Origin of the sequence: Pseudomonas sp. A-1, assembly GCF_004801855.1 — a bacterium.
In the GTDB taxonomy this organism is placed as follows: domain Bacteria; phylum Pseudomonadota; class Gammaproteobacteria; order Pseudomonadales; family Pseudomonadaceae; genus Geopseudomonas.
Map to the genome: position 1 here is coordinate 1 of NZ_SSTC01000010.1, position 57,671 is coordinate 57,671.

At 66.8% G+C, this 57,671-nt stretch carries 48 protein-coding genes (1 of these 48 running past the window's edge); 27 read left to right on the top strand and 21 right to left on the bottom strand.

The genetic code is table 11. From position 1 onward, the window contains the following. The 5 genes from E5198_RS03215 to arcC form a co-directional block, all read left to right on the top strand. On the top strand, window positions 1–216 hold a 216-nt coding region (locus E5198_RS03215; RefSeq protein WP_372239861.1), incomplete at its 5' end, for a glycine zipper domain-containing protein. Window positions 217–461: 245 nt separating this feature from the next. After that, on the top strand, window positions 462–2,198 hold the full coding sequence (locus E5198_RS03220) for a SulP family inorganic anion transporter (RefSeq protein WP_136488578.1): 1,737 nt from the start codon (window positions 462–464) through the stop codon (window positions 2,196–2,198). A gap of 130 nt (window positions 2,199–2,328) precedes the next feature. After that, the gene (gene arcA, locus E5198_RS03225; RefSeq protein WP_372239862.1) at window positions 2,329–3,582 is read left to right on the top strand and encodes an arginine deiminase; all 1,254 of its coding nucleotides are present in this window, start codon (window positions 2,329–2,331) and stop codon (window positions 3,580–3,582) included. 86 nt (window positions 3,583–3,668) lie between these two features. Beyond that, window positions 3,669–4,679 carry an ornithine carbamoyltransferase gene (locus E5198_RS03230; RefSeq protein ID WP_136488579.1) on the top strand — a complete coding sequence of 337 codons (1,011 nt, stop codon included), beginning with the start codon at window positions 3,669–3,671 and terminating at the stop codon, window positions 4,677–4,679. Window positions 4,680–4,692: 13 nt separating this feature from the next. Further along, window positions 4,693–5,619 carry a carbamate kinase gene (gene arcC / locus E5198_RS03235; protein ID WP_136488580.1) on the top strand — a complete coding sequence of 309 codons (927 nt, stop codon included), beginning with the start codon at window positions 4,693–4,695 and terminating at the stop codon, window positions 5,617–5,619. Window positions 5,620–5,685: 66 nt separating this feature from the next. Here the strand turns inward: arcC and ppk2 are convergent, their stop codons facing one another. Both ppk2 and tpx read right to left on the bottom strand, forming a co-directional pair. Continuing rightward, window positions 5,686–6,507, bottom strand: coding sequence for a polyphosphate kinase 2 (ppk2, locus tag E5198_RS03240; RefSeq protein ID WP_136488581.1), 822 nt, complete (start codon window positions 6,505–6,507; stop codon window positions 5,686–5,688). 144 nt (window positions 6,508–6,651) lie between these two features. Further along, window positions 6,652–7,149 (bottom strand): thiol peroxidase, encoded by a 498-nt coding sequence (tpx, locus tag E5198_RS03245; RefSeq protein WP_136488582.1) that lies wholly within the window; start codon window positions 7,147–7,149, stop codon window positions 6,652–6,654. 216 nt (window positions 7,150–7,365) lie between these two features. Here tpx and xthA point away from each other — a divergent pair, with 216 nt between their 5' ends. The 3 genes from xthA to E5198_RS03260 all read left to right on the top strand — a co-directional run bounded on the left by xthA (window position 7,366) and on the right by E5198_RS03260 (window position 10,052). Next, the gene (gene xthA / locus E5198_RS03250; RefSeq protein ID WP_136488583.1) at window positions 7,366–8,178 is read left to right on the top strand and encodes an exodeoxyribonuclease III; all 813 of its coding nucleotides are present in this window, start codon (window positions 7,366–7,368) and stop codon (window positions 8,176–8,178) included. Between the two features lie 100 nt (window positions 8,179–8,278). After that, window positions 8,279–9,646, top strand: coding sequence for a substrate-binding domain-containing protein (locus E5198_RS03255; RefSeq protein ID WP_136488584.1), 1,368 nt, complete (start codon window positions 8,279–8,281; stop codon window positions 9,644–9,646). 127 nt (window positions 9,647–9,773) lie between these two features. Then, window positions 9,774–10,052, top strand: coding sequence for a peptidylprolyl isomerase (locus tag E5198_RS03260; RefSeq protein WP_136488585.1), 279 nt, complete (start codon window positions 9,774–9,776; stop codon window positions 10,050–10,052). A gap of 60 nt (window positions 10,053–10,112) precedes the next feature. Here E5198_RS03260 and E5198_RS03265 read toward each other — a convergent pair whose 3' ends face one another. Beyond that, window positions 10,113–11,261, bottom strand: coding sequence for a PilT/PilU family type 4a pilus ATPase (locus E5198_RS03265; RefSeq protein WP_178084039.1), 1,149 nt, complete (start codon window positions 11,259–11,261; stop codon window positions 10,113–10,115). A gap of 285 nt (window positions 11,262–11,546) precedes the next feature. Between E5198_RS03265 and E5198_RS03270 the strand changes: the two genes are divergently transcribed. Further along, window positions 11,547–12,050: a hypothetical protein gene (locus E5198_RS03270; protein WP_136488586.1), complete on the top strand. Its 504-nt coding sequence runs from the start codon at window positions 11,547–11,549 to the stop codon at window positions 12,048–12,050. 274 nt (window positions 12,051–12,324) lie between these two features. After that, window positions 12,325–12,666, top strand: a complete 342-nt coding sequence (locus E5198_RS03275) for a hypothetical protein (RefSeq protein WP_136488587.1) — start codon at window positions 12,325–12,327, stop codon at window positions 12,664–12,666. Between the two features lie 226 nt (window positions 12,667–12,892). Here the strand turns inward: E5198_RS03275 and E5198_RS03280 are convergent, their stop codons facing one another. Further along, a complete protein-coding gene (locus E5198_RS03280) occupies window positions 12,893–13,090 on the bottom strand; it encodes a hypothetical protein (RefSeq protein WP_136488588.1) in 198 nt (65 codons plus the stop codon). Between the two features lie 1,014 nt (window positions 13,091–14,104). On the opposite strand from E5198_RS03280, the gene E5198_RS22180 reads away from it, so the two are divergent. Next, window positions 14,105–14,317, top strand: a complete 213-nt coding sequence (locus tag E5198_RS22180) for a hypothetical protein (protein ID WP_168772465.1) — start codon at window positions 14,105–14,107, stop codon at window positions 14,315–14,317. Beyond that, complete coding sequence (locus E5198_RS03290; RefSeq protein ID WP_136488590.1) at window positions 14,314–15,903, top strand: ABC-F family ATPase; 1,590 nt, start codon at window positions 14,314–14,316, stop codon at window positions 15,901–15,903. Before E5198_RS22180 ends, E5198_RS03290 begins: the two co-directional genes overlap by 4 nt. 59 nt (window positions 15,904–15,962) lie before the next feature. On the opposite strand, the gene E5198_RS03295 is transcribed toward E5198_RS03290, so the two are convergent. Continuing rightward, complete coding sequence (locus E5198_RS03295) at window positions 15,963–16,796, bottom strand: undecaprenyl-diphosphate phosphatase (RefSeq protein WP_136488591.1); 834 nt, start codon at window positions 16,794–16,796, stop codon at window positions 15,963–15,965. 324 nt (window positions 16,797–17,120) lie between these two features. On the opposite strand from E5198_RS03295, the gene E5198_RS03300 reads away from it, so the two are divergent. Then, window positions 17,121–17,723 carry a hypothetical protein gene (locus tag E5198_RS03300; RefSeq protein ID WP_136488592.1) on the top strand — a complete coding sequence of 201 codons (603 nt, stop codon included), beginning with the start codon at window positions 17,121–17,123 and terminating at the stop codon, window positions 17,721–17,723. 5 nt (window positions 17,724–17,728) lie between these two features. Here the strand turns inward: E5198_RS03300 and E5198_RS03305 are convergent, their stop codons facing one another. Next, a complete protein-coding gene (locus E5198_RS03305) occupies window positions 17,729–18,196 on the bottom strand; it encodes a DUF3429 domain-containing protein (RefSeq protein WP_136488593.1) in 468 nt (155 codons plus the stop codon). 384 nt (window positions 18,197–18,580) lie between these two features. Here E5198_RS03305 and E5198_RS03310 point away from each other — a divergent pair, with 384 nt between their 5' ends. From E5198_RS03310 to E5198_RS03335, 6 genes are all read left to right on the top strand, one after another. Next, a complete protein-coding gene (locus E5198_RS03310) occupies window positions 18,581–19,000 on the top strand; it encodes a hypothetical protein (protein WP_256658960.1) in 420 nt (139 codons plus the stop codon). A 1-nt stretch (window position 19,001) separates the two neighbouring features. Continuing rightward, window positions 19,002–19,580: an adhesin gene (locus E5198_RS03315; RefSeq protein ID WP_136488595.1), complete on the top strand. Its 579-nt coding sequence runs from the start codon at window positions 19,002–19,004 to the stop codon at window positions 19,578–19,580. 58 nt (window positions 19,581–19,638) lie between these two features. Next, entirely contained in the window at window positions 19,639–21,000 is a 1,362-nt protein-coding gene (locus E5198_RS03320) for a hypothetical protein (RefSeq protein WP_136488596.1), read from the top strand. 63 nt (window positions 21,001–21,063) lie between these two features. Continuing rightward, on the top strand, window positions 21,064–21,744 hold the full coding sequence (locus E5198_RS03325; protein ID WP_136488597.1) for a C39 family peptidase: 681 nt from the start codon (window positions 21,064–21,066) through the stop codon (window positions 21,742–21,744). A 64-nt stretch (window positions 21,745–21,808) separates the two neighbouring features. Next, window positions 21,809–22,543: a hypothetical protein gene (locus E5198_RS03330; RefSeq protein WP_136488598.1), complete on the top strand. Its 735-nt coding sequence runs from the start codon at window positions 21,809–21,811 to the stop codon at window positions 22,541–22,543. Window positions 22,544–22,584: 41 nt separating this feature from the next. Next, on the top strand, window positions 22,585–23,847 hold the full coding sequence (locus E5198_RS03335; protein WP_136488599.1) for a transporter: 1,263 nt from the start codon (window positions 22,585–22,587) through the stop codon (window positions 23,845–23,847). 57 nt (window positions 23,848–23,904) lie between these two features. Here the strand turns inward: E5198_RS03335 and E5198_RS03340 are convergent, their stop codons facing one another. The 3 genes from E5198_RS03340 to E5198_RS03350 all read right to left on the bottom strand — a co-directional run bounded on the left by E5198_RS03340 (window position 23,905) and on the right by E5198_RS03350 (window position 28,350). Beyond that, window positions 23,905–25,206, bottom strand: coding sequence for a sigma-54 dependent transcriptional regulator (locus E5198_RS03340; RefSeq protein ID WP_256658961.1), 1,302 nt, complete (start codon window positions 25,204–25,206; stop codon window positions 23,905–23,907). A gap of 182 nt (window positions 25,207–25,388) precedes the next feature. Further along, complete coding sequence (gene nfuA / locus E5198_RS03345) at window positions 25,389–25,973, bottom strand: Fe-S biogenesis protein NfuA (RefSeq protein ID WP_136488601.1); 585 nt, start codon at window positions 25,971–25,973, stop codon at window positions 25,389–25,391. Window positions 25,974–26,079: 106 nt separating this feature from the next. Then, window positions 26,080–28,350, bottom strand: coding sequence for a fatty acid cis/trans isomerase (locus E5198_RS03350; RefSeq protein ID WP_136488602.1), 2,271 nt, complete (start codon window positions 28,348–28,350; stop codon window positions 26,080–26,082). Between the two features lie 338 nt (window positions 28,351–28,688). Between E5198_RS03350 and metH the strand changes: the two genes are divergently transcribed. Further along, the gene (gene metH, locus E5198_RS03355) at window positions 28,689–32,399 is read left to right on the top strand and encodes a methionine synthase (protein WP_136488603.1); all 3,711 of its coding nucleotides are present in this window, start codon (window positions 28,689–28,691) and stop codon (window positions 32,397–32,399) included. Window positions 32,400–32,482: 83 nt separating this feature from the next. Here metH and E5198_RS03360 read toward each other — a convergent pair whose 3' ends face one another. Continuing rightward, entirely contained in the window at window positions 32,483–32,779 is a 297-nt protein-coding gene (locus E5198_RS03360) for a DUF1883 domain-containing protein (protein WP_136488604.1), read from the bottom strand. A 106-nt stretch (window positions 32,780–32,885) separates the two neighbouring features. On the opposite strand from E5198_RS03360, the gene E5198_RS03365 reads away from it, so the two are divergent. From E5198_RS03365 to E5198_RS03385, 5 genes are all read left to right on the top strand, one after another. Continuing rightward, window positions 32,886–33,461, top strand: coding sequence for a hypothetical protein (locus E5198_RS03365; RefSeq protein WP_136488605.1), 576 nt, complete (start codon window positions 32,886–32,888; stop codon window positions 33,459–33,461). 228 nt (window positions 33,462–33,689) lie between these two features. After that, complete coding sequence (locus E5198_RS03370) at window positions 33,690–34,091, top strand: GFA family protein (RefSeq protein WP_136488606.1); 402 nt, start codon at window positions 33,690–33,692, stop codon at window positions 34,089–34,091. 179 nt (window positions 34,092–34,270) lie between these two features. Then, window positions 34,271–35,335, top strand: coding sequence for a DUF4105 domain-containing protein (locus tag E5198_RS03375; RefSeq protein ID WP_136488607.1), 1,065 nt, complete (start codon window positions 34,271–34,273; stop codon window positions 35,333–35,335). Window positions 35,336–35,378: 43 nt separating this feature from the next. Beyond that, window positions 35,379–37,625 carry a patatin-like phospholipase family protein gene (locus E5198_RS03380; protein WP_218569036.1) on the top strand — a complete coding sequence of 749 codons (2,247 nt, stop codon included), beginning with the start codon at window positions 35,379–35,381 and terminating at the stop codon, window positions 37,623–37,625. A 46-nt stretch (window positions 37,626–37,671) separates the two neighbouring features. Then, window positions 37,672–39,087, top strand: coding sequence for a DUF2252 domain-containing protein (locus E5198_RS03385; protein WP_136488609.1), 1,416 nt, complete (start codon window positions 37,672–37,674; stop codon window positions 39,085–39,087). A gap of 40 nt (window positions 39,088–39,127) precedes the next feature. Here the strand turns inward: E5198_RS03385 and E5198_RS03390 are convergent, their stop codons facing one another. The 11 genes from E5198_RS03390 to E5198_RS03440 all read right to left on the bottom strand — a co-directional run bounded on the left by E5198_RS03390 (window position 39,128) and on the right by E5198_RS03440 (window position 54,926). Beyond that, a complete protein-coding gene (locus tag E5198_RS03390; RefSeq protein WP_168772466.1) occupies window positions 39,128–40,138 on the bottom strand; it encodes an ABC transporter substrate-binding protein in 1,011 nt (336 codons plus the stop codon). Between the two features lie 44 nt (window positions 40,139–40,182). Beyond that, window positions 40,183–41,271, bottom strand: coding sequence for a hypothetical protein (locus E5198_RS03395; RefSeq protein WP_136488611.1), 1,089 nt, complete (start codon window positions 41,269–41,271; stop codon window positions 40,183–40,185). A gap of 13 nt (window positions 41,272–41,284) precedes the next feature. Beyond that, window positions 41,285–42,625, bottom strand: a complete 1,341-nt coding sequence (locus tag E5198_RS03400; RefSeq protein ID WP_136488612.1) for an SLC13 family permease — start codon at window positions 42,623–42,625, stop codon at window positions 41,285–41,287. A gap of 11 nt (window positions 42,626–42,636) precedes the next feature. Then, window positions 42,637–43,653 carry an amino acid ABC transporter substrate-binding protein gene (locus E5198_RS03405; protein WP_136488613.1) on the bottom strand — a complete coding sequence of 339 codons (1,017 nt, stop codon included), beginning with the start codon at window positions 43,651–43,653 and terminating at the stop codon, window positions 42,637–42,639. A 15-nt stretch (window positions 43,654–43,668) separates the two neighbouring features. Next, a complete protein-coding gene (locus tag E5198_RS03410; protein ID WP_136488614.1) occupies window positions 43,669–45,081 on the bottom strand; it encodes an efflux transporter outer membrane subunit in 1,413 nt (470 codons plus the stop codon). Continuing rightward, entirely contained in the window at window positions 45,078–48,245 is a 3,168-nt protein-coding gene (locus E5198_RS03415) for an efflux RND transporter permease subunit (RefSeq protein WP_136488615.1), read from the bottom strand. The genes E5198_RS03410 and E5198_RS03415 overlap by 4 nt, the downstream gene beginning before the upstream one ends. Continuing rightward, window positions 48,238–49,398: an efflux RND transporter periplasmic adaptor subunit gene (locus E5198_RS03420; protein WP_168772467.1), complete on the bottom strand. Its 1,161-nt coding sequence runs from the start codon at window positions 49,396–49,398 to the stop codon at window positions 48,238–48,240. The genes E5198_RS03415 and E5198_RS03420 overlap by 8 nt, the downstream gene beginning before the upstream one ends. Window positions 49,399–49,491: 93 nt before the next feature. Then, complete coding sequence (locus tag E5198_RS03425) at window positions 49,492–50,172, bottom strand: DUF3313 domain-containing protein (protein ID WP_136488617.1); 681 nt, start codon at window positions 50,170–50,172, stop codon at window positions 49,492–49,494. Window positions 50,173–50,259: 87 nt separating this feature from the next. Continuing rightward, window positions 50,260–51,165, bottom strand: a complete 906-nt coding sequence (locus E5198_RS03430; RefSeq protein WP_136488618.1) for an amino acid ABC transporter substrate-binding protein — start codon at window positions 51,163–51,165, stop codon at window positions 50,260–50,262. A gap of 47 nt (window positions 51,166–51,212) precedes the next feature. Beyond that, the gene (potE, locus tag E5198_RS03435) at window positions 51,213–52,547 is read right to left on the bottom strand and encodes a putrescine-ornithine antiporter (RefSeq protein WP_136488619.1); all 1,335 of its coding nucleotides are present in this window, start codon (window positions 52,545–52,547) and stop codon (window positions 51,213–51,215) included. A 78-nt stretch (window positions 52,548–52,625) separates the two neighbouring features. After that, window positions 52,626–54,926, bottom strand: coding sequence for an Orn/Lys/Arg decarboxylase N-terminal domain-containing protein (locus tag E5198_RS03440; protein WP_136488620.1), 2,301 nt, complete (start codon window positions 54,924–54,926; stop codon window positions 52,626–52,628). A gap of 380 nt (window positions 54,927–55,306) precedes the next feature. On the opposite strand from E5198_RS03440, the gene E5198_RS03445 reads away from it, so the two are divergent. Next, window positions 55,307–56,395, top strand: coding sequence for an AI-2E family transporter (locus tag E5198_RS03445; protein WP_136488621.1), 1,089 nt, complete (start codon window positions 55,307–55,309; stop codon window positions 56,393–56,395). A 4-nt stretch (window positions 56,396–56,399) separates the two neighbouring features. Continuing rightward, window positions 56,400–57,671: the 5' portion of an efflux transporter outer membrane subunit gene (locus E5198_RS03450; protein WP_136488622.1), read on the top strand. Its footprint extends 240 nt past the window's final position; only the first 1,272 of its 1,512 coding nucleotides appear in the window; the start codon lies at window positions 56,400–56,402; the stop codon falls past the right edge of the window.

The following is a 57,671-nucleotide window of genomic DNA, read 5'->3' on the forward strand; positions in this document are numbered from 1 at the left end:
ACCGGCGCCGCGGTCGGCGCCGGCCTGGGCGCCGCCGCCGGCGGCGCGGTGACCGCCAAGAAGGGCCGCAAGACCGAGGCAGCCGTAGGCAGCGGCCTTGGCGCGGCCGGCGGCTCGCTGCTCGGCAACACCATCGGCGGCAGCACCGGCGGCGCCATCGGCGCAGGCCTCGGCGGCGCGGCCGGCGGCGCTCTCGGCAACAAGATGGGCCGTTGAGCAACGCCCCGGGCTCATCGCCCGACGCCACAAGCCGTGTGAAAGCCCCGAAGGGCTGACCACCAGCAAACGCCCCGACCGAGTTCGGGGCGTTTGTCATTGCGCTCCCCTGAACGACTGCGAACCCGTGCTGCCACGGGGCGGCGAGCCGGCATGACGGCGAAACTCCGCCTAGCCTTCTTCTCTATGCCCAACCGCCAAGCCCCTCGAGCCGGCTCCCTGTGCTCGCCAAGGACGCTTCCGTCATGCGCTCCCCGCCTCCGTTGCCATCGCCCCGCTCCACCCCCAGCTCCTGGCTGCGCTGGCTGCCCGGCCTGCTGATGCTCAGGCAATACCAGCCGGAATGGCTGCCCAAGGACCTGGCCGCCGGCCTGGTGCTGACCTCGATGCTGGTGCCGGTCGGCATCGCCTACGCCGAGGCCTCCGGGGTGCCGGGCATCTACGGCCTGTACGCCACCATTGTGCCGCTGCTGGCCTACGCCCTGTTCGGCCCCAGCCGCATCCTGGTGCTCGGCCCCGACTCCTCGCTGGCCGCGCCCATCCTCGCCGTGGTGCTGCCGCTCTCCGGCGGCGACCCGATGCGCGCCATCACCCTGGCCAGCATGATGGCGGTGGTCTCCGGCGTGGTGTGCATCGCCGTCGGTCTGCTGCGCCTGGGCTTCATCACCGAGCTGCTGTCCAAGCCGATCCGCTACGGCTACATGAACGGCATCGCCCTGGTCGTGCTGATCGCCCAGACGCCCAAGCTGTTCGGCATTTCCATCGAGGGCGAAGGCCCCCTGCTCGACCTCTGGCACCTGGTCGAAGCCATCGCCGCCGGCCAGGCCAACTGGTACAGCTTTGCCGTCGGCGGCGGCAGCCTGGCGCTGATCCTGCTGCTCAAGCCGTTCAAGCAGCTGCCGGGCATCCTCATCGTGGTGATCCTCGCCACCGTGGCGGTCGGCCTCCTCGATCTCGACAAGCACGGCGTCAAGGTGCTGGGTGACCTGCCCCAGGGCCTGCCCAGCTTCGTCCTGCCCTGGCTCAGCGGCGTGGACATCGCCACCGTGGTGCTCGGCGGCTGCGCCGTGGCCATCGTCTCCTTCGCCGACACCAGCGTGCTGTCGCGCACCTACGCCGCGCGCACGCAAACCCCGGTCGATCCCAACCAGGAGATGGTCGGCCTGGGGGCCGCCAACCTCGCCGCCGGGCTGTTCCAGGGCTTCCCGATCAGCAGCAGCTCCTCGCGCACGCCGGTGGCCGAGGCGGCCGGCTCGCAGACCCAGCTGACCGGCGTGGTCGGCGCCCTCGCCGTGGCGGCGCTGCTTCTGGTCGCTCCGCAGCTGATGCGCTACCTGCCGAGCAGCGCCCTGGCCGCGGTGGTGATCGCCGCGGTGCTCGGCCTGTTCGAGTTCGCCGATCTCAAGCGGATCTTTCGCATCCAGCGCTGGGAGTTCTGGCTATCGATGGCCTGCTTCGCCGGAGTCGCCGTGTTCGGCGCCATTCCCGGCATCTGCCTGGCCGTGGGGATCGCCGTACTCGAGTACCTGTGGGACGGCTGGCGCCCGCACTACGCCATCCTCGGCCGGGTCACCGGCATCCGCGGCTATCACGACGTCAAGCGCTATCCGGAAGCCCGCCGCGTACCTGGCCTGGTGCTGTTCCGCTGGGACGCGCCGCTGTTCTTCGCCAACGCCGAGCTGTTCCGCGAGTGCCTGATGGAGGCCATCAAGGAGTCGCCCACCGCGGTAAGGCGGGTGGTAGTGACCGCCGAGCCGGTCACCAGCATCGACGTCACCTCAGCCGACATGCTCGCCGAGCTGTGCCAGACGCTGCGCGAGCGCCGCATCGAACTGCACTTCGCCGAGATGAAGGACCCGGTCAAGGACAAGTTCAAGCGCTTCGGGCTGCTGGAAGTGTTCGGCGACAACGTCTTCCAGCCCACCGTGGGCGCCGGCGTGGACGACTATCTGGCCGATCACGGGGTGGACTGGACGCCCTGAACCGGCACGCCTGCGCGCATCCTGCCGGCGTGGCAGGGCCGATCGTCAGCCGCGTGGCGTGGCTGCTGGCATTGTCGCCAGCCCTCTCTACGCTTGCTCTTCATCAGCTCCACGCGAAGAGGGGATCTCGATGTCCAGGCGAAAACTCGGCGTTCATTCCGAAGCCGGCAAGCTGCACAAGGTGATGGTCTGCTCGCCGGGCCTGGCGCACCTGCGCCTGACCCCGAACAACTGCGACGAACTGCTGTTCGACGACGTGATCTGGGTGTCCCAGGCCAAGCGCGACCACTTCGACTTCGCCGCCAAGATGCAGGACCGCGGCGTCGAAGTGGTGGAGATGCACAACCTGCTGGCAGAAACCCTGCAGGACAAGGAGGCGCTGAAGTGGATCCTCGACCGCAAGCTGTCGGCCAACCAGGTCGGCGTCGGTTTCGGCGAGGAAATGCGCAGCTGGCTGGAAGGCCTGGAAGCCCGCCAGCTGGCCGACTTCCTGATCGGCGGCGTCTCGGCCGCCGACCTGCAGAAGGGCCTCGGCGCCAGCAGCGTGGTGAAGATGCTCTGCGACTTCCTCGGCCACACCAGCTTCATCCTGCCGCCGCTGCCCAACACCCAGTTCACCCGCGACACCACCTGCTGGATCTACGGCGGGGTGACCCTCAACCCGATGTACTGGCCGGCGCGCCGCCAGGAAACCCTGCTGACCACGGCGATCTACCGGTTCCACCCGGACTTCGCCAAGGCCGAGTTCGACATCTGGTGGGGCAACCCGGACGAGGACCATGGCGCCGCCACGCTGGAGGGCGGCGACGTGATGCCGGTGGGCAACGGCGTGGTGCTGATCGGCATGGGCGAGCGCACCTCGCGCCAGGCCATCGGCCAGGTGGCCCAGGCGCTGTTCGCCAAGGGCGCGGCCCAGCGGGTGGTGGTCACCGGCATGCCCAGGTCGCGCGCCGCCATGCACCTGGACACCGTGTTCACCTTCTGCGACCGCGACCTGGTCACCGTCTTCCCCGAAGTGGTCAACCAGATCGTGCCGTTCAGCATCCGCCCCGACCCCGGCAAGCCGGGCGGGATGGATATCCGCCGCGAGGACCGGCACTTCATCGCGGTGGTCGCCGAGGCCCTCGGCCTCAAGCAGCTGCGCGTGGTCGAGACCGGCGGCGACGCCTACGAGGCCGAACGCGAGCAGTGGGACGACGGCAACAACGTGGTCTGCCTGTCCCCCGGCGTGGTGGTCGGCTACGACCGCAACACCTATACCAACACCCTGCTGCGCAAGGCCGGGGTGGAGGTGGTCACCATCAGCGCCAGCGAACTGGGCCGCGGCCGCGGCGGCGGCCACTGCATGACCTGCCCGATCATCCGCGACGCGGTCGACTACTGAGGGAGCGGCGTGGCGGCCCCCGCCGGCCGCCGCGCCACTCCGAGCCCCTACCGGTCCTCTCCCGCTTTCTCACGAGGTGATCCGTCATGGCGTTCAACATGCACAACCGCCACCTGCTCAGCCTGATGCACCACAGCAGCCGCGAGCTGCGCTACCTGCTGGACCTGTCGCGCGATCTGAAGCGCGCCAAGTACACCGGCACCGAACAGCAGCACCTCAGGCGCAAGAACATCGCGCTGATCTTCGAGAAGACCTCGACCCGCACCCGCTGCGCCTTCGAGGTGGCCGCCTACGACCAGGGCGCCAACGTCACCTACATCGACCCCACCTCCTCGCAGATCGGCCACAAGGAGAGCATGAAGGATACCGCCCGCGTGCTGGGGCGCATGTACGATGCCATCGAGTACCGCGGCTTCAGGCAGGAAATCGTCGAGGAACTGGCGCAGTACGCCGGCGTTCCGGTGTTCAACGGCCTGACCGACGAATACCACCCGACCCAGATGCTCGCCGACGTGCTGACCATGCGCGAGCACAGCGACAAGCCGCTGCACGACATCAGCTACGCCTACCTGGGCGATGCGCGCAACAACATGGGCAACTCGCTGCTGCTGATCGGCGCCAAGCTGGGCATGGACGTGCGCATCGCCGCGCCCAGGGCGCTGTGGCCGAGCGACGAGCACGTCGCCGCCTGCCGCCGGTTCGCCGAGGAGACCGGCGCCCGCATCACGCTCACCGAAGATGCCAAAGCTGCGGTCAAGGGCGTGGACTTCGTGCATACCGACGTCTGGGTGTCGATGGGCGAGCCGGTGGAAGCCTGGGGCGAGCGCATCAAGCTGCTGCTGCCCTACCAGGTCAGCGCGGAGCTGATGAGGGCCGCCGGCAACCCGCGGGTCAAGTTCATGCACTGCCTGCCGGCCTTCCACAACAGCGAGACCAAGGTCGGCAAGCAGATCGCCGCGCAGTACCCGCAGCTGGCCAACGGCATCGAGGTGACCGAGGACGTCTTCGAGTCGCCCTGGTGCATCGCCTTCGAGCAGGCGGAGAACCGCATGCATACCATCAAGGCGATCCTGGTCGCGACCCTGGCCGACGTCTGAGAGGAGAAGCCGCATGCGACTAGTCATCGCCCTGGGCGGCAACGCCCTGCTGCGTCGCGGCGAGGCCATGACCGCGGAGAACCAGCGCGACAACGTGCGCATCGCCTGCACGCAGATCGCCAGGGTGGCCACCGGCAACCAGCTGGTGATCGCCCACGGCAACGGCCCGCAGGTCGGCCTGCTGGCCCTGCAGGGCGCGGCCTACGATGCCGCCAACCCCTACCCGCTCGACGTGCTCGGCGCCGAGACCGAAGGCATGATCGGCTACATGATCGAGCAGGAACTGGGCAACCTGCTGCCGGCCGAGGTGCCCTTCGCCACCATCCTCACCCAGGTGGTGGTGGACGGCGCTGACCCGGCCTTCCACAAGCCGAGCAAGCCGATCGGGCCGGTCTACTCGAAGGAGGAAGCCGAGCGCCTGGCCCGCGACAAGGGCTGGAGCATCGCCCCCGATGGCGACAAGTTCCGCCGCGTGGTGCCCAGCCCGCGCCCGCAGCGGATCATCGAGATCCGCCCGATCCAATGGCTGCTGGAGAAGGGCTCGGTGGTGATCTGCGCCGGCGGCGGCGGCATCCCGACCCTGTACCGGGACGGCAAGCTGCACGGTGTGGAGGCGGTGATCGACAAGGACCTCTGCTCGGCCCTGCTGGCCCGGCAGCTGGACTGCGACCTGCTGGTGATCGCCACCGACGTCGACGCGGCCTATGTCGACTGGGGCCAGCCGACCCAGAAGGCCATCGCCGAGGCCCATCCGGACGAGCTGGAGCGCCTCGGCTTCGCCGCCGGCTCCATGGGGCCCAAGGTGCAGGCCGCCTGCGAGTTCGCCCGCCTCACCGGCCGGGTAGCGGTGATCGGCTCGCTGGCCCAGATCGAGCCCATCGTCCAGGGCCGCGCCGGCACCCGCGTCAGCACCGAGCACGCCGGCGTGACGTTCCGCTGAGCGTCAGTGCACGAAGAAGGCCCGCCGGCATCAGCCCGCGGGCCTTTTCCGTCTCACGCCGGCGCCTCAGAAACGCTCGTCGACCAGCCGGAACGGATAGGACGCGCCCTGGTAATGGCCGACCTTGCGCTTGGGCAGCTTGACCTTCTCTTCCTGGGTGATGTCCTTGTAGGGAACGTGCTGGAGCAGGTGGCTGATGATGTTCAGGCGCACCCGGCGCTTCTCCTCGGAGCGGGCCACGTACCAAGGCGCCCAGGAGGTGTCGGTGGCGGCGAACATCTCGTCGCGGGCACGGGTGTAGTCGTCCCAGCGGCTGAACGACTTGAGGTCCATGGGCGACAGTTTCCAGATCTTGCGCCCGTCGTGGATGCGGTCGGCGAGGCGGCGCTCCTGCTCCTCGGCGCTGACCTCCAGCCAGTACTTGATGAGGATGATCCCGGACTCGATCATCATCTTCTCGAACAGCGGGACGACGTTGAGGAAGCGTTGCGCCTGCTCCTCGCTGCAGAAGCCCATCACCCGCTCGACGCCGGCGCGGTTGTACCAGCTGCGGTCGAAGATCACCACCTCGCCGGCCGCCGGCAGGTGCGCCAGGTAACGCTGGCCGTACATCTGGGTCTTTTCCCGGTCGCTGGGCGCCGGCAGCGCCACCACACGGAACACCCGCGGACTGACCCGCTCGGTGAGCGCCTTGATCGTGCCGCCCTTGCCGGCACCATCACGCCCCTCGAAGACGATGCAGACCTTGAGGCCCTTGGCCACCACCCACTGCTGCAGCCTGACCAGCTCGACATGAAGCTTGCGCAGCTCTTCCTCGTATTCCTTGCGACCCAGTCTTTCCCGCTCCGCCGGGATAGACGCCGCATCCTTCTTCTTGCCCTTGGCCATTCTCTCCGCCCCTTCAGCTTGAACTTTCCTCTAAACGCTAGCTGATGGATCGGCGGCTGCACGGGGCCGGCGACAGGCGCCGATCGCGGATGCCCGGCAGCGCAAACCGATGGGCCGCCAGGCAGCCCATCGGGAGAAGGCGGATCAGAGCACGGCCAGCGCCGCCGCGTAATCCGGCTCGTCGGCGATCTCGGCGACCAGTTCGCGGTGCAGGACCTTGTCGTGCTCGTCGAGCACCACCACGGCACGGGCGGCCAGGCCGGCCAGCGGGCCTTCGGCGATGGCCACGCCGTAGTCCTCGAGGAATTCGCGGCCACGCAGCATGGACAGGTTGACCACGTTGTCCAGGCCTTCGCTGGCGCAGAAGCGCTTCTGGGCGAACGGCAGGTCGGCGGAGACGCACAGCACCACGGTGTTGTCCAGGTTGCCCGCCTCCTGGTTGAACTTGCGCACCGAGGTGGCGCAGGTGGGAGTGTCCACGCTCGGGAAGATGTTGAGCACCTTACGCTTGCCGGCGAAGTCGGCCAGGGTGCGGTCGGACAGATCGGAGCCCACCAGGCGGAAGGCCGGGGCCTGGCTGCCGACCTGCGGCAGGTTGCCGTCGACACGTACCGGGTTGCCTTTGAGGGTCACTTGGGACATTGCTTTTATCCTTTATCTTCAAAGAGTTAAGCGCGGAACCTGAAGTGCCGCACGAGAATTCATACCTCACCCCGGCGCGCCGGCGGTGTGCCGGCAAAGCCTAGCACGCGGCAGCGCAGGCAAATCCATGCAGTTTGCGCAGGTACCGGCGGTGGCCGCCCGCACGCCGGATCGGCTAGCATCGCCGCCGTACACCTCGCACGGAACCCGCACCGCATGAAACTTGTTTCCTTCAATATCAATGGCTTGCGCGCACGACCTCATCAACTGGCTGAACTGATCGAGCGCCACCAGCCGGACATCATCGGCCTGCAGGAAACCAAGGTGGCGGACGAGCAGTTCCCCCGTGCCGAAGTCGAGGCGCTGGGCTACCACGTCGAGTACCACGGCCAGAAGGGTCACTACGGCGTCGCCCTGATGTCGCGCCAGGCGCCGCAGAACCTGGTCAAGGGCTTCCCGTGGGATGGCGAGGAATCGCAGCGCCGCTTCATCGGCGCCACCTTCCTCGACGCACAGGGCCAGCCGCTGCACGTGTTCAACGGCTACTTCCCGCAGGGCGAGAGCCGCAGCCACGCGGTCAAGTTCCCGGCCAAGACGCAGTTCTACGCCGACCTGCAGCGCCTGCTGGAGGAACAGTTCAGCCCCGAGCAGGCCCTGGTGGTGATGGGCGACTTCAACATTTCGCCGAAGGATCTCGATATCGGCATAGGTGCGGAAAACGCCAGGCGCTGGCTGCGCAGCGGCAAGTGCAGCTTCCTGCCCGAGGAGCGCGAGTGGATGGAGCGCCTGTACGCCTGGGGCCTGGTCGACAGCTTCCGCGCCCTGCACCCGCAGGTGAACGACCGCTTCAGCTGGTTCGACTACCGCAGCCGCGGCTTCGAGGACCAGCCCAAGCGCGGCCTGCGCATCGACCTGATCATGACCTCGGCCGGCCTGACCCCGCGCCTCAAGGCAGCCGGCATCGACTACGACCTGCGCGGCATGGAAAAGCCCTCCGACCACGCGCCGGTGTGGCTCGAGCTGATGTGACGCAGTTCACGCTCATTCCGCCACCGCGTAACAGAACGGTCATCGTACTGACTTAATCTGCGCGGCATTCCAGACCTGACCAACAAGGTTTCCTGCCGCCATGTCGTGCTTCTCCCGCCCGTTCACTTCTCCAGCCCGCCTGCTGTTCGGCGGGCTGCTGGCCCTGTCCCTGCCGGCCACCAGCCTCGCCGCCCTGCCACTGCCCGCCGACGGCAAGGCGGCCCTGCACATGCAGGGCTCCAACACCATCGGCGACAAGCTGGGGCCGGCGCTGGTGAGCGGCCTGCTGGAGAAGGAAGGCTTCAGCAAGGTCCGCATCGAGAACAGCGGCGAGAACGAGCAGCGCGTCACCGGCTTCGATGCCAAGGGCCGTCTGGTCAGCATCGAGGTGGCCGCCCACGGCTCGGGCACCGGCTTCGTCGCCCTGGGTAACGACAGCGCCGAACTGGCCGCCTCGTCGCGTCCGATCAAGGACAGCGAGGCCGCCAGCCTCGCCAGCCTCGGCGACCTGAAGAGCCCCGAGGGCGAGCAGGTGATCGCCATCGACGGCCTGGCGGTGATCCTCCATCCGTCCAACCCGCTGGCCGCCCTGTCGGTGGCGCAGCTGGCCCGGGTGTTCGCCGGCGAGGTGAAGACCTGGGAGGAACTGGGCGGCCGCGGCGGCGCGATCCACCTGTACGCCCGCGACGACAACTCCGGCACCTGGGACACCTTCAAGGAGCTGGTGCTGGCCAGCCAGGGCAAGAGCCTGGCCGCCGGCGCCCAGCGCTTCGAGTCGAGCGTCAAGCTGTCCGACGCGGTCAGCCAGGACCCGCAGGGCATCGGCTTCATCGGCCTGCCCTACATCCGCCAGGCCAAGCCACTGGCGATCAGCGCCGGCGACTCGCAGCCGATGCTGCCGAGCACCGAACTGGTGGCCACCGAAGACTACCCGCTGTCGCGGCGCCTGTTCCTCTACATGAAGCCGGGCGAAGGCAACCCCTGGGCCCAGGAGCTGGTGCGCTTCGCCCACAGCCCGCGCGGCCAGGAAATCGTCGCCCAGAGCGGCTTCATCGCCCAGACCGTCAAGGCCATGAAGGTCGAGGCCCATGGCGAGATGCCGGACAGCTACCGCGAACTGGTGAGCAACGCCCAGCGCCTGGCGGTCAACTTCCGCTTCGCCGAGGGCAGCGCCGAGCTCGACAACAAGGCGCTGCGCGACCTGCGCCGGGTGCTGCGCTATCTGCGCGACAACGACAAGCTGATGAGCCAGGTGGCGCTGGTCGGCTTCGGCGATCCGAAGCACGAGGACCGCGACCGCACCCTGCTGCTGTCCAAGCTGCGCGCCATGGCCGTACAGCGCGAGCTGGTCAAGGGCGGCGTGCTGGTGCGCTCGATCGACGGCCTGGGCGACGCCCTGCCGGTGGCCGCCAACGACGGCGAGGACGGCCGCCGCAAGAACCGCCGCGTGGAAGTCTGGGTGTACTGATCGCTGCTGCGCCGCAGAGGCCGCTGCCACCGCCGGTGCCAGCGGCCTCTTTCCGTCCGGCTGACATGACCGGCCGGGGCGGCCGCGCTACACTGCGCGCCCCGCAAGCATCCCGAGGAGTCCCCCGATGGCCATCGCCATGGCTCGCCATATCCTGGTCAAGACCGCCGCCGAGGCCGAGCAGCTCAAGCTGCGCCTGGCCAAGGGCGAGGACTTCGCCACCCTGGCGCGACGCCACTCGTTCTGCCCCTCGCGCAAGCGCGGCGGCGACCTCGGCGAGATCCGCCCGGGGCAGATGGTCAAGCCGTTCGAGAACGTGGTGTTCCGCAAGCCGCTGCACCAGGTGCAGGGACCGCTGAAGACCCAGTTCGGCTGGCACCTGGTGCTGGTGTACTTCCGCAGCTGAAACGACAGGGCCGGAAGCGGTTTCCCGGTTCCGGCCCTGCGCTGTCCCCCCCGCCGCGGCTCAGAAGAACTGCGGCTCTTCTTCCTCGTCCGCCGTCGGCGCCAGGCTCCAGGTCGAGGTATCGTCGGGCCTGGCCTGGCTGCCCTCGCCGTCGCGGTGCAGCTTGAGCTTGAGGCGCACGTTGTTCGCCGAGTCGGCGTTCTTCACCGCTTCCTCCTCGTCGATCGCGCCCTCGTTGACCAGATCGATCAGCGCCTGGTCGAAGGTCTGCATGCCCAGCGGCCGCGACTTCTCCATGACCTCCTTGATCAGACTGAACTCGCCGCGCTTGACCAGATCGCGGATGGTCGCGGTGCCCAGCAGCACCTCCACCGCCGCGCGGCGCTTGCCGTCGACGGTCTTGACCAGGCGCTGGGAAACGAACGCCTTGAGGTTGTTGCCGAGGTCGTTGAGCAGCTGCGGGCGACGTTCCTCGGGGAAGAAGTTGATGATGCGGTCCAGCGCCTGGTTGGCGTTGTTGGCGTGCAGGGTGGAGATAGCCAGGTGTCCGGTCTCGGCGAAGGCCAGGGCGTGCTCCATGGTCTCGCGGTCGCGGATCTCGCCGATCAGGATCACGTCCGGCGCCTGGCGCAGGGTGTTCTTCAGCGCGGCCTGGAAGCTGCGGGTATCCACCCCCACCTCGCGCTGGTTGATGATCGACTTCTTGTGCCGGTGCACGTACTCCACCGGGTCCTCGATGGTGATGATGTGGCCGCTGTGGTTGCGGTTGCGGTGGTCGATCAGCGCCGCCAGCGAAGTCGACTTGCCCGAGCCGGTACCCCCGACGAACAGCACCAGGCCGCGCTTCTCGAGGATCACGTCGAGCAGCACCGGCGGCAGTTTGAGATCCTCGAAGCGCGGGATGTCGAGCTTGATGTTGCGCGCGACTATCGACACCTCGTTGCGCTGCTTGAAGATGTTGACCCGGAAGCGCCCGACGTTGGGCAGCGAGATCGCCAGGTTCATCTCCAGCTCGCGTTCGAAGTCCGCCCGCTGCTCGGCGTCCATCAGTTCGTGGGCAATCTTCGCCACATCGCCGGGTGCCATCACGTCCTTGTTCAGGGCGCGCAGCACTCCGTTGAACTTGGCGCAGGGCGGCGCGCCGGTCGACAGGTAGAGGTCCGATCCATCCTGGCTGGCCAGGATGCGCAGCATTGCCGTGATGTCCATCGAGAAAACCGCCATAACCGATTGATCTGAAAAGGCCATCATTCTGCATCAAGTGAATGCGTGACTCTCGTCACAGATGTCGGGATTGAGAAGCCGTCGATCCTTTGGCGGTATTCGCCGCCGCCCGCCCCGTGCAGAAGCCTGCAGACCCTGCAGTCGACAACCTGCCTGTCGAGCCTTCCGCCGCAAGCGGGCAGGTCATGGAAAGCCCGCGCTTGACGGCCTCCCGGAAAAACCGGAAACCCACTGACCCAGATCAATACCGGGGAAAGTTGGATCCATGCTATGAGTTTGCGCGCGCTGAAAATGCGCCATTCCAACCAGACAAAACAGACGAAAGGGACTTTTATGCAATCACTCAGGCACTCGTCAGCCATTGAAATTGCTAAAGAGCTGGATCAATTCAAGCGAAAGTGGAATCGCATCTCACAGATATTTCAGGAGAACGCCGAACTCTGGCACAAGATTGCACCGCAGCACTTCTCGGGAATGCTCGCCATCACCCCCGCCAAGCCTGGCGATACGCGCCTGTTCGCCACCACGCTGGGCAACAAGGAGTTCGCCATCGGGCTGACTTCCAGAGTGCTCAATGGGGATATCTGCGGCCGAATAACCGCCAGCCTCCTCGATCACACCGGCAAGCCCAAGACCCTCGTCTGCGAGGCATTCATCAATGCGGACGGGCAGATCCTCAGTACCGACGGCGAGAAACTCATCGACATGTACGAGAGTGACTCACCCGGATATCGCCTGCTCGCCGAAATCGTCTATAAGGTCATATCCTTCTGAAGATGCCGCGAAGTAGCGCGCCGCTTCTCCTCGGCCGGTCCGGCGAACCGATAGACAAGGGATTGCATGTCGGTCATGCGGGCTACTTCATCGATTCGGCAGCAGTCCTTTCTTGCTGAAGGATATCTGGCGAGGTGCCGGCCCGCTCCGGGCCGCACCCCGCCTTCCCTGCCTCGCCAGCACATCCGGCTCACGCTACCGCTGCGGCGCAGCCTTGTCTGCTCGGACGCCCCCTATCGGCCCGCGTACAACTGCCGATGCACCTGTGCGACAATTGCGGCATATCAGCCATGCGCAGTACAGCGGGACGGCCGCAGCGACGACGGCTGCAGTGGGCGCCGGTGCCGTTGTCGGATCAGCTTTCGCTGACGACACCCCAAGCCCGTCCCCTGGCACTGCTACTCTGGCCATCGAACAGCTTCGGACTGCCAATGCGCTGACCGATGCCGCCTATGGCATGGATCTTCCATCGCAGAGCGCTGGAAGAATTCGGCGACTCAAGATGAATGAGCTGGTCACGATCCATGAGGCTCTCGGCGACTGGGTGCGGATCTCGCCGTCCACCACCGCTGAGGAGCGGATCATGAAGGCATACATCTCGATCATTTCGCCGTAACGCAAGCTGGCCGCAGCCACTACTCAAGGAAGAGCACAAATGTCCAACCACACCGAAGACCTCGCCCCACTTCTCCTGGACCTTCATGCCCAGATCGTAGGGATGCGCAACGTCCTACATGTCCTCATCGAAACCCATCCTGATCGCCAGAAGGTCGATGCCCTCCTGGCAGATTACCGGCTTCGCATTGAGGCCGTGCTGGGCCCATCAGTCGCCTCGGATGCGGTTATTGAGACCTGCCTGGGTCTAGTTGACGCAATGCGCGCATCTGCCCAGAAAACTCCCTGAGCTTCACGGCATCGTGTTCGGCTGACGCCTGCTCACGAGCCTCGATCATGGGCAGCAGCCTTTCGAAAAGGCGCTCGAGGAACGCCTTGTTCTCCAGCAGGCTGTCCAGATCGATACCGGAATGATCGTTGCTCATACTCCACCTCGATTGGTTGGCAGTTCATCCCGCCGACGCTATGTGACTTGCGCCGGCGGGCAAGGCTGGACCACTCCGCCTGCGCCTCCCTCGCTCCCCTGAAGCGCCGTGAGTCGCACTCTGCACTGGTCCACGCCACTCGGGCAATACCTGCAGCAACACATCGATAGGTTTGAGAATCCATGATCTACGTCAGCATCACGCCAACGGATATCGTGACATAGTTCTTGGTTGCGAACGGATGTTCGTCACGCTTCATGAATCCCGCAAATGGAACTTCAGGGACTACCATGCTGAGCAATAACACCAGGAAAACCGAAACGCAGTCACCCTCTACCCAGCACTCTTCCTCGCTGCTCAAGCGATGGAAGTGGGCATACCGCAAGATCCGCAGCCTTGGCTGCCGCAGCGCATCGTCAGCCTGGCATGCGACCCGCTTCGCACTCTTCGGCAGCAGCGGGCGATTCTTCAGCTCTCGAGGATGGACCAAATTGAAGGTGTCCAGCGACTGACTGCGCTCACCGCGCCTCTACACGACTCATATCAGAAGACATTCACCGATCAGTTCGTTACGACGATAACGAGGTCCTTGTATGTCACTTCATGCCCCGCCATCGTGCGGGGCCTTTTTTGCCCGAACTTGGGGCGTCACCCTTCGCCCTGCAGCTCTTCGCCGGCGCCGAAATCAGGCCCCGGCATATCGCCCGCGGCCCTGCCTATCCTCCCCCAGCCATCGCATCGCCAGCAGGAGACTTCCCGCGCTCAAGGTCGACAGCAGCGCCATCCTCATGGTGCTCAGCATGGTTGCCGTCGCTCCCCAGCCGCTAGCCGGAGCGCGACCTGGCGTTCCCGGAGTCGCGCTACGCCTTCCCGCCCGCGAAGATCGCCGAGCTCATCACCCAGTCGTCGACGACTGATCGCTATTTCAAGCAGGCTCTGGCCAAATTAGGGATTCGGGACCGACCGCAGTACAATGCTCGCCACACCTACGCGACCATGTGCCTGATGAGCGGGATGAGCCCCGCGTTCATCGTGTTCCAGCTCGGGCACAGCGTCCAGATGCTGCTGTCCACCTACGCCCACTGGATCGACTCCACGACCGACTGGCATGAGCTCGACAAGCTCGATACGGAACCGGCCAAGCCCACTGATAAAGCGCCGGATGGTACGAAAGTGGTACAGCTCACAACGACACCCAGCTACAACCCGCGAGATAGAGCCTCTTGATTTCCACCGCTAACATCACCATGCAGTTCGGCGCAAAGCCGCTGTTCGAGAACGTTTCCGTCAAGTTCGGCAACGGCAACCGCTACGGCCTGATCGGCGCCAACGGCTGCGGCAAGTCGACCTTCATGAAGATCCTCGGTGGCGACCTCGAGCCGTCCGCCGGACAGGTCATGCTCGAGCCCAACGTGCGCCTCGGCAAGCTGCGCCAGGACCAGTTCGCCTACGAGGACTGCACGGTGATCGACACCGTGATCATGGGCCACGAGGAACTGTGGCAGGTCAAGGCCGAGCGCGACCGCATCTACTCGCTGCCCGAGATGACCGAAGAAGACGGCATGAAGGTCGCCGACCTCGAGGTGCAGTTCGCCGAGATGGACGGCTACACCGCCGAATCCCGTGCCGGCGAGCTGCTGCTCGGCGTGGGCATTCCGCTGGACCAGCACTTCGGCCCGATGAGCGCCGTGGCGCCCGGCTGGAAGCTGCGCGTGCTGCTGGCCCAGGCGCTGTTCGCCAATCCGGACGTGCTGCTGCTCGACGAGCCGACCAACCACCTGGACATCAACACCATCCGCTGGCTGGAAGGCGTGCTGACCGCGCGCAACTCCACCATGATCATCATTTCCCACGACCGCCACTTCCTGAACAGCGTGTGCACCCACATGGCTGACCTGGACTACGGCGAGCTGCGCCTGTTCCCGGGCAACTACGACGAGTACATGATCGCCGCCACCCAGGCGCGCGAGCGCCTGCTGTCCGACAACGCCAAGAAGAAGGCGCAGATCGCCGAACTGCAGACCTTCGTCAGCCGCTTCTCGGCCAACGCCTCTAAGGCCAAGCAGGCCACCAGCCGCGCCAAGCAGATCGACAAGATCCAGCTGGAAGAGGTCAAGCCGTCCAGCCGCGTCAGCCCGTTCATCCGCTTCGAGCAGACCAAGAAGCTGCACCGCCAGGCGGTGACCCTGGAGCACGTCAGCCAGGGCTTCGACGGCGTGCCGCTGTTCAAGAACCTCTCCATGCAGATCGAGGCCGGCGAGCGCGTGGCCATCATCGGCCCCAACGGCATCGGCAAGACCACCCTGCTGCGCACCCTGGTCGGCGAGATGGCGCCGATGGACGGCGAGGTGAAGTGGACCGAGAGCGCCGAGGTCGGCTACTTCGCCCAGGACCACGCCGACGACTTCGCCGACGATGTCACCCTGTTCGACTGGATGGCCCAGTGGACCCAGGGCGGCGAGCAGCTGGTGCGCGGCACCCTCGGCCGCATGCTGTTCAGCAACGACGAGATCAAGAAGTCGGTGAAGGTGATCTCCGGTGGCGAGCAGGGCCGCATGCTGTTCGGCAAGCTGATCCTCAAGAAGCCCAACGTGCTGGTGATGGACGAACCGACCAACCACCTGGACATGGAATCGATCGAGGCGCTCAACCTGGCGCTGGAGAACTACCCGGGCACGCTGATCTTCGTCAGCCACGACCGCGAGTTCGTCAGCTCCCTGGCTACCCGCATCATCGAGCTGTCGGAGAACGGCGTGACCGACTTCAGCGGCACCTACGACGACTACCTGCGCAGCCAGGGCGTCGCGGCCTGATCTGCCCCCGATGAAAAACGCCCCGCACTTGCGGGGCGTTTTTCATTCTGAACGCTCGCTCAGCCCTGCGCCGTGCTCCAGTCGATCATGCCCAGCTGCCAGGTGGCGAGGATCAGCAGGCCGAAACCGATGCGGTACCAGGCGAATACCGCATAGCTGTGGTTGGCGATGAACTTGAGCAACGCCCGCACCGCCAGCATGGCGAAGATGAACGAGGTGACGAAGCCGAGGGCGAACACCGGCAGGTCGCCGCCGTTCTCGAACAGGGCGCGATGCTTGTAGCCGGAATAGACCGCGGCACCGACCATGGTCGGCATGGCGAGGAAGAAGGAGAACTCGGTGGCCGCCTTGCGCGACAGGCCGAAGATCAGCCCGCCGATGATGGTCGAGGCCGAGCGCGAGGTGCCGGGGATCATCGCCAGGCACTGGGCGCAGCCGATCTTCAGGGCATGCTTCCAGCTCATGTCGTCCACCGCATGCACCTCGATGGCATGCTGACGCTTCTCGGCCCACAGCATGACCAGCCCGCCGATGACCAGCGCGCTGGCCACGGTGATCGGGTTGAACAGCCAGTGTTCGATCAGGTCGGCGAAGGCCACGCCGAGGATCACCGCCGGGAAGAAGGCGATCAGCAGGTTGCAGGTGAACCGCTGCGCCTGGCGCTCGCGCGGCAGGCCGAGCACCACGTCGAAGATGCGCTGGCGGAACTCCCAGACCACGGCGAGGATCGCGCCGAGCTGGATGATGATGTTGAACGCCTTGGCGCGGTCGCCGCCGAAGCCGATCAGGTCCGCGACTATGATCTGGTGACCGGTGCTGGAGATCGGCAGGAACTCGGTCAGTCCCTCGACGATTCCCAGGATCAGCGCCTGGATGGCGGTCCACAATTCCATGCAAGAACTCCCGTCACGCGCCCCTGGCGCGTCCATTTCCGTGATTGATAGCTGCCTGGCCGCAGCCCTGCGCTGCATGGCTGACGGCCGGGCGGCATCCTACCAGAGCGCGATCCGGGGTGCAGGTTCCGGCATCGCGCATTGACCGGAATCAAGGCGAAGTAGCACTTTGCCACTCCGCCCTCGCAGATGACCGACGTCCGTCGCAAATCCGCGCAGCGCATCTGGTCTGCCGATATCCTGCCTGCGCATACTGCGCCCCCGAACCCACGCCCGCCCCGGGCAGCATCCCCTCGTCATGGTGTCATCGCAGTGACTACATTCATGAGCCCCAAGGGAATCGACCTGAGCAGGAAGCCGAACCCCGACCTGATCTGGGATCTTGACGGACTACACGACCGCGCCCAGGCGGAGCGCCTGATCCGGCTGTTCGAGAACCGCCTGTGCATCCATGCCGGCTCGGTGAACCAGCTGTACACCGACTACAGCCTGTACTTCCCCGCCGGTGGCAGCCACAAGATGGTGGTCCAGCCCAGCACCCACGCCATCCTCGACACGATCCACCACATTTCACCGCTGGCGGTGGTCAAGACCGGCCTGTGCGTGCTGCCGGGGCACTTCCAGAACCAGCGGGGCCTGCTGCTGGCCCTCATGGGCAGCAACGGCGAACCGCTGCAGGCGCGCCCGCTCAAGAGCGCCCTGGCCCTGATCATCAGCAGGCTCAAGGCCCGCGGCGAGGCTTTCCTGCCGGTACTGGTCAAGGGCGACCTGCGCGAACTCGACCAGCGCATCCCCTGCCTGCACCTGCACCGCCTGCAGCTGTGCGACCTGCCGCACCTGTCGGCCTTCGAGCGCAACGAACTGCAACGGACCGTGACCGACAAGCTGCTGAAGCTCTGCCGCGAGGCCGACCAGTTGAGCTGCTGAGCGGCTCAGGCCAGCAGCACACCGCCCCAGGCCACCAGCAGGCTGATGCTGACCGCCACGGTCAGCGGCTTGCGCAACGGCTTGTACCAGATCGGCGCCAGCCCCAGGCGCACGGCACGCAGGTCGGCCAGGTACAGGCCGATGAAGGCCAGGATGAACACGGGAATCGCCAGCGCCACCGGCATGCCGAAGGAAACCGCCGCCCAGCCGATCAGCGGCGGTATCACCGACAGGCCCAGCTGCATCTGGGCATTCAGGCTGTCTTCCTCGGCGCGCATCGCCAGGCCCCAGTGGATGGCTCCCATGAAGGCCAGGATCACTGCCGAGTAGTCGAGCAGCGCGGTCAGTACCAGCGGGCGCCAGCCGACCGGGGTGAGCCAGATGCCCAGGGCGCCGCTGATGAACGGGATCAGCCCGGCCAGGCCGAGCAGCCAGGCCAGATGCGGGGGGCGGGTGGCAGTGAAGGGATGCATGTTTTCTCCTTGCGCTCGGCGAATGGCTGGCATGCCGCTGCAACAGCGGACTGTGTTGCACGCATGATACAGATCGGGGCCGGCAAATAGCGCGTTCCTGCGGCCCGGCCGCCCTTGCGGGGGGACTGTATCAATCCTGCAACACCCGCAATTTCCCTGCAGGCCGCGGATTTGCTGGCCCCGAGACCTGAGCGGCTCATTCGGGTGTTTCAGCGGGTTAACACCTTTCCCCGCCGGTTTCCCGCCGTATCCGCCAAGCCACTGATCTGATTGGGTTTTCGAGAACTGGCACGACACCTGCGATACAGACAGCACGCAACAGGGTCTGAACGTGCAGGAAACGCTGCCATGGATCGAAAAGCTTCAAGGATCTCTCGCTCGGCAATGCTGCTGACGATCGCACTGACAGGTGCAGGAACAGTCACTCCTGCGCTCAGCGCCGACGGTGTCATCGTCATCACCCGCGACGTGCAGCCGCGGGTCGCAACCCGAGCCCCGCTGGCTCCCGATCCGAATCCGAACACGGTCAGCGCCAAGGCAGCCATGGGCAATCGCACCATGGCCGCGACCGAGCTGAGCGATGGCGACTTCGCCAGCATCTCCAGCGGTGCGGGCCTGCAGCGCCAGGCGATGCCGAGCGGTCAGCTCCCCGGCCTCGGCGCATCGAGCGGCGAAGCCGGCCGGGGCCTGCCCAACATGCGGGCGGGTCACTCGGGGGGCGTCGGCGCCAGCATCTCCAACCAGGTCAACCGCAGTCTGCAGCAGGGCCTGGCCCCACTGAAAGCCATCACCGGAGATCGCTGACATGCGCCGCATCAGTCTGTTCATCGGCCTCGCCTTGCCGGCTCTGGCTCTGGCCGAGCAGGTTCCTCCGCACAGCCAGGCCCTGATCGAAGACAGCGGACGCAGCTACCAGGGCGTGCTGTCGATCAACCAGGCGGCAGGCGATCAGCATCAGCAGATCAACGCACGCGCCCTGGCTATCGGCAGCGGCGCGTCCGCGACGACCAACTTGCGGCAGCAGCAGGTTCTGGAGAACCCCGATCTTTCCCGGAACATGCAGTCGAGCATCGAGGGCAATGCCTTCAGCAACGGCAACGGCGTACTCGGCGTCAACCAGTCGAGCGGCGCCGGCAGCCAGCAGATCAATTCTTTCCGCACGAGCGTGGGCTCGCCCGTGGAAAGTCTGGACGACAGCATTCTCGCTCAGCAGAGCGTGGTGCTTTCGCAGGACTCAGGAGCAGCTGAGTCGGGGCCGGGAGCCCGGGTCGTCGGTACCGACGACCGGGCCTTCGCCGGCAGCAGTGGTGTAGTTCAGCTGAGCCAGAGCGCTGGGGTGGGCAACCGGACGGTAAACAGCCTCAGCATAAGGGTCATGGATTGACCTGAAACCAACGCAAGTCCAACACGTGTTGCATAAAAAAACTGCAAGGAGAACCACCATGAAAGCATCGATGACCCTGAAACCGCTGGTGTTCGCCATTGCCGCCGCAATGGCCATCTCGGCACAGGCCGGCCAACGCCACCACCATCAGCACCAGTCCTACCTGCTCGACCGCAATGCCGGTGACGCCACCGCCGAGGTGAAACGCGATCAGTACATCGGCCGTGGCACCCACGTGACCGACGAGGGCACCCAGAACAGCGTCGACATGACCGACACCCTGAGCGACAACGAGGGTAACGTCGGCGCCAACATCGCCGCGGGCAGCATGAACCAGCAGGTCAACGACGTGGCCATCGCTACCGCCGACGAAGCCTTCGTGTTCGGCTCGGCACGCGCCGAGATCGACGTCGACCAGGAAAACCGCGACGGCATCGTCAAGTTCAGTGGCTCGAACGCCGTCACCACCAGCGGCTTCGGCAACAACGCCTCCGGCGCCGTCGGCATCAACGTGGCCTCCGGCAACCTCAACCAGCAGGCCAACGCTCTGGCCATCGCCACCGCCCGGGGCTGGTCTGCCACCGCCGAAGTCGAAGGCGATCAGAGCCTGAGCGGCGCCGCCGTGTACAACGAAGCCGCCGGCGTGACCTACACCACCTCGCTCTCGGTCACCAAGGACTCCAGCAAGTCCCACAGCGCGAGCGGCTCCGCGAGCTCGAGCTACGAGTGGGCCAAGGCCAACGACGAAAGCAGCTCGTACTCCAAGAACGCCTCGGGCTCCTTCAGCGCCCATCATGACTCGTCCTCTACCGCCGATCATGACTACAGCGCCAGCCTGGATGCTTCCATCGAGAAGAACCACTCGGGCAGCGCCTCGGCCTCCTGGACCAAGACCCTCGACATCGATGCCGACGCTCATGTGCTGGTGGATGTCGACCGCAACCGCGGACGCGGCCCGGACTTCCACGCCGATGCAGAGGTGGATGTAAGCGTCGACGCCAGCGGCTCCTGGGGCAAGGACTGGCAATCCGAGTCGTCCGGCAGCGTAGTGGCCAGCCTCGACAAGACCTCGTCGTACTCCTCCTCCGAGACCCACGACGTCAACAAGAACTTCGAGTCCGACTTCAGCGCCTCCGAGGAGTCCAGCCACTCGGCCAGCGCCAGCGGCAGCGCCAGCGGTCAGTTCGAGAAGGCCTACGAGGAGGCCAGCAACAGCAGCCTGGCAGCCACGGCTACCTTCACCAAGACTCGCGTGTTCATCGACCCGGTTACCAACACCATCAGCCTGGATAACTCGCTGAACGGTGCCAGCGGCAACCTGGGCGTGAACGTGGCCGCCGGTTCCAACAACCAGCAGCTGAACACCATGACCATCGCCGCCGGCTGCAACGCCTGCAGCAACGGCAACGGCGACCTCTAATCACCATGCACGAAGGGAGCCCTGCGCCCGCAGGGCTCCCCTTCTTTCATAGGGAGGTGTGCAATGCGTCTGGTCATCCTGCCTGTTCTGTGCTGTCTGAGTGGCGCCCTCCAGGCCGCTCAAGTCCCGATGGCCGTCCTCCCGGGCGGCGCACTGGCTTTCAAGCAGGTCGAGAGCATGCGCGAACAGCGCTTCAGCAACCTGGTGGAACAGAAAACCGATTTCAGCTGCGGCGCTGCCGCCCTGGCCACCATCCTGCGCCAGGCCTACCGCTTCGATGTGGACGAGACCTTCGTGATCAACGGCATGCTCCTCGGCGCCGACCACGAACTGGTGCGCAACCAGGGCTTCTCCATGCTGGACATGAAGCGCTACATCGAAAATCTCGGCATGCGCGCCCGCGGCTATCGAATCGAAGCCGATGGACTGGAGCGACTCAAGATACCCGTCGTCGTCCTGCAGGAGATCCGCGGCTACAAGCATTTCGTGGTCCTGCAGCGCACCCAGGATGGATTCGTCTACATCGGCGATCCGGTGCTCGGCCACAAGCGCTACAGCCTCGAAGACTTCACCAAAGGCTGGAACGGCATCGTGTTCGCCGTGATCGGCCCTGAATATGACAGGGCCAACGCCCTGCTGAGTCCCCCGGAGCCCCTCACCGCCCGGAAGCACCTCGATGGCTTCCAGCCGGTCCAGGACGCCGAACTGATGGAGCACGGCTTCATCCAGAGCGATTTTTTCTGATAGCGACGTACTGCAACCCCCTGCCAGTGGCAAGGACATTGGCAGAACGCCTGCGGAGGTCACCATGAAGCTTCATGTCCTACTGGCTGCCAGTTGCATTGCCGCCAGCATCTCGGCTCACGCCAGCAATCCGTTCGAAGCGGTCGAACTGAGCGACCAGGAACTCTCCCAACTGCGCGGCCGTTTCGTGATGCCAGGACGCATCGTTCACTTCGGCGTGACCATGTCCAGCCAGTGGCAGAACGCCAGTGGCCAGGTACTGGGCGGCAGCGTCAGCATGCAGGTCAACGAGAACATGTTTGAGCCGCAGTTCACCGTCTCGCTCCTGACCAACGACAACGGACAGGGCGCACCGACCGCCGGCAACGGCCAGGTCACCGGCGGCGCCGGACTCTCCGAAGTGCAGGGTGTCAGCCAGAGCGTACGGGCTGCCGGCGACTTCAACACCGCCCTCAACGGTGTCTCCATCAACATCAGCCGGGGCAGTTCGGCGCCGACGGCGAGCGGCGGGAGCCAGGGCTTCAGCGGCGTCATCGAAGGCAGCTCCAGCGCCGGCAGCGTGCGCATCAGCCCCAATGCCGGCGGCCTGCAGATCGCGATCCAGGCGCTGGGTCAGGGCAACAGCCTGCAGCAGATGGGCAGCGGCGGCCTGCAGCAGCACACCGTTATCGGTGGATCCAGCAACACGGTCACCAACCTGGCGACCCTGGATGTGGTACTGCGCGATCGCGGCCTGAACAGCGATCAGTTGCAACTCAACTGGAACCAGCTGCGCGACCTACGGCCGGTGGGCTACTGATCTACGCTTGAAGCACCATCCAACCGATAGGGACTTCGCTCATGTCTCGTTCATATCCGCTTCAGATTGCAATAGGTGTCGCTGCCCTTCTTCCATCCACCTTCCTGCATGCAGCTACAGAGGCAGATGTAGCGGCCCTGCAACAGCAACTGCTCGAACTGCGCCAGCGATACGACGCGCAACAGAAAGCCCTGATGGTACTGGAACAGCGCGTGCGCGAAGTGGAAGCGCAGCCTGGGGTCCCCCAGCCCCAGCGCCTGGCACGCTCTCCTTCCTCCGGCACGCAAGCGACAGGCTATGGAGAAAGCCTGCGCGAAGACAACTCGCCATCCCGCAGCGTCGGGGACATCTACGACAAGGCCAGCGGCTTCTTCGGCGAAGGCAGGTTCAGCCTGGAAACCGGCCTGACCTACAGCCACTACGATGCCCGGCAGATGTTCCTCAACGGCTTCCTCGCCCTGGACGCCATCTTCCTCGGCAACATCGGCGTCGACCAGATCGAGTCGGACAACTTCACCTTCGACCTGACTGGCCGCTACAACCTGGGCAACCGCTGGCAGTTCGACCTCAACGTGCCGGTCACCTACCGCGAGACGACCTACGAATCGGCCGGTGCAACCGGTGCCGGCGGAGGGGCCGGGGGTGGCACCAACACCTTCTCCTCGGAAACCGTCACCCGCGACCCGGCCATCGGCGATGTCAGCATGGGCGTGTCCTACAAGTTCCTCGACGAGGCGCCAGGACGGCCGGATGCGGTCTTCAGCCTGCGGGTCAAGGCACCGACCGGCGATGAGCCCTATGGCATCAAGCTGGTCCAGTCGCCCACCAACACCAACCTCACAGTGCCCGAGGAGCTGCCCACCGGCAACGGCGTGTGGTCGGTCACCCCGGGCATCGCCCTGGTGAAGACCGTCGATCCGGCCGTGCTGTTCGCCAACCTCTCCTATACCCACAACTTCGAGGAGTCCTTCGACGACATCAGCTCCACGCCCGGCCAGAAGCTCGGCGGCAAGGTCAAGCTGGGCGACTGGTTCCAGTACGGCCTGGGCACTGCCTTCGCCCTCAACGACCGCATGAGCCTGTCCTTCTCCTACTCGCAGCTGATCGGCCGGAAAAGCGAGATCAAGCCCGACGGCGGCGACTGGCAGACCGTCGACAGCAGCGACGCCAATGCGGCCTACTTCAACGTCGGCATGACCTTCGCCCTGACCGACAAGCTGACCATGGTGCCCAACCTGTCGATCGGCCTGACCCCGGATGCGCCGGATTTTTCCTTCAGCCTCAAGTTCCCCTACTACTTCTGACCCTGCGCAAAAGCCCCGGCCGGATGTTCCTCCGGCCGGGGCTTTACATGGTGGCAGTCAGCGGATGCCGTGCTTGCTCAGCAGGCGATAGAAGGTGGGACGGGACACGCCGAGCGCCTTGGCGGCGCGGCTGAGGTTCTGCGAGTACTGCAGCAGCACATCGCTGAGCGCCTGCTTCTCGGCCTGCAGCTTGTAGTCTTCCAGGCTGATGTCGGCCTTGTGCGCCGCGACCGCGCGCTGGAAGCCCAGATCCTCCGCCTCGATCAGATTGCCCTCGGCGAGGACCAGGCCACGCCGCACCCGGTTGGCCAGTTCGCGCACGTTGCCCGGCCAGTCGTAGTCACACAGCGCCTTCAATGCCGCATCGCTGAAGGGCCGAGGACGCCGACCGACCTCCTCGGCATACAGCCTGGCGAAATGCCGGGCCAGCGCCGGCACGTCCTCCAGACGCTCGCGCAGCGGGCTGGTGCGCACCTGCAGGACGTTCAGGCGATAGTAGAGGTCCTCGCGGAAACGCCCACGCTCCACGGCTTGCTCCAGGTCGACGTGGGTGGCCGCCAGCACGCGGACATTCACCTTGATCGGCTGGCTGCCGCCGACCCGCTCGATCTGCCCTTCCTGCAGGAAGCGCAGCAGGTTGGCCTGCAGGTCCATCGGCAGGTCGCCGATCTCGTCGAGGAACAGCGTGCCGCCATCCGCCGACTCGATCCGGCCGATCTTGCGCTGATGGGCACCGGTGAAGGCCCCCTTCTCGTGGCCGAACAGTTCGGACTGGATCAGCTGTTCGGGAATGGCCCCGCAGTTGATCGCCACGAAGGGCTCCCTGGCCCGTCGCGAAAGCCGGTGCAGGGCATGAGCCACCAGCTCCTTGCCGGTGCCGCTCTCGCCGCGGATCAGCACCGGCGAGTCGGTGGGGCCCAGCTTGGTCAGCAGCGTGCGCAGTTCGCGCATGGTCGCCGTGTTGCCCAGCAGCCGGTCGTCATCGGCCCTGAGCTTCTCGGGCCTGCGCAGCATGGCCATGCCCAGGGCGTGCCCCAGCGTGGCCTGGAACAGGTCCAGATCGAGCGGCAGGGTGTAGTAGTCGAAGAACCATTCGCCGATGAGGGAGCCAAGGCTCCCATCCAGCGGCACCCCCGGCGCCAGCACGGCAACCCACAGGGCGGGGTTGTGGCTGACCAGGTCACGCACCTCCTCCAGATCATCGAGCGCAAGGTCGAGACGGATGATCCCGACCTCCGCCCGCTGCTCGAAGGCTTCATCGAATGAACAGACCGTTACCTCCCAGCCGGCATGCTGCAGTTTGGAAACAAGGGGCTTGAATTCGTTCGAAGTGTCGACAACGAGGAGTCGACGAAGCATTTGATTGTGCATGTTCCATCCTGGTTATTCGCTAATAATCTCTGAAGAGACATCGGCGCTGCTGGAATGAAACTAGCAAAGGGGAAGACGGGAGCTTAGATGGTTTTGTGATAATCGAAATTACAAAGGGCGGATATCCGCCCTTTGTGATTTTTCACTGCAATATCCGGAAAATGGGCTACTCAGTAGTAGGCATTTTCCTTATTGGTGTGGTCGGTGACATCGCGCACGCCCTTCAGTTCGGGGATGCGTTCCATCAGGGTCTTCTCGACGCCGTCCTTGAGGGTCATGTCGACCATGCCGCAACCCTGGCAGCCGCCGCCGAAGCGCAGGATGGCGACGCCTTCGTCGTCGATGTCGACCAGCGAAACCATGCCGCCGTGGCTGGCCAGCCCCGGATTGACCTCGGTCTGCAGGTAGTAGTTGATGCGCTCGGGCAGCGGGCTGTCCTCGTTGACCATCGGCACCTTGGCGTTCGGCGCCTTGATGGTCAGCTGGCCACCCATGCGGTCGGTGGCGTAGTCGACCACGGCGTCCTCGAGGAAGGGCACGCTGACCGCATCCAGCCAGGCGGTGAAGTCCTTCAGCGCCAGGGCGGTATCCTCGGGCTTCTGCTCGTGCGGCTTGCAGTAGGCGATGCAGGTCTCGGCGTACTGGGTGCCCGGCTGGGTGATGAACACGCGGATGCCGATGCCCGGGGTGTTCTGCTTCTCCAGCAGCTCGGCCAGGTAAGCCTGGGCGGATTCGGTGAAGGTGATGGCGCTCATGGGAACTCCTTGCAGGTATGCGCGCAGTGTACGCCATGCCGGGGCGCGGATAAAGTCCCAGCATTTTGGTAGGAATAGGGCCGGCAGCGCCTTTCTCCCGACGCCCTCACAGGTTCTGATAGCGATTCATGTCCAGCACCCCCGCCTCCACCGGCTGGGTTTCGCGGATGTGCGCGGCCAGGTCGTGGAACAGCCTCCAGAAGCGCGGATCGCTGCGGCGCACGCCCCAACGCTGCACGATGCGCTCGAAATCCTCCACCGCGTCGGCCTGCTGCAACGAGGCGACGAAGGCGCCCACCTCCCCTTCGCGCAGGCTGAACAGGAAGTTCGGGTAGCTGGTCAGCACCTCCGGGTAGAGGGTCAGGCTGTCCTTTTCCGGCTGGTAGCGCAGCGACTCGCCGAGCATGAAGGCCACGTTGCTGTGCGCGCGGTTGCGCAGCAGGCTGTAGACCTCGCGCCCGCCGCCATCCAGCTCGACACGCAGCAGGGTTGCCTCCGGCAGGTACTCGATGACTGGCAGATCGCTCAGCGGGCGCGCGGCCAGGGCGCTCAGGCGCTGATCGATGTGCTGCAGCGCCGGGACCGCCTCGGGGCGGAAACAGCGCCCCTCTTGGCAACGGTTGAACGGATCCGGCCGCGCATTGAGGGTGCCGTAGCGCTCCAGCAGGCGTTCGACGAAGGCCCGCTTCGGCTCGTCCTCCGGCAGGCGCAGGCCGCTGGGCGTTTCATGGTCGATGCCTTCGTAGTCCAGCCACAGCCTGAGCTTGCCGCCGTCCTGGTACCAGTCGCCAAGCATGGCCTCGCGTTGTCCGGCGGGCATCAGGCGCAGGAAGTTCTGTTCGGCGCCGTTGCGGATCAGGTCGAAGTACAGACGGGTCTGCGCCTGGTGCGAGACGTTGCCGAACACGTCGAAGTTGACCACCAACTGGTAGTAGGTGCGCTCCAGCAACGGGAAGTCCAGCCACCACAGGGTCTGCGGCACGGCGCCGATCAGGCCCTTGCGCACCGAGGCGCTGTCCTGCTGGCGGAAGATGCTCAGCAGCGCGTTGTCGTTGCCGGCCCAGATATGCGACCAGCTTGGATAGGGCTGGTGCGAGTAGGCCTCGCGGCGTGCCGCCTCGTAGGCATTGCGATTGGCACGGAATTCACGCCAGAGCAGCGGCAGCTGCGCCAGGTCGTCCTGCACGCCGGGCAGCGCCAGCAGCGGCGTGACCCGCTCGCGGTAGGCGGCATCGGTCAGATAGAGGTCGTGGGCCGGAGCCTGGAACAGGGTCCAGAAGTGGTCGCGGATCACATCGGTGGCGATCTGCCCGCGACATACCGGGCCGCGGATGAAGGTACGCACGATGTATTCGGCGTTGTCGAGCATGAACTGGTAGCGCGCACCGGCGGGAATGGCGGCGAAGGTCTCGAACGGATTGGCGCGGCGCTGCGGGCCGTAGCCGGGCACCGCGTCCGCCTGCCAGTCGCCGGAAAAGAACAGCTCCTCGACTCGTTCCAGTCTGGCGCGACTCAACGGATAGGTGATGTGGGTCTTGTGCACGATCACGCCCTGGATCGGCCGCAGGCGGTAGTGAAAGCTGGTGCCGGGGTCATCGTTGGGACGCCGGGTGGCGATCACGTCCACCGCCTCGCCACTGGGGGTACGCGAGCGCACCAGCTCGAAGAAGCGCCCGCTTTTCCCCTGGTCGAAGTACAGGTGGGCGAGGAACAGGTGCTCGTACAGCCAGCGCGCCACCAGCTGCTCGCGGGCGCCGGGGCGGTTGAGCAGCGCCTCCCACGCGGCGACCTGCGCCGCCTCGGAAGCGCTGGCGACCACCGGTTCGCCATCCAGGGGCGCGCCTTCGGCCAGCCAGCGGCGCAGGGTGGCGTACTCGCCATCGCTCAGGCCGCTGACCGCGAAGGGCATGCCGGCACCGGGGTTCCTGCGCGCGAAGTCGTCGAACTGCTCGGGCTTCGGGCACTGGTTGTCGCGGTAGATGCCGATCTCCAGATCCTCCGGCAGCTTCGCACCGGGCAAGGGCGCATGGGTGCGGCCCAGCTCCAGCATGCGCGCCACCAGTGCGGCAGCGCCGCCGCCCAGCACCGAATGGAAGCCCTGCGCCCGCCAGCCGGCCTCCGTCTGCGCATCGACGAACAGCCGCGTGGTGGCGTCGGCCTCGATGCGCTTGCCGTTGTACACCGGCACCTTCGAGGCGCCGCGCTGGATGCCGGCAGCGCTGCCGAGGTTGAGCTGGCAGGGCGCGTCGTAGCAGGCATGGCAGGCCACGCACTTCTGCGTGAGGATCGGCTGCACGTCGCGAGTGAAGGACAGCGGCGCGGCGGACAGGGGCAGGCTAAGCAGCAGGCTGGCCAGCAGCAGAAGGAAGATGGGCATGAGGCTGTCCGTGGCGGGCGATGGAGGATTCTAGCCGTTTGCCCAACGCACTGGCGTGCGCGAGCCGTAGGGTTGGCAACTCGCGCAGCATTTGCCTACCGGGCAGGCCACGCCCGCGGCACCATGATCGTGTCCACGCTCCGCGTGGACACGCAGTCCCGGCCGCTCCGGCGGCCGATGGACGCGGAGCGTCCAGAGATCCGGTTCCCACGTGGAACGCGGGAACCATCGACCCCGACAACATGAACAAAATTCATGGCCACCCCCTCCCCGCTCCAGAACCATGCAGCTTTGCTATCATGCCCGCCTTCACGATCCACCCTCTCCAGGTAGTCCCCATGTCCGACCGCGCCGCCCGCCTCCAGGCCCTCCAGCAAGCCCTCAAGGAACGCATCCTGATCCTCGACGGCGGCATGGGCACCATGATCCAGAGCTACAAGCTGGAAGAAGAGGACTACCGCGGCGAACGCTTCGCCGACTGGCCGCAGGACGTCAAGGGCAACAACGACCTGCTGCTGCTGACCCGTCCGGACGTGATCGGCGCCATCGAGAAGGCCTACCTGGACGCCGGCGCCGACATCCTCGAGACCAACACCTTCAACGCCACCCGCGTCTCCCAGGCCGACTACGGCATGGAGGAGCTGGTCTATGAGCTGAACGTCGCTGGTGCGCGCCTGGCCCGCCAGGTGGCCGATGCCAAGACCGCCGAGACCCCGGACAGGCCGCGTTTCGTCGCCGGCGTGCTCGGCCCGACCAGCCGCACCTGCTCGATCTCCCCGGACGTCAACAACCCCGGCTACCGCAACGTCACCTTCGACGAGCTGGTGGAGAACTACACCGAGGCCACCCGCGGCCTGATCGAGGGCGGCGCCGACCTGATCCTGATCGAGACCATCTTCGACACTCTCAACGCCAAGGCGGCGATCTTCGCCGTGCAGCAGGTGTTCGAGGAGGACGGCGTCACGCTGCCGATCATGATCTCCGGCACCATCACCGACGCCTCCGGCCGCACCCTGTCCGGGCAGACCACCGAGGCGTTCTGGAACTCGGTGCGCCACGCCCAGCCGATCTCCGTGGGCCTCAACTGCGCCCTCGGTGCCAAGGACCTGCGCCCGTATCTGGAAGAGCTGGCCACCAAGGCCGAGACCCACGTCTCCGCCCACCCCAACGCCGGCCTGCCCAACGCCTTCGGCGAGTACGACGAGACCCCGGCCGAGATGGCCGTGGTGGTCGAGGAATTCGCCGCCAGCGGCTTCCTGAACATCGTCGGCGGCTGCTGCGGCACCACCCCGGCGCACATCCAGGCCATCGCCGAGGCGGTCGCCAAGTACCCGCCGCGCGCCATCCCGGACATCCCCAAGGCCTGCCGCCTGTCCGGCCTCGAGCCGTTCACCATCGACCGCAGCTCACTGTTCGTCAACGTCGGCGAGCGCACCAACATCACCGGCTCGGCCAAGTTCGCCCGCCTGATCCGCGAGGAGAACTACGCCGAGGCCCTCGACGTCGCGCGCCAGCAGGTGGAAGCCGGCGCCCAGGTGATCGACATCAACATGGACGAGGGCATGCTGGATTCGAAGGCGGCGATGGTCACCTTCCTCAACCTGATCGCCTCCGAGCCGGACATCTCCCGCGTGCCGATCATGATCGACTCCTCCAAGTGGGAGGTGATCGAGGCGGGCCTGAAGTGCATCCAGGGCAAGGGCATCGTCAACTCGATCTCCATGAAGGAAGGCGTCGAGCAGTTCAAGCACCACGCCCACCTGTGCAAGCGCTACGGCGCCGCCGTGGTGGTGATGGCCTTCGACGAGGTCGGCCAGGCCGACACCGCCGCGCGCAAGCGCGAGATCTGCCAGCGCAGCTACGACATCCTGGTCAACGAAGTCGGCTTCCCGCCGGAAGACATCATCTTCGACCCGAACATCTTCGCCGTGGCCACCGGCATCGAGGAGCACAACAACTACGCGGTCGACTTCATCGAGGCCTGCGCCTACATCCGCGACCACCTGCCCTACGCCCTGTCCTCGGGCGGGGTGTCCAACGTGTCGTTCTCGTTCCGCGGCAACAACCCGGTGCGCGAGGCGATCCACTCGGTATTCCTGTTCCACGCCATCCAGAACGGCCTGACCATGGGCATCGTCAACGCCGGCCAGCTGGAGATCTACGACGAGATCCCGGCCGAACTGCGCGAGAAGGTCGAGGACGTGGTGCTCAACCGCAGCCCGTCCGCCACCGAGGCGCTGCTGGCCATCGCCGACAACTACCGTGGCGACGGCAGCGTGAAGGAAGCCGAGACCGAGGAATGGCGCAGCTACGACGTCAACAAGCGTCTGGAACACGCGCTGGTCAAGGGCATCACCACCTTCATCGTCGAGGACACCGAGGAAGCCCGCCAGCAGTGCGCCCGCCCGATCGAGGTGATCGAAGGCCCGCTGATGAGCGGCATGAACGTGGTCGGCGACCTGTTCGGCGCGGGCAAGATGTTCCTGCCGCAGGTGGTGAAGTCCGCCCGCGTGATGAAGCAGGCGGTAGCCCACCTGATCCCCTTCATCGAGGCCGAGAAGGGCGACAAGCCGGAGGCCAAGGGCAAGATCCTCATGGCCACGGTCAAGGGCGACGTCCACGACATCGGCAAGAACATCGTCGGCGTGGTGCTCGGCTGCAACGGCTACGACATCGTCGACCTCGGGGTGATGGTGCCGGCGGAGAAGATCCTGCAGACCGCCATCGCCGAGAAGTGCGACATCATCGGCCTGTCCGGCCTGATCACCCCCTCGCTGGACGAGATGGTCCACGTCGCCAAGGAAATGCAGCGCCAGGGCTTCACCCTGCCGCTGATGATCGGCGGCGCCACCACCTCCAAGGCGCACACCGCGGTGAAGATCGAGCCGCAGTACGGCAACGACGCGGTGGTCTACGTCACCGACGCCTCGCGCGCGGTGGGCGTGGCCACCACCCTGCTGTCCAAGGAACTGAAGAGCGACTACGTCGCCAAGCTGAAGGCCGAGTACGCTGAGGTGCGCGAGCGCACCGCCAACCGCAGCGCGCGCATCGAGCGTCTCAGCTACGAGGCCGCGCTGGCCAACCGCCCGCAGTTCGACTGGGCCGGCTACCAGCCGCCGGTGCCCTCCTTCACCGGCGTCAAGGTGCTGGAGGACATCGACCTCGAGGTGCTCAGCCAATACATCGACTGGACGCCGTTCTTCATCTCCTGGGACCTGGCCGGCAAGTTCCCGCGCATCCTGACCGACGAGGTGGTCGGCGAGGCCGCCACCAGCCTGTACAACGATGCGCAGGCCATGCTGCAGAAGCTGATCGGCGAGAAACTGATCAAGGCGCGCGCCGTGCTCGGCTTCTGGCCGGCCAATCAGGTCAACGGCGACGATCTGGAAGTCTACGGCGACAAGGGCGAGCAACTGGCCACCCTGCACCACCTGCGCCAGCAGACCATCAAGCCGGACGGCAAGCCCAACCTGTCGCTGGCCGACTTCGTCGCGCCGAAGGACTCCGGCGTCACCGACTACGTCGGCGGCTTCATCGTCACCGCCGGCATCGGCGCCGAGGAACTGGCCAAGGCCTACGAGGCCAAGGGTGACGACTACAACAGCATCATGGTCAAGGCGCTGGCCGACCGCCTCGCCGAAGCCTGCGCCGAGTGGCTGCACGAGCAGGTGCGCAAGGACTACTGGGGCTACGCCCGGGACGAGGCCCTCGACAACGAGGCGCTGATCAAGGAGAAGTACCAGGGCATCCGTCCGGCCCCGGGTTATCCGGCCTGCCCGGATCACACCGAGAAGGGCACCCTGTTCGCCCTGCTCGACCCGCAGGCCGAGACCGGCAAGCCGGGCCAGAGCGGCGTGTTCCTCACCGAGCACTACGCCATGTTCCCCGCCGCCGCGGTCAGCGGCTGGTACTTCGCCCACCCGCAGGCGCAGTACTTCGCGGTCGGCAAGGTCGACAGGGACCAGGTGGAGAGCTACAGCAAGCGTAAGGGCCAGGAGCTGGCCGTGACCGAGCGCTGGCTGGCGCCGAATCTGGGTTACGACGCCTGAGTGATTACGCCGTAGAAGCCATGAGGCCCGCGCAAGCGGGCCTCATGCATTCAGGAGCAGCACATTGAACCGCGGACGGGAGCTCAATGCGCCCCCTTCGCCCGTCGAATCCTGATCGAATACTCCAGCTTCGGCTTGCGCGTCACGCTGATCGGGCGGCGGGTGACGGTATCGAGGGTGATGTTCCAGAAGCCGTCCCCCGGCACGCGGATCTTCGCCGGGAAACGGTCGAAGTGACCGCCGATGTAGTTGTGCCGGGCGCCGTTCTTGAAGGCGCGGAAGTTGGCGTCGTTCATCAGGCGGATGTTGCAGGGCTGCGAGCTTTCGATGATGACCAGGTCGTCCTCGTTGAGCTGTTCGCGTTGATGGATGAATTTCATGGTGATTCCAGAGCACGTTGCAAGGCGCGGAACATAGCACGAAGCCGCAGCTTTCGCTCCGTCGCAGCGGTTAAACTCGCCTCCCCCTCCACGCCCACCGCGAGCCATGAACCTGCAGCGCCTCTTCAAACTGACCGTATGGCTGGCCGGCCTGTGGCTGGCGTGGATCGTGCTGACTCCGGCTTCCAAGGCGCCGCCGGTGAGCGGCGACCTGGCTGGCGGCCAGTTGCGGATCGGCGATCATCGCGTTGAAGCGCTGCAGCCCTTCCAGCTCGAGGAGGCGCTGGTGCTGGGGCGCGAGGACTACCGCTTCGACCGCGGCGCCCAGGTCTCGCCCACCGACCTGGCGCTGGGCTGGGGCCCCATGGCCGATCCGGGCCTGTCCGGGCAGATCGAGATCCGCCAGAGCAACCGCTGGTATTACTGGCGAGCCGACGAGCTGCCCATCCCCCGCCGGGAGATCGAGAGGCACAGCGCCAACATGCACATGATCCCGGCCAGTGCCGCGGTAGCCGCCACGCTGGACTGGCTGCAGGCGGGCGCGCGTATCCGCCTGTCCGGCCAGCTGGTGCGTGTCGAGGGCGATGACGGTTTCCAGTGGGTCAGCTCCCTGAGCCGGGAGGACACCGGCGCTGGCGCCTGCGAGCTAGTCTGGGTCGAGCAGCTGACCGTGCTGCCCTGACCCGGACGCCCGGAAACAAAAAGCCCCGCTCGGTGGCGGGGCAAACAGGGGAAACTCTCAGTTCGTTCAGCGTACGCAGGCGAGCGTGAAGATTTCGTGAGGCGGATGTCGGCAAGATGAGAAAACGTGCAGCCGGAAGGCTTCCGGACGATCTTCGCCGGCTGCCGGGAGCGCGGTAAGCTGCACGGCGCAAACGCCCGTCCTGTCCCTACCCACAAGGAGAGTCCCATGCTCGAAGGCAGCTGCCTGTGCAACGCGGTCCGCTACGAAATCCACGGCGAACTCGGTCCCATCGTCATGTGCCACTGCTCGCGCTGCCGCAAGGCCAACGGCTCGGCATTCGCCACCAACGCCTCGGTGAGCACCAGCGCGTTCCATCTCGTCCAGGGGCAGGAAGCGCTGGCCGAATACCAGTCCTCGCCGGGCGTGTTCCGCGTGTTCTGCGGCAAGTGCGGCTCGCCGCTGTACAGCCGTCGCCCGGGGCAGCCGGAGCTGCTGCGCCTGCGCATCGGCACGCTGGATACGCCCATCGCCGGCAAGCCGACCGCGCACATCTTCGTCGGCTCCAGGGCCGAGTGGTGCGAGATCCACGACGACCTGCCGCAGTACGCCGAGCGCCCCGCCTCCTGAACGCAGCCCCGCAGGCCCTGGTCGAGCCTGCGGGGTGGACAGGCCGGGGAAACCCGCCACACTTTCACTGACCTGTCCTGCTGGCCTGCACCGCCGCGCGTTGTCCCGGCGCGGCAACCTGCCAGCGGTGCGCCCGGTCTGCAGCAGCGGAGATGCTTCACGATCAGGGCGGAGGCCCCATGCGCAAGACTCCGATCCGCATTGCCACCTTTGTCGGCCTGCTCCTGCTCGGCCTGCTGGTTCTTGCCGCCGGCGCCTGGGGCGCGCTGGCCCTGCTCTACGCGGGGCCGCGCGACGAGCCCCTGCGCAATGCCCTGGCTGCCGGCGTCGCCCTTGCTACGCTGCTCGCCCTCGGCGCCCTGCCGCTGCACCGCTGGCGGCGGACGGTGCTGGGCTGCTACTTCGCCCTGTTCGTCGTCCTGCTGGTCTGGTGGCACGGCATCGAGCCCTCCAACCAGCGCGACTGGCTGGCGGACGTCGCCGTGCTCCCCCATGCCAGCATCGAAGGCGACATGGTCACCGTGCACGACATCCGCAACTTCGACTATCGCAGCGAAACCGACTTCACCCCCGCCTGGTACGACCGGCGCTTCGACCTGCGCCAGCTGCAGGGGGTCGATCTGGTCGCCGTGTACTGGATGGGCCCGGCCATCGCCCACATCTTCCTCAGCTTCGACTTCGGCAAGGGCGACCACCTGGCAGTGTCCATCGAGACGCGCAAGGAAAAGGGCGAAGGCTACTCGACCCTCAAGGGTTTCTTCCGCCAGTACGAGCTCTACTACGTGGTGGCCGACGAGCGCGACGTCATCCGCCTGCGCACCAACTACCGGCACGACCCGCCGGAGGATGTCTACGTCTACCGCCTCAAGGGCGATCTCGACAACGGCCGGCGCCTGCTCCTCGAATACATGCAGCGCATCAACGAGCTGCACGAGCGCCCCGAGTTCTACAACACCCTGACCACCAACTGCACCACCACCATCTGGATGAACACCCGGGTCAACCCCAGCCACCTGCCCTTCGACTGGAGGATCCTGGCCAGCGGCTACCTGCCGGAGTTCCTCTACGAACAGGGCCGCCTGGATAGCCGCGGCCTGCCGTTCGCCGAACTGCAGCAGCAGGTCCACGTCAACGCCCGGGCGCAGGCCGCGGACAGCGCCGCAGACTTCTCCAGGCGCATCCGCGAGCCGAGCCAGGCTTCACCCGCCGGCGTAGCGGACGACGACATCGACACCGGACAGTGAGCGAAACCACCTCTCAGGACCAGCGCAACAGGGGAAAATGGGCATGCAACTTCGTGATCGGATCGTCCTTGTCGCCTTGGCCCTGACGCTGGCCGCCATGCCGCCCGCCCTGGCCGTGCCGGCGGACAGCGTCGCCACCGCCCGGCCGGAAGGCAGCACGAAACGCCCCCGGATCTGCCTGGTCCTTTCCGGCGGCGGCGCGCGGGGCGCGGCGCACGTCGGCGTGATCAAGGTGCTCGAGGAGTACCGCGTGCCGGTCGACTGCATCGCCGGCACCAGTATGGGCGCCCTGGTCGGCGCCTCCTACGCGACCGGCACCTCCACGGCGGAGATGGACACCATCCTCAAGACCATCTCCACCGAGCTGCTGTTCAAGGAGGACCCGCCGCGCCGGGAACGCTCCATGCGCCGCAAGGAGGACGACTACGGCATCCTGTTCACCCCCGAGGTCGGCCTGGACAACGGCCAGGTCAAGTTCGGCAAGGGCGTGGTCACCGGCGTACAGCTGGAAACCGTGCTGCGCCGGCTGTCCAAGGCCAAGGGGCACTACCGCTTCGACACGCTGCCGATTCCCTACCGGGCCGTGGCCACCGACCTGGTGACCGGCAAGGCGGTGGTGTTCAACCAGGGCGAGCTGGCCAACGTGATGCGCGCCAGCATGTCGGTACCCGGCGCGGTGGCGCCGGCGGAGTTCGACGGCATGATCCTGGTCGACGGCATGCTCACCAGCAACCTGCCGATCCAGACCGCACGCGAGGAGATGGGTGCCGATATCGTCATCGCGGTGAACGTCGGCACCCCCCTGCTCACCCGCGAGCAGCTCAGCGGCATCTTCGGCGTCACCGGGCAGATGCTCAGCATCCTCACCGAGCAGAACGTGCAGGCCTCGCTCGCCACCCTGCAGCCGCAGGACATCCTCATCTCCCCCGACCTCGGCGACTTCTCGACCGGCGACTTCGACCACCTGGAGCAGATCGCCCCGATCGGCGAGGCGGCGGCGCGCCAGGTCGCCGACCGCCTCGCCCGGCTGTCCCTGCCGGCCGCCGAGTATGCGGCGCTGCGCCAGGGCCAGACCATCGCCGTGGCGCCCGACCTGCGCCCGGTCGACGAGATCCGCTTCGGGAACCTCAAGCGCGTCAACCCGCAGAGCGCCCAGGCGGCCATGGATACCAGGCCCGGCGAGCAGATCGAGCAGGACACCCTCGACAGCGACATGCGCCGCATCTACGGCACCGGCGACTTCGAGCACGTCAACTACCGCTTCATCGAGGAGCCCGGCAAGCGCATCCTCGCCGTGGACGCCGTGGAGAAATCCTGGGGCCCCAACTACCTGCGCTTCGGTCTGGGCCTGTCCAGCGACTTCAGCGGCGATGCGTTCTTCAACATCCTCGGCAGCTACCGCAAGACCTGGATCAACGACCGCGGCGCCGAGTGGCGCACCGACGTGCAGCTCGGCCATACCAGCGGCCTCTACACCGAGTTCTACCAGCCGTTCAGCGCCACCAACCGCTTCTTCATCGCGCCGCATGCCGCCATCGAGCGGCGCACCGCCGATCTCTACCGCGACGACGACCGCGTGGCCAGCTACGAGATGACATCCATGCTCGGCGGGGTGGATGTGGGCAGCCAGTTCAGTCGCTACGGCGAATTCCGTATCGGTGCAGTCGGCGGACGCCTCAAGCCGCAACTGGACACCGGCCCCGAGAGCCTGTCGCCCGGCGACTCGCGGATCATCCAGGGGGCCTGGCGCGCCCGGCTGAGGCTCGACCAGCTCGACAGCGTGCACTTCCCCCGTTCGGGCTGGCGCGCCGGAGCCGGCATCTTCGACTCGACCGGCGCGCTCGGCGCCGACGACGAGTACACCAAGTGGGACGCCGACGGCAACGGCGCGTTCTCGTTCGGCAACCACACCCTCAACCTTGCCTTCAAGGCCGGCGACAAGATCGGCAGCGCCCCCCTGCCACGCTACGACCAGTTCCAGTGGGGCGGCTTCCTGACCGGCTCCGGCTACTCCACCGGCCAGTTGCTGGGCGAGCAACTGCAGTTCGGCAGGCTGATGTATTACCACCGGATCCTCGAAGGCAGCATCTTCGAAGGCGCCTACACCGGCTTTTCCCTGGAGGCCAGCCGGATCGGCAATCCGCTGGTTCCGGGCAACAGCGAAGACTGGCTCAGGTCCGCCGCCATCTTCATCGCTGCCGATAGTCCGCTCGGCCCGGTCTATCTTGGCTATGGGCGTGCGAAGGATGGCAACGACAGCTTCTATTTCTATCTGGGAAGACCGTTCTAGGGACATTACCGCCAGCCGACCGCAGTCGACATTTGCAGGGGCAACCATGAGCAGCACGAAAAAATCGCATACCAAGACCAGGGCAGCGCCCCATGAGACAGCCGAGCCCGCCCCGGTTTTCCGCTCCCGCGACGAGCGCATCGCTGCAGGCCGGGCACTGCGCGACAAGGTGCCGCGCAGCAGCCATGCCGCCTGGACGCCGCCGGCCAGGCACCGCAACCCCATCGCCATCCTCGAGAAGTCGAACGAGGATCGTCTGGCCGAGCTGGTGCCGATCCGCTACGGGCGCATGCTGCGCAGCCCCTTCGCCTTCCTGCGCGGTTCGGCGGCGCTGATGGCCCACGATCTCGCCATCACCCCCAGCACCGGCATCCGCGTGCAGGCCTGCGGCGACTGCCACCTGATGAACTTCGGCCTGTTCGCCACGCCGGAACGCAACCTGGTCCTGGATCTCAACGACTTCGACGAAACCCTTCCCGCCCTCTGGGAGTGGGACATCAAGCGGCTGGCCGCCAGTTTCGCGGTCGCCGGACGCGACAACCGGCTGTCCGATGATGAGTCGCGGGACGCTGCCGTGGCCTGCGTGCGCGCCTATCGGGAGAACCTGCGCGAATACTCCAGGATGAGCCCGCTGGAGGTCTGGTACTCGCGCCTCGACGAGGCAACCCTGATCGAGATGGCCCCCGATGAAAAGGTGAGAAAGCTGCGCCAGCAGCTCGCCGACAAGGCCCACGAACGGGTGATCGAGAACGTCTTCCCCAAGCTGGCCGAGCAGGTGGCCGGGCACCCCCGCATCGTCGATCAGCCGCCGATCATCTACCACGTCGCCGATCCCGAGTTCATGGACAAGGTTCACGAGGGCCTGGCGGATTACCGGGCGACGCTGTCCGACGAGCGCCGTGTGCTGCTGGACCGCTATCGTCTGGTGGATGCCGCATTGAAAGTAGTGGGCATCGGCAGCGTCGGCACCCGCTGCTTCATCGCGCTGATGCTCTCCGAAGAAAACCACCCTCTGATTCTCCAGCTCAAGGAAGCCTGTCACTCGGTCCTCGAACCCTACGCCGGGAAAAGCCGCTATGAAAACCAGGGCCAGCGCATCGTCATGGGGCAACGGCTGATGCAGTCCTCCAGCGACATCTTCCTCGGCTGGGCCCGCGGCCGGACCGGGCGCGACTTCTTCGTGCGCCAGCTGCGGGACATGAAGATGTCCATCCCCCTGGAGGGAGTCTCGGCCACGCAACTCGAGCGCTACGCCGGACTCTGCGGCCTGGTGCTGGCCCGGGCCCATGCCAAGTCGGGGGATGCGGCGACCATCAGCGGCTATCTGGGCAAGGGCGATACCTTCGACGAGGCGCTGGGCGACTTTTCCCTCGCCTATGCCGATCAGACCGCGCGGGACCATGCGGTCCTGGTAGAGGCGGTGAACTCCGGACGGCTGCAGGCGCTCATCGAGGAGGAGTAGAACCCGCACGCCAGCTCCACGACTGAGGGCCCATAGGCCCTCAGCGGCCGGCTTCCCGCGTCTTCAAGGCCTCGGTGATCACCGATACGTCGAGGATGTTGCGCACGTCCACCTCCTCGCTGATGACCTCCTCCTCGAGCAGGAAGGTCACCAGATAGCCGAGGCGGCGATGGAACTCCGCGTCCTTGACCAGCGAATACCGGTAACGGGCATTCACCCAGAGGGTCAGGTCGGGTGGCGGGGAATTTTCGTGGATCGCCTCGGCCCACTCCTCCCTGATGCTCATCTCCCGCGCCAGCGCCTTGATGCCGACTTCGGGGCTCTTCTGCATGACCTTGCTGGCCATCAATAGCGCACGCAGAAAGCGCACCGCCGCTTCACGGTTTTCCCGCAGCCATGCGCTGCGGGCCGCGTAGACCGATACCGAGGTGTAGATGCCCATGGCTCCTTCGGTGACGATGAGGCGGCCGTTCGCCTCATGCACCATCTTCTGCATCCAGGGCTCCCAGACCATGGCGGCGTCGATCCTGTTGCCGGCCAGCGCGCTCAACTGCTCCGCAGGGGGCATGTCGAGCAGTTCGACCTGGTCGCGGCGGATGCCCAGCTGGCGCAGAGTCATCATCAGCCCGAAATGCGCCGTCGACCCCCGGAAGAAGCCGATGCGCTTGCCGGCCAGGTCGGCGACCGTTTCGATGCCGCTGCCCCGCCGGGCGACCAGGCCTTCGCCGTAGGCATTCTCCGGATTGATCCCGACCACCACCCAGTCGACGCCCTGGGTCAGTCCGCTGATGAAGGGCACGCTGCCGATGGAAGCCACATCGATGCTCTGCTCCCGGGCGGCGGCAATCATCGGCGGTCCGGCGACGAACTTGACGAAGCTCGGCCGCAGGCCGGCCTGTTCGAACAGGTGCAGATCCCTGGCCACCAGCAGCAGCCAGTCGGTGTTCGCCTGAAAAGCGATGGTGATCGGCAGCAGGCTACGCTCTGCTGACCGGGGACTGGCATGGGCCGATCCCAGACACGGCAGGATCAACAGGGTAAGCAGCAGCACTCGCGTACTCTTGCGGCACATTTACGCTCTCCTTTGAGCCCGTCTCAGCGCGTCGTCGGAATGGTCAGGATGGGCGCGGCCTCATGGCTTCTGGTCTCCACGAAGGTGAACAGAAACATGATCGACGAGAACACCTGCTTGGAAGGGATATCCCGGTTGTCGATGTAGAACCAGTAGCCCTGGTACGGAACCGCCACGAAGGCATCGGCCGGCTGCTGCGCAGAGCTGGCAATCCGGATCAGCGGCGGAATGGCGCCGCTGGGTCCGATGTCGCCCTCCGCGGTCGGCCGCACCCGCCGCTCAGCCACATGCGCCTCGGGCACCGAAATGAACGAGGCGATGTCGACGAGGATCTCGTAGATCGAGCGGGTCAGCAGGGCGATTTCCCGGTCGCTGCCGGCCACGGTTCCATAGCTGACCTGATACTCCCGCGCCTCGGGGTCCAGGCCGAGGATGGTCGCCACATTGCGCCGGGCGCTTTCCTCGGCGGCGGCGGTCCGCGGGCGGAAGATCATCTGCAGCTGCGCCTCGCCGCCCTCCTGCCGGACGCGCATGCCGATGTCGCCCGAGGACTGCAGGCGCTCGAGGTTCGGCAGCAGGGCGTAGAACTCCGGATTGGCCCGCCGCACGAACAGGCGGCCGACGCGACGGTTGTCGACGCCGTTCACCGACTGGACCGAAGTGCGGAACACCTCCTCCACGGGGTTGCCGGCCTGGATGATGTTGAGGATCACCGAAGGCGGTATCGGCGTCATCAGCGAACGGGCGAAGCGTTCGCCGGTCATCGGCGCATAGGTGACGGTGGGGCTGTCGTTGAAGGTGGCCCCGGCCGACAGGCCCACTGAGCTGTTGATGACCGGAGCGCCGTCGGTCTGATTGACGGCTGCGACGGCGCCGAGGCTGCGCGGGAACGAGTAGCCGGCGACGATCTGCCCGACGTCGAGGAACACCGGCGCATCGCCATAGCGCAGCTTTACCAGGTTCAGCAGCATCTGACTCTTCCACGAGTCGCCCACCGCGGCCGAGTAGTCCAGGCGGTCACGCTCCACGGTGCCGGGGCCGATGCTCATGCAGCCCGCAAGGGCCACGCAGAGCGCCGCCAACCCCAGCGCCGCGAACGAGAGCCCTTTCATCGCCCCCCCTCGGCTAGCGCGCCAGCCAGAACAGGCCGACCACATACAGCGCCGATACAGTGAGCTGCACCAGAGTGATCGGCAAACCGTAGCGTAAGAACCGCACGAAGGTCACCTTCTCTCCCAGCGCGGAACAGATGCCGACCGCCACGATATTCGACGAGGCACCGATCAGCGTGGCGTTGCCCCCCAGCGTGGCGCCGAACATCAGGGCGATGAACACCGGCAGCGTGGCCGCCGGCCAGTCGGTGAAGCCCGCGCCCAGGGCGATCTCCGGCACCGCCTCGGCGGCCACCAGATAGCCCTTGGTCATCACCAGCGCGGCGACGACCACCGGGACATTGGCAAGCAGGCTCGACATCACCCCGATGCCCGCCAGCAGGGCAAGCGCCACCAGGGTGAACTCCACGCCAAACCAGTCGTGCAGCTTGAGGGCCAGCCCCTGCAGCAGCCCCGTTTGGGTGAACGCCTGCACCAGGCAGAAGATGGCGCCGAGGAACACCAGGGTCTTCCAGTCGATGTCGCGAAGGACCGCTTCGACTGGCTCGACATGCACCTCATAGACAACGAGCAAAGCCAGGCTGGCAGCGATGATCGCCACCGAGGGCGGCACGATGTGCACCGGCAGCTGCTCGCCAAACAGGAACAGCAGCACCATCAGGGCCAGCACGGCCAGCGCCAGCAGCGCGAACCCCCGCCGCTCCAGAGGCACCGCCGGCCGCTCGGCCGGCAAATCGATCCGCGCAGTCCATACCTGCGGCATCAGCCAGGGCAACAGCGGAATGACCACCAGTACCGCCAGCAGGCCGGCCAGACTGACCGTCTGCAGATATTGGACGAAGCTCATGCCGATCGAGCTGCCGACCAGGAAGGTCGCCGGATCGCCCACCAGGGTGAGCATGCCGGCAGCGTTGCTGACGATCGCCGTGATGACCATGGGCCCGACGATATCCACCTTGAGCGCACGGGCCACGCGGATGATCACCGGGGCGAGCAGGATCACCGTGGTGGCGTTGGGCAGGAAGGCGCACACCGGGGCGACCAGCAGCACCAGCAGGATCAGGAAGCGCCTGCCGCTGCCACCTGTCGCGTGCAGATAGATGTCGCCGATGCGCTCGAACAGCCCGGTACTGGCCAGCACGCGCGCCACCACCATGCCGCCGAACAGCAGCGAGATCGGCCCCCCCGCCGTACGCAGGGCAGCCACCAGATCGTTGTCGGTCAGGATGCCAGCCGCCAGCAGCACACCCACCCCCAGCAGCGCGGCGACCGCCATGTCGATCACATCGAAGGCGATCGCCAGGATCACCGCCGAGAACACGCCAAGGGTCAGGTAGATCTGCAGGTCGGTCATGCGATCCTCGCTCAGTCGATCGGCGGGGCGTACAGCAGCCCGCCGTCGCGCCACAGGCGGTTGAGTCCCCGCTCGATGTGCAGCCCACTGGCGGCGCCGAGATTGCGCTCGTACAGCTCGCCATAGTTGCCGACCGCCTTCACCGCGCGGAGCGCCCAGTCCTCGCGGGCGCCCAGCGCCTGCGCCAGCCGGCGGTCCTCGCTGCTCAGCAGGCGCCCGGTGGACCCACCCAGCTCACGCACGCGCGCATCGACATTGGCCTGGGTCACGCCGTACTCCTCGGCCAGCACCAGCACGTGCAGCACCCAGCGCACCAGGCTGACCCACTGCAGATCCTCCCCCGCCACCACCGGCGCGAGCGGCTCCTTGGAGATGCGCTCCGGCAGGATCAAGAAGGCCTGCGGGCCACCCGGCGCGCCCAGGCGCATGGCGGCCAGTTGCGCCGAATCCGCGGTCAGCGCCTGGCAGCGGCCGGCCAGGAAGGCCTGTGTCGCGGCGGGCAGCGAATCGCTGACCAGCGGCTGCCAGTTCAGGCCATTGAGCCGGGCGTGGTCGGCCAGATTGCCTTCGTGGGTGGTGCCCTTGACCACGCAGACGGTCGCCTGCGCGAGATCGGCCAGCCCAGAGAGGCCGCTGGCGCCGGGCACCATGAATGCCTGGCCGTCGTAGAACAGCACCGCCGGGAACTGCACCTGCAGGAAGGCCTCGCGGGTCAGCGTCCAGGTGGTGTTGCGCACCAGCAGATCGATCTTGCGCGCCTGCAGGGCGGGGAAACGGGTCGAGGCCCGCAGCGGCACGAAGGCCACCTTCTCGGCATCGCCCAGCAGCGCCGCCGCCACCGCGCGGCAGAAGTCGGCGTCGAGGCCGCGCCAGCGCCCGCCGGCGTCCGCCTCGGAAAAGCCGGGAATGCCTTCGCTCACCCCGCAGCGCAGCTCGCCGCGCGCCTTGATGCTGTCCATGACCTGCCCGGCGTGCGCCGGCGCGCCCAGCACCGCAGCCAACAGCAGGGGCAGGAAAGGCCAGCGCATAGCTTCAGTCCTCGCTCACGGCCGGCTATCGGACGGCGACCAGCCGCCGCCCAGCGCCCGATACAGGCTGACCGCCGCGCTCAGTTGCTGCTGGCGGGTCTGCGACTCCAGCAGCTCGGCCTGGAACAGGCTGCGCTCGGAGTCCAGCACCTCCAGGTAGCTGACCAGCCCGCCGTCGTAGCGCGCCCGCGACAGGCGCGCCGCGGTGCGCGCCGCAGTGAGCTGGCGCTGGCGGGCGACGTGCTCGTCGCGCGCAGTGCGCAGGCCGGCAAGCGAGTCGTCCACGTCGCGCAGGCCGTTGAGCACCGCCTGCTCGTAGCCCAGCCGCGCCTGCTCGGCGCGCTGACGCTGGGCTTGCTCGACGGCCTTGAGCTGCCCGGCGTTGAAGATCGGCGCGAAGAGGTTGCCGAGCACGTTCCAGCTTTCGCTGTCGCCCTCGACCAGGTCGCTGAGGTCGCGGCTGGCATAGCCGAAGCTGGCGGTCAGCGACAGCGACGGCAGCCGCTGGGCACGAGCCACGCCGATGCGCGCGGTCTCGGCGGCCAGTATCTGCTCGGCGGCGAGGATGTCCGGCCGGCGCTCCAGCAGGTTCAGCGGCAGGCCAGCCGGCACCTCGACCGGCAGGCTCTGCTGCGCCAGTTGCGTACCGCGCTCGATGGCCCGCGGCCGCGAGCCGACCAGCACGCTCAGGGCGTTCTCGGTCTGGCGCACGGCGCGGTCGAAGGCCGCCACCGAGGCCTGGGCGTCGGCGGCCTCGATCTCGGCCTGGTTGACGTCCAGCTCCGGCACCGTGCCCTTCTCGAAACGCGCGCGGATGATCGCCAGGGCGTCCTCGCGCGACTTCAGGGTGCGCGTGGAGATGCGCAGGCGGTCGTCGAGGTCGAGCAGCTGGAAGTAGGTGGTGGCCACCGCGGCGACCAGCGAGATGGTCACGCTGCGCGCGTTCTCCTCGCTGCCCAGCAGGTCGGCCCGCGCCGCCTCGGTGGCGCGGCGCAGCTTGCCCCACAGGTCGATCTCGAAGAAGGCGGCGCCGTTGAGGAAGTAGCTGCTCTCGGTCTCGGCCCCCGGCAGGATGTTGCGGCTCTGCGAGGAGCGCCCGGCGCCGGCCTCGGCGTCGAGGACCGGGAACTGGTTGGCCCGCTCGATGCGCAGCAGCGCCGCCGCCTCCTCGATGCGCGCGACCGCCACGCCGAGGTCGCGGTTGTTGTCCAGCGCCTCGCGGATCAGCGCGTCGAGGCGGTCGTCGGCGAACACGTCCCACCAGTCGAGGTTGGCGAACGAGGCATCGGTGGCGGCCGGCTCCTTCCAGGCGACCGGCATGTCGAGCGGCGGGCGCTGGTAGTCGGGGCCGACCATGCAGCCGCCGACCAGCAGCAGCCCGGACAGCAGCACGGTCGCCGGCAGCGGCCGGCGGACGAATCCCTTCATGGCCTGGCCTCCTCGTTCACGTGCTCGGCCTGCGGCGGCTTCTTCTTCCTGCCGGTCAGGTACTTCTCGACGACCACGAACAGCCCCGGCACCAGCACCACGCCGACCACGGTGGCGGTGAGCATGCCGGCGAACGAGGTCATGCCCATGATCTTGCGCGCCTCGGCGCCGGCGCCGCTGGCGAGGATCAGCGGGATCACGCCGAGGATGAAGGCGAACGAGGTCATCAGGATCGGCCGAAAGCGCAGCCGCGCCGCCGCCAGCGCTGCCTCCACCGGCCCCTTGCCCTTCTCGATCTCGGTACGGGCGAACTCGACGATCAGGATGGCGTTCTTCGCGGCGAGGCCGATCAGCATCACCAGGCCGATCTGGGCGAACACGTTGTTCTCGTAGCTGGCGCTGAAGTGGCGCGCCAGCCACAGGCCGAACATCGCCCCGCAGATCGCGATGGGTGTGCCGAACAGCACGCCGAAGGGCAGCGACCAGCTCTCGTACTGGGCGGCGAGGATCAGGAACACGAACACCAGCGCCATGACGAACACCATGCTGCCGGAGCCCTCCGCCGCCTTCTCCTGGTAGGACATGGCGTTCCAGGCGTAGGACATGTCGCTGGGCAGCACCTCGGCCGCCACCTCCTCCAGCGCCTTCAGCGCCTGCGCCGAGCTGTAGCCCGGCGCCGGACGGCCGGTGACCTCGGCCGCGCGGAACATGTTGAAGCGGTAGGTGAACTCGGGGCCGTTGGTGGACTCGTCGGTGAGCAGGGTGTTCATCGGCACCATCGCGCCGGCGGCGTTGCGCACGTAGAACAGCGAGGCGTCGGCGAGATCCTTGCGGTAGTCGCTCTCCGCCTGCACGTAGACCTTGTACAGCCGGCCGAAGCGGTTGAAGTCGTTGACGTAGGCGCCGCCGAGGAACGATCCGAGGGTCTGGTTGACGTCCGCCGGGGTGACGCCGAGCTTCATGGTCTTCTGGATGTCCACGTCCATGTAGATCTGCGGCACCGTGGCCCGGTAGGTGGTGTACAGCCCGGCGATCTCCGGGCGCTTGCCGGCCGCCTCCATGAACGCCCGGGTCTGCTCGGCCAGGTAGTCGGGGCTGTTGCCGACGCGGTCCTGCAGCATGATCGAGAAGCCGGAGCCGGTGCCGAGGCCGGGAATGGCCGGTGGGCCGAAGGCGATGGCGATGCCCTCGTTGACCGCCGCCAGCTTGCCGTTCAGACGGTGCGCCACGTTGGTGGCCTTGTCCTGCGCTGCCGGTCGTTCGTCCCAGTCCTTGAGCTGGATGAAGAAGAAGGCGTTGTTGGTCGACGAGGCGCCGGACAGGAAGCTGTAGCCGGTGACCGTGGTGTAGGACTCGATGGCCGGCTCGGCGGCGAGGATCGCCTCGACCTTGGCCGCGGCGGCGTGGGTGCGCTCCAGCGAGGCGGCGTCGGGCAGCTGCAGGTTGGCCATCAGGTAGGCCTGGTCCTCCTCGGGCACGAAGCCGCCGGGCACGCTGCGGAACAGCGCCACCAGCAGCACCACCAGCACGCCGAGCACCGCCAGCGCGCGCAGCGGGCGGTGGGTGAAGCGGCTGGTCAGGCCGATGTACCTGTCGGTCGCCGCGTCGAGGATGCGGTTGAAGCCGGCGAAGAAGCGCCCCAGCCAGCCCTTGCTGCCATGGCCGTGCGGCTGCAGCAGGGTGCTCGACAGCGCTGGGCTGAGCGACAGGGCGACGATCGCCGAGATGATGACCGAGATGGCGATGGTGATGGCGAACTGCTGGTAGAGCCGGCCGGTGATGCCCGACATGGCGGCCACCGGCACGAACACCGCGGTGAGCGACAGCGCCGTGGCGATCACCGGGCCGCTGACCTCCTTCATGGTCTGGATGGTCGCCTCGCGGCGCGGCATGCCGCGCTCCATCTTCTCCGACACGCCCTCCACCACCACGATGGCGTCGTCCACCACGATGCCGATGGCCAGCACCAGGCCGAGCAGCGAGAAGGTGTTGATCGAGAAGCCGAGCAGCGGGAACACCGCGAAGGTGCCGACCAGCGCCACCGGCACCGCCAGGGTCGGGATCAGCGTGGCGCGGAAGTTCTGCAGGAAGATGAACACCACCAGGGTGACGATGACCGTGGCCTCGAACAGGGTGCGGACGATCTCCTTGATGCCCGCCGACACCGGCTTGGTGGTGTCCAGGGAAACCACGTACTCGACGTCCTGCGGGAAGCGCTCCTTCATCTGCTCCATCGCCGCGCGGATCTTCTCCGCCACCTCCAGACCGTTGGCGTCGGGCAACTGGTAGACCGCCAGCACCGCCGCCGGCTTGGAGCCGAAGGCGCCGATCTGGTTGTAGGTCTCGGCGCCCAGCTCGATGCGCGCCACGTCGCGCAGCAACACCTGCGAGCCGTCCGGATTGGAGCGCACCACCACCTGGCCGAACTGCTCGGGCGTCTCCAGGCGGCCGCGGGTCTGCACCGCGTAGGCGAACTCGGTGCCCGGCGCGGCAGGCGGGCCGCCGAGCTTGCCGGCCGGGGTCAGCACGTTCTGCTGCTGCACGGCGGTGACGATGTCCGGCACGGTGAGCCCCAGGCGGCTGAGCTGGTCCGGCTTGATCCAGATGCGCATGGCGTAGTCGGCGCCGCCGAAGATGGTGACCTGGCCGACGCCCTGGATGCGGGCAATCTCGTCGAGCACGTTGATCGACATGTAGTTGGTGAGGAAGTCGGCGTTGTAGCTGCCGCCCGGCGAGCGCAGGGTCACCAGCATCAGCGGGAAGGCCAGCGCCTTCTTGACCTTCACCCCGCGGCGCTTGACGTCCTCGGGCAGCTGCGCGGAACCCTCGGACACGCGGTTCTGCACCAGCACGTTGGAGATGTCGAGATCGGCGCCGACCTCGAAGGCCACCGACAGGGTCATCTGACCGTTGCTGGCGTTGGTCGACTTCATGTACAGCATGTTCTCGACGCCGTTGACCTTCTGCTCCAGCGGCGTGGCCACCGACTGCTCGACGTTCACCGCGTTGGCGCCGTCGTAGGTGGTCTCGACCTTGATCTCCGGCGGGGTGATGTCGGGGTACTGGGCGATGGGCAGGCTGCCCATCGCCACCAGGCCGACGATGACGATGATGATCGAGATCACCATCGCGAAGATGGGCCGGCGAACGAAGAACTCACCCATTCTTGCCACCCTCCGCCACCGGCGGCAGTTCGCTGGCATCGGCCGGGCGCGGCTTGACGGTCATGCCCGGACGCAGGCGCAGCAGCGACGCCACCGCGACCCGCTCGCCCGGCTGCAGGCCGGACTCGATCACCCAGTCGCTGCCCAGGCGCTGGCCCACCTGCACCTGGCGCACCTCCACCGTGTCGTCCGCCTTGATGACGAACACCCGGTGCACCGACTGCAGCTCGCTGACCGCGCGCTGCGGCAGCAGGATGGCGCCCTTGATCTCGTCGGCATCGAAGCGGATGCGCGCGAACATGCCGGGGCGCAGCAGTCCCTGGGGATTGGGGAACTCAGCTTCGATGGTCAGCGCGCCGGTGGTGGGGTCGATGTTGCGGTCGACCTTGGTCGGCACGCCGCGCTGCTCGTACAGGCTGCCGTCGGCGAGGATCAGCGACAGCGGCCGCTGGCCTGCGGTCGCGATGCTGCCATCGGCGGCCTTGCCCTGCTGCTGGTCGGCCAGCCGCCGCGCGGCGTTGAGGTAACCGCGCTCGGTGATCGACACCCGCACGGCGATGGGGTCGGTGCGCGAGATGACGTTGAGCAGGCCGCCGTTGTTGCGCTGGCTGACGAAGTCGCCCACCTCCGCCTCGGACAGGCCGATCAGGCCGCGCTCGGGCGCACGGATCTTCGTGTAGCCCAGTTCGAGCTGGGCCAGCTCGACCTGCGCCCTGGCCGCTTCCACGTAGCTCTTGGCCGCCTCGTAGTTGGCCACCGCGCCATCCAGATCCAGCTGGCTGACCGCGTTGATCTCGGCCAGCGGCCGGATGCGGTCGAGGTCCGCCTTGGTCTTCACCAGGCTGGTGCGCGCCTGCGCCAGCATCGCGTTGGCCTGCGCGACCTTGGCCTGGAACGGCTGCGGGTCGATGCTGTAGAGCAGCGCGCCCTTGTCGACGAAGGTGCCTTCCTTGAAGTGGATGCCGTCGAGGAAGCCGTCGACCCGTGCGCGGATGGTCACGTCGGTGGAGCCGACGGTTTCGCCGATCACGTCAAGGGGGATGTTCACGTCCCTGGCGGCGACGGTGACGACCGGAACCTCCATCACCGCCGCCGGCGGCGGCGCCTTGCTGTCGCAGCCGATCAGGAGCATCGGCAGAAGCGCGATGATCATCCTCGACAGCTGGCGTTGACTGATTTTTTCTGACATGGCGTCGTCCATCAACGGTCGTCACGGGGCGGCTCGATCACGCACGGCCACAGGGCGCTACTCGAACTTCTCGATATCGCGCACGATGCCGTCGATCACGCCCTTGAGCGTGCTCAGGGTCACCTGCTCTTCCTTGTTTTCCAGCTCCTTGCCGTAGCCCTTGCGCACCACCTGCAGCACCGGCTGGCCGGTGCCGGCGTCGATCAGCTCGGCTTCGACGAACAGCTCGGTGGTACGGTCGCGCGCACCGGCCGCCGTCGTCGCGGCGGCGGTAACCAGGGCGATCGGGATCACCTCGTAGGGTTTGAGCCCTTCGGCCTTGGTATCCACGCCGGTGATGGCGGCGCGCAGCACCAGGGTCTGCCCGCGCGGCAGCGAGCCCTGCGGCGTGCTGGCCGGGTCGTGCACCTGGAAGCGCCTGCCGAAGGCAGTCTTGACCTGCTGGGCGGCATACGCCTGCAGGTCAGCCAGCGCCTTGGCGCCGATCTGTTCGGACGGGGTCGGCGCAGGATAGAAACCGATCGACTGCACGATCACGTGCCGGTAGTTGTCCAGCCTGACGCCCGGCGCCATCCAGCGCATGACCGGCTGCCCCGTGGCCGACGTGGCCGGCTGCAGCCGCGAGTAGTCCGCCAGGAACCCGGAATACTGCTCCGGCTTGGTGACTTGCGACGCGCAGCCGCCGAGCAGCAGTGCCGAAAGCACCAGCCCGGTGAGAACGATAGTGGAGCGCTTCATGTGTTTCTCCTGTGCCTTGACGGGTCGGTCGACGAGCGCCCTTCATTCGCATCGAGGCGCCATCGGGATCACTGGAAACCACGGCTGCTAGGGCAATGCATAGACGCGCGAGAGGATCTTGAGCATCTCGCCGGGCGCGCCGAAGTAGCGGGTGTGCAACTGCTCGAGCTCGCCCGTGCGGTACATCTCGCTGAGCACGGTATCCACCAGCAGGCGGAAATCCTCGTCGCTGCGCGCCATGGCCATGGATACCGGGGCGATCTCGAAGATGCGGTCCAGCACCGTCATCCCCGCCGCGCCCTCGGCCTTGCTCAGGCCATGCTGCAGCAGCATGCGCTCGGCGAAGAACGCATCGACCTTGCCCGCGGCCACCATCTGCATGCCCTGCTCGTGGCTGCCGACCGTGACCAGGGTGGCGATCACCCCGAGCTTGCGCATCTTGTCGCGCACCCAGTCCTCGGTGACCCCGCCCTCGATGGTCGCGAAGGTGTGGTTGGCCAGCCCCTGGTTGATGGTGGCCCGCCAGGTCGGCCCGCTGTGCACCGCCTCGCCATTGAGCGCGTTGACCAGCGACGGCGGCGCGTCCTTGCGGACCAGGGCGGAGAGACCGGCGGTGTACACCGGCCGCGAGTAGCTCACCGACTTGCGCCGCTCCAGGGTTTCCGGCGTAGGGCTGCAGAGGATGTCGATCGTTCCCGAAGTGATGGCGGCGATGGCATGCTCGCCACTGACCGCCCGGTAGCGTACCTGCATGTCGCTCAGCCCCAGCCCGGTTTTCACGGCGTCGGCGACCTTCAGGCACAGGTCGATGGCATAGCCGCCGGGCTTGCCGCTCTCCTCGCTGCTGAACGGCGCGAGGTCGGGCAGATAGCCCAGGGTGAGCGCATTGCTGGCACGCACGCGCTCGAGCGTCTGGGCGCCCGCCAGCATCGGCAGCAGCGCGAGCAAGCCGGCGAGCAGCAGACTGACTGATTTGTGTGGCTTCATGTTCATGTCCTGGTCCCTACATTCGGAGGTCATGGCAATCCCGGAGATGGCGCTCAGGCCCTGGTGGCCATGGCCGCCGGACGCTCTTCGACGAAGTTCTTGGCGATGAAGCCGTAGAGCAGGTAACCGATCGCCATCACGATCAGGGCGCCGAACACCGCATCCTTGCCGGAGGCATAGATGGCGTAGTACGAGTACGCCATGGCGATCAGCAGCGCCGCCACGTTGCGGCTGTACACCGCGCCACTGACGTTGGACTTGTGCATGATCACCAGCAGGCCGGTGAGCGCGGTGACGTAGGGAATCAGGTTGGTCACCGCCGCCAGGCTGACCAGCTTGCCGAACTGCTCGCTGGCATTGGGCGAGATGGTCGACAGCGCCATCAGGGTCTGGATCACGCCGCAGACCAGCATGCCGATGATCGGCGCATCGGCGGCGGTGACCCTGGAGAACAGCCTGGGGAACATGCCCTGGTCGGCGGTCATCTTGGCGGTCTGCGCCAGGGTGAACTGCCAGCCGAGCAGCGAGCCGATGCAGGCCATCACCGCCAGCGCCATGATGATGTTGCCGACCAGCGGGTTGAACATCTGCGCGTAGACGTAGGCGAACGGCGCCGAGGAGTTGGCCAGCTCGGCGTTGGGCACGATGCCCTGGATCACCGTGGTCGACAGCACGTAGACCACCGCGGCGCCGAGGGTGCCGAACAGGCAGGCCAGCGGCACGTTGCGCTTGGGATCCTCCACCGCGTCGGAACTCTGCGCCGCCGACTCCATGCCGAGGAAGGCCCACAGGGTCAGCGGGATGCTCTGGGTGATGGCGTCGCTGACCGCGATGCCGTTGGGGTTCCAGGCGGCCGCGAACACCTCCGGCTTGAACCAGAACCAGCCGATCACGCTGAGGCCGGCCACCGGGATGATCACCCCCCACACCGTCACCGTGCCGATCTTGCCGGTGATGCTCGGCCCGCCGAAGTTGGCGAAGGTGGTGATCCACAGCAGGGCGATGGTGCCGATGCACAGCGGGATGGCGCCGCTGCCCAGCCAGGGGATGAACGAGGTCAGGTAGCCCACCGCGGAAATGCCGATCGCCACGTTGCCGATCGCCAGCGACAGGAAGTAGAGGAACGAGCAGAGGAAGAATTCCGACTTGCCGTGCGCCTCCTCGCTGTAGGCCGACATGCCGCCGGAGCGGTTGCAGTAGATGCCGCACTGGGCGAAGCAGTAGGCGATGGCCATGGAGCCGACCGCGGTGATGATCCACGACAGCAGCGACACGGCGCCCAGCTGCGCCATGTTCGCCGGCAGCATGATGATGCCCGAGCCCATCATGTTGACCGCCACCAGGGTGGTGAGGCCGAACAGGCCCATCTTCTTGCTTGAATCAGCCATACGAGACTCCTCGCGCGATGTGCGACGCCGGCCCTGCCCCCGGCGGCCTGCAGCGCGCCGCCGGCCCGGGCCTATCGGTTACCGTTTGACGACGTAGATCATGTAGACCGGCTGCCCCTGGGCGTCGCGGTGGATCTCGACGCCGTGGTTGTCGTGCTCGAAACCGGGAAAATGCCCATCGAACACCTCCATCGCCAGCAGGTAATCGATGACGGCGCGCTTGTCGGCGCCGGCCTTCTCGCCCGGCATCATCAGCGGGATGCCCGGCGGATACGGCACCAGCTGCACGGCAACGGTGCGGTCCTGCATGTCGCGCACCGGGATCTGCTCGACCTCGCCGCGCACCAGCCGGGCGTAGGTGTCGCGCGGCGAGGACACCGGGTCGGGCAGCAGGGTGAAGGCGGCATCCATGTTGTGCAGCATCCGGGTGGCCAGCATGTCCTGGTGCATCGCCTCCGCCAGGTCGCGCAGGCCCATGCCGGCGTAGCGTTCCGGGTAGCTGCCCGGCAGCTCGGGCAGCACCTGCTCCAGCGGCGAGTTGGCGTCGTAGTGGCGCTTGAACTCCATCAGCCCGGCGACCAAGGAACCCCACTTGCCGCGGGTCACGCCGACGCTGAACAGCAGCAGGAACGAGTAAGGCTCGGTCTTCTCCACCACGATGCCGCGACTGGACAGGAAGCGCGACACCAGCGGCGCCGGAATGCCGCTGCCCTGCATCTGCCCTTCCAGGCTCATCCCCGGGGTCAGCACGGTGACCTTGATCGGGTCGAGCATGCAGTAGTCGGCGCCGAGGTCGCCGAAGCCGTGCCAGCTGGCGCCGGGCCTGAGCACCCAGGCATCGCCGTGATGCAGGCGTTGCGGGTCGATGTCGCCGAAAGGCACGCCATCCACCACATCGGGCTGCCAGACGCCGAACCACCAGTCATGCGCATCGCGCATGCGCATGTCGTTGCCCAGGCGCACCATGGCCTGGCGGAAGGCGATGGCCTCGCCGATCGACTCCTCGGTGAGATACTCGCCGGCATCGTCCATCATCTTCGCGGAAACATCGGTGGAGGCGATGATGCTGTACTGCGGCGAGGTCGAGGTGTGCATCATGAACGCCTCGTTGAACAGCGCCGGCTCGACCGGCACCTTGCCCGAGCGGATGTGGATCATCGACGCCTGCGACAGCGCGGCGAGCAGCTTGTGGGTGGAGTGGGTCACGGTCACCGTGGCGTCGTCGGCGTGGCGCTCGCCGCGGTGCATGCCGTAGCGCCCCTCGTACAGCGCGTTGAAGCGCGCGTAGGCGTACCAGGCCTCGTCGTAGTGGATGCGGTCGACGCTCCTGCTCAGCTCGCCGGTGGTGGTCCGCACGTTGTAGCAGAGGCCGTCGTAGGTGGAGTTGGTCAGCACCGCCAGCACCGGGCGGGCCTGCTTGTCGCGCGCCAGCGGGCTCTCGGCGATCTTCTTCGCCACCGCCTCGGGGGTCAGTTCGCCCTGCGGCACCGGGCCGATCAGGCCGCGTGCGTTGCGCCGCGGGCGCAGGTACAGCGGCACCGCACCGGACTGGTTGAGCGCGTAGTTCAGCGACTTGTGGCAGTTGCGGTCGACCAGCACCAGGTCGCCGTCGGTGACCGCCGAGTGCAGGATGATCTGGTTGCTGGCCGAGCTGCCGCCGACCGAGAAGAAGGTGTAGTCGGCGCCGAACACCCGCGCGGCGTAGCGTTCGGCCGCGGCCACCGGCCCGGAGTGGTCGTTGAGCGAGCCCAGCTCGCCGACCGACACGCTGAGGTCGGAGCGCAGCATCTGCTCGCCGTAGAAGTCGAGGAAACTGCGCCCCACCGCGGTCTTCATGAAGGCGGTGCCGCCGGTATGGCCCGGGGTGTGCCAGGAGTATTCGTGGGTGTCGGCGAAGTTGACCAGCGCGCCGAAGAACGGCGGCAGGATGGTATCCAGGTAGCGGTGCGCGGCGGCGGCGATGCGCCCGGCGATGAACTCGGGGCTGTCTTCCGGCAGCCAGATGAAGCCGTCGATGTTCTCGACGAACGCCAGCGGCACCTGGCCATGATGCGCCTTGCTCATGCCCAGCATGATCGGCAACTGCGCGGTGCGCCGACGCATCAGGCGGATCACCTGCTGCGCCTTGTCCAGATCCTGCTCGCACGGCCCCCAGCCGAGGATCACGCAGGAAAACCCGGGATCGGCGCGGAATGCCGTCTCCACGTCGTCGAGGGCGCCGACCAGCTGCACGCGCAGGCCGTAGCCCTCCAGCGCCAGGGCGACCGCCCGGGCGCTCTGGGCGACGTAGCTGTCCTCGTGCCCCTGGATCTGCGCGGCGACCAGCACCGGATAGCGCTGCGCCAGGGCCGGCGGCAACGGGGTTGGCGAGAGACTCATCGAGCGGCTCCTCTGGGACGCTTGGCCGCGGGACGGATCGCGGCAGGAATGTCGTTATCCGGAAGCGCGGCGCGAGCGCCGGAACAGCGGCAATCGGCAGACTGCAGCACCGGCAAGCGAGGCCTTGACGCTCCAGGTCGCCGGCTACCGCAGAGCGGCTCCCGGCGACCCGCTGCAGGTCGTCGGAAATCCACTCAAGCCAAGCATGGACAAGCATAGAAGAGACTCGGCCGCCAACAACCCGACGCACGCCTTCGCTGCAGCGATGCCGCCGCCCTCGCCAGCTGTGGGCGGGCACCGCCGTGCCGCACGCCCCCTTCCCTCCGGTCGCAGTGTCTATGCTGGGCTTACCGATGCCATGCCCCGCGAGGAGTCCAGCGATGCTGCCCAGCTTCCCTTCCGACAAGGCCCTGTCGCGCGGCCTGCTCGATGTCCTGATCCGTGCCGGGCTGATCGCCGTGCTGGTGATGTTCTGCTTCCAGATCTTTCACCCCTTCCTCAACCTGATGCTCTGGTCGCTGATCATGGCGATCACCCTCTATCCGCTGCATCGCCGGCTCAAGGGCAGGCTGGGCAACAGCGACGGCCGCACCGCGACGCTGATCGTGGTGGTCGCCATCGCCATCCTCATGGTGCCGATCTACCTGCTGGGCTCATCGCTGGCCGACTCGGTGGAAAATGCCCTGACCATGGTCAGGAGCGGCAACGTGCATATCCGCCCCCCTGCCGAGTCGGTCGCCGGCTGGCCGCTGGTGGGCAAGCCGCTGTATGCCTTCTGGCTGCAGGCTTCCACCGATCTGTCCGGCGTGGCGCAGAAGTTCACCCCGCAGATCAAGGAGCTGGTGCTCGCCCTGCTCGGCAAGCTCGCCGGCCTCGGCATGGGCCTGCTGGTGTTCATCGTCGCCCTGGTCATCGCAGGCATCTTCATGGCCTACAGCGAGAGCGGCAGCCGCAGCGCGGTGGAGATCGCCACACGGCTTTCCGGCCCGGAAAAGGGGCCGAAGATCACCGAACTGTGCACCGCCACCATCCGCGCGGTGGCCCAGGGCGTGGTCGGCATCGCCTTCATCCAGATGCTGCTGGTCGGCGTCGCCTTCGTGGTCAAGGGCATTCCCGGCGCCGGCCTGCTGGCCCTGGCGGTGCTGCTGCTCGGCATCATGCAACTGCCGGCGACCCTGATCACCATCCCGGTGATCGCCTTCGTCTTCACCACCGAAGGCGCCAGCACCACGACCATCGTCTTCGCCATTTACGTGTTCATCGCCGGCCTGGCCGACAACGTGCTCAAGCCGCTGATGCTCGGCCGGGGCGTCGATGTGCCGATGCCGGTGGTGCTGATCGGCGCCCTGGGCGGCATGGTCACCAATGGCGTCATCGGCCTGTTCATCGGTCCGGTGGTCCTGGCAGTCGGCTACCAGCTGTTCTGGCAGTGGGTCAGGGACCAGCCCGGCACCGACAAGCAGTCCTGAGCCCATGGCCCGCGCTCGCTGGCTGCTGCTCGGCGCACTGGGGCTGGGCGGCTGCATGCGCGTGGGGCCGGACTTCCAGCCGCCCGGCGAGGCCTGGCTCGGGCAGTGGCGCAGCCCGGCCATCGAGCAGGCCAGCCAGCAGCGGCCGGAGGCCGACATCCGCGAGTGGTGGCGGGTGTTCGACGATCCGCTGCTCGACCGCCTGATCGCCGAGGCCGATGCCCACAACGCCGGCCTGCGGATCGCCGGCCTGCGGGTGATGGAGGCGCGCGCCCAGCTGGGCATCGCCCGGAGCGGCCGCTACCCGCAGCTGCAGCAGGCCAGCGCCGACAGCATCTACCTCGACCGCAACCAGTCCGGCGGCCGCAATCCGCAGGACAGCCGCTTCTGGCAGCACAGCCTGGGCCTGGACATCGGCTGGGAGCTGGACTTCTGGGGGCGCTTCAGCCGCGCCATCGAGTCGGCCGACGCCGCCTACTTCGCCGCCGAGGCCAACTACGAGGACGTGCTGGTGCTGCTGCGCGCCCAGGTCGCGGAAACCTACTTCGCCCTGCGCACCACCGAGGCGCGCCTGCGCGTCGCCCGCCGCAACGCCGAGCAGCAGAAGCGCAGCTTCGAGATCACCGAGCGCCTGTTCGTCAGCGGCGAGAGCGACGAGCTGGACCTGCAACAGGCCAAGACCCAGTACCTGGGCACCCTGAGCAGCATCCCCGAGTTCGAGGACCAGGTGGCGCGCACCCGCAACGCCCTGGCCGTGCTGCTCGGCCGCCCGCCCGGGCCGCTGCCGGAGCTGGCCGAACGGGAAGGCCTGATCCCGCTGCTCGACCGCGCCGTGCTGCAGGACGTGCCGGCCGACCTGCTGCGCCGCCGCCCGGACATCCGCGCCGCCGAGCTCAACGTCGCCGCCCAGTCGGCGCTGATCGGCGTGGCCAGGAGCGATCTGTACCCCTCGCTGAGCCTGCTGGGCAGCATCGTCTGGTCGACCAGCTCGCTGGATGGCGCACCCGACACCCTCGATATGGTCGGCGGCCCCAGCCTACGCTGGAACATCCTCGACTACGGGCGCATCAGCAACAACGTGCGCGTGCAGGACGCCCGCCTGCAGCAGCTGATCGAGGTCTACCGCGACAGCGTGCGCCAGGCCGCACGCGAAGCCGACGATGCCGCCCGCGGCCTGAGCAAGGCGCTGGAGCGCGAACGCATCCTGCGCGAGGCGGCGGTCTCCGCCGAGCGCTCGCTGACCCTGGCCAGCGCCCAGTACCGCGAAGGCTACGCC

Excerpts from the sequence above, each read along its gene's own strand:
- E5198_RS03220 (WP_136488578.1), top strand. The coding sequence starts at position 462 with ATGCGCTCCCCGCCTCCGTTGCCATCGCCCCGCTCCACCCCCAGCTCC.
- arcA (WP_372239862.1), top strand. The coding sequence starts at position 2,329 with ATGTCCAGGCGAAAACTCGGCGTTCATTCCGAAGCCGGCAAGCTGCAC.
- E5198_RS03230 (WP_136488579.1), top strand. The coding sequence starts at position 3,669 with ATGGCGTTCAACATGCACAACCGCCACCTGCTCAGCCTGATGCACCAC.
- arcC (WP_136488580.1), top strand. The coding sequence starts at position 4,693 with ATGCGACTAGTCATCGCCCTGGGCGGCAACGCCCTGCTGCGTCGCGGC.
- ppk2 (WP_136488581.1), bottom strand. The coding sequence starts at position 6,507 with ATGGCCAAGGGCAAGAAGAAGGATGCGGCGTCTATCCCGGCGGAGCGG.
- tpx (WP_136488582.1), bottom strand. The coding sequence starts at position 7,149 with ATGTCCCAAGTGACCCTCAAAGGCAACCCGGTACGTGTCGACGGCAAC.
- xthA (WP_136488583.1), top strand. The coding sequence starts at position 7,366 with ATGAAACTTGTTTCCTTCAATATCAATGGCTTGCGCGCACGACCTCAT.
- E5198_RS03255 (WP_136488584.1), top strand. The coding sequence starts at position 8,279 with ATGTCGTGCTTCTCCCGCCCGTTCACTTCTCCAGCCCGCCTGCTGTTC.
- E5198_RS03260 (WP_136488585.1), top strand. The coding sequence starts at position 9,774 with ATGGCCATCGCCATGGCTCGCCATATCCTGGTCAAGACCGCCGCCGAG.
- E5198_RS03265 (WP_178084039.1), bottom strand. The coding sequence starts at position 11,261 with ATGGACATCACGGCAATGCTGCGCATCCTGGCCAGCCAGGATGGATCG.
- E5198_RS03270 (WP_136488586.1), top strand. The coding sequence starts at position 11,547 with ATGAGTTTGCGCGCGCTGAAAATGCGCCATTCCAACCAGACAAAACAG.
- E5198_RS03280 (WP_136488588.1), bottom strand. The coding sequence starts at position 13,090 with ATGAGCAACGATCATTCCGGTATCGATCTGGACAGCCTGCTGGAGAAC.
- E5198_RS22180 (WP_168772465.1), top strand. The coding sequence starts at position 14,105 with ATGAGCCCCGCGTTCATCGTGTTCCAGCTCGGGCACAGCGTCCAGATG.
- E5198_RS03295 (WP_136488591.1), bottom strand. The coding sequence starts at position 16,796 with ATGGAATTGTGGACCGCCATCCAGGCGCTGATCCTGGGAATCGTCGAG.
- E5198_RS03300 (WP_136488592.1), top strand. The coding sequence starts at position 17,121 with ATGAGCCCCAAGGGAATCGACCTGAGCAGGAAGCCGAACCCCGACCTG.
- E5198_RS03305 (WP_136488593.1), bottom strand. The coding sequence starts at position 18,196 with ATGCATCCCTTCACTGCCACCCGCCCCCCGCATCTGGCCTGGCTGCTC.
- E5198_RS03310 (WP_256658960.1), top strand. The coding sequence starts at position 18,581 with ATGCTGCTGACGATCGCACTGACAGGTGCAGGAACAGTCACTCCTGCG.
- E5198_RS03315 (WP_136488595.1), top strand. The coding sequence starts at position 19,002 with ATGCGCCGCATCAGTCTGTTCATCGGCCTCGCCTTGCCGGCTCTGGCT.
- E5198_RS03320 (WP_136488596.1), top strand. The coding sequence starts at position 19,639 with ATGAAAGCATCGATGACCCTGAAACCGCTGGTGTTCGCCATTGCCGCC.
- E5198_RS03325 (WP_136488597.1), top strand. The coding sequence starts at position 21,064 with ATGCGTCTGGTCATCCTGCCTGTTCTGTGCTGTCTGAGTGGCGCCCTC.
- E5198_RS03330 (WP_136488598.1), top strand. The coding sequence starts at position 21,809 with ATGAAGCTTCATGTCCTACTGGCTGCCAGTTGCATTGCCGCCAGCATC.
- E5198_RS03335 (WP_136488599.1), top strand. The coding sequence starts at position 22,585 with ATGTCTCGTTCATATCCGCTTCAGATTGCAATAGGTGTCGCTGCCCTT.
- E5198_RS03340 (WP_256658961.1), bottom strand. The coding sequence starts at position 25,206 with ATGCTTCGTCGACTCCTCGTTGTCGACACTTCGAACGAATTCAAGCCC.
- nfuA (WP_136488601.1), bottom strand. The coding sequence starts at position 25,973 with ATGAGCGCCATCACCTTCACCGAATCCGCCCAGGCTTACCTGGCCGAG.
- E5198_RS03350 (WP_136488602.1), bottom strand. The coding sequence starts at position 28,350 with ATGCCCATCTTCCTTCTGCTGCTGGCCAGCCTGCTGCTTAGCCTGCCC.
- metH (WP_136488603.1), top strand. The coding sequence starts at position 28,689 with ATGTCCGACCGCGCCGCCCGCCTCCAGGCCCTCCAGCAAGCCCTCAAG.
- E5198_RS03360 (WP_136488604.1), bottom strand. The coding sequence starts at position 32,779 with ATGAAATTCATCCATCAACGCGAACAGCTCAACGAGGACGACCTGGTC.
- E5198_RS03365 (WP_136488605.1), top strand. The coding sequence starts at position 32,886 with ATGAACCTGCAGCGCCTCTTCAAACTGACCGTATGGCTGGCCGGCCTG.
- E5198_RS03370 (WP_136488606.1), top strand. The coding sequence starts at position 33,690 with ATGCTCGAAGGCAGCTGCCTGTGCAACGCGGTCCGCTACGAAATCCAC.
- E5198_RS03375 (WP_136488607.1), top strand. The coding sequence starts at position 34,271 with ATGCGCAAGACTCCGATCCGCATTGCCACCTTTGTCGGCCTGCTCCTG.
- E5198_RS03380 (WP_218569036.1), top strand. The coding sequence starts at position 35,379 with ATGCAACTTCGTGATCGGATCGTCCTTGTCGCCTTGGCCCTGACGCTG.
- E5198_RS03385 (WP_136488609.1), top strand. The coding sequence starts at position 37,672 with ATGAGCAGCACGAAAAAATCGCATACCAAGACCAGGGCAGCGCCCCAT.
- E5198_RS03395 (WP_136488611.1), bottom strand. The coding sequence starts at position 41,271 with ATGAAAGGGCTCTCGTTCGCGGCGCTGGGGTTGGCGGCGCTCTGCGTG.
- E5198_RS03400 (WP_136488612.1), bottom strand. The coding sequence starts at position 42,625 with ATGACCGACCTGCAGATCTACCTGACCCTTGGCGTGTTCTCGGCGGTG.
- E5198_RS03405 (WP_136488613.1), bottom strand. The coding sequence starts at position 43,653 with ATGCGCTGGCCTTTCCTGCCCCTGCTGTTGGCTGCGGTGCTGGGCGCG.
- E5198_RS03410 (WP_136488614.1), bottom strand. The coding sequence starts at position 45,081 with ATGAAGGGATTCGTCCGCCGGCCGCTGCCGGCGACCGTGCTGCTGTCC.
- E5198_RS03415 (WP_136488615.1), bottom strand. The coding sequence starts at position 48,245 with ATGGGTGAGTTCTTCGTTCGCCGGCCCATCTTCGCGATGGTGATCTCG.
- E5198_RS03420 (WP_168772467.1), bottom strand. The coding sequence starts at position 49,398 with ATGATCATCGCGCTTCTGCCGATGCTCCTGATCGGCTGCGACAGCAAG.
- E5198_RS03425 (WP_136488617.1), bottom strand. The coding sequence starts at position 50,172 with ATGAAGCGCTCCACTATCGTTCTCACCGGGCTGGTGCTTTCGGCACTG.
- E5198_RS03430 (WP_136488618.1), bottom strand. The coding sequence starts at position 51,165 with ATGAACATGAAGCCACACAAATCAGTCAGTCTGCTGCTCGCCGGCTTG.
- potE (WP_136488619.1), bottom strand. The coding sequence starts at position 52,547 with ATGGCTGATTCAAGCAAGAAGATGGGCCTGTTCGGCCTCACCACCCTG.
- E5198_RS03440 (WP_136488620.1), bottom strand. The coding sequence starts at position 54,926 with ATGAGTCTCTCGCCAACCCCGTTGCCGCCGGCCCTGGCGCAGCGCTAT.
- E5198_RS03445 (WP_136488621.1), top strand. The coding sequence starts at position 55,307 with ATGCTGCCCAGCTTCCCTTCCGACAAGGCCCTGTCGCGCGGCCTGCTC.